This is a genomic window from Bradyrhizobium sp. JR3.5 (genome assembly GCF_054057015.1).
Window position 1 is genome coordinate 2,224,887 of record NZ_JBSRYV010000002.1, and the last position, 56,827, is coordinate 2,281,713.

Sequence of the window (56,827 nt, forward strand, 5' to 3'; positions counted from 1 at the left end):
CGCACCAGGCCGGGACGACATCGAATGTGCGTCGCCTATTTCGTCGTCAACGCGAAGGCGCCGTCCCAATCGTCCGGCGGCGGCTCCTTCTGGAAGGCGCGGATGCGCGCCTCGTAGAGGCGGTAGAGATATTGCAGCGTCTGCGCCTCGTCGGTCTTGCGGCCGCGCTCGATCGCGGCGAGCGCACCGTCCCAATCACGGCTGCGGTAGCAGGCGAGCATTTCGATGGTCAGGTTGCGCAGCCGCTGGAAGCGGCCGGAACCGGCCACGTCCTCGCGGCCGGCGATCGCATAGATCACCTCGGGCTCCTTCTTGCCCTTCACCATGATGAAGTCGAGTTCGAGGATCGCGAACTTCTCCTTCACCGCGAGCGCGGTCTTCGATCCCACGATGATCGGGAAGCCGTATTCCTTGGATTGCCCCTCCAGGCGCGCCGCCAGATTGACGCTGTCGCCGAGCACCGAATAATTGAACTTGAGATCAGACCCCATATTGCCGACCACGCAGGTGCCGGTGTTGAGGCCGACGCCGATGTTGAGCGGCACATAGACGTGGCCACCGTCCTGCGCTTCCTGCTCGCGCTTGCGGTTGAGGTCGCCGACGTGCCCCAGCATGTCAAGCGCGGCGTCGCAGGCGTTGAGCTGGTGCTGCTTGTCGTCGAGCGGCGCATTCCAGAATGCCATGATGGCGTCGCCCATATATTTGTCGATATAGCCTTTGCGGGCGAGGATCGCGTTGGTGAGCGGCGTGAGGAAACGGTTCATCAGCGCCGTGAGGCCTTGCGGATCGCGCTTGTAGGTTTCCGAGATCGAGGTGAAGCCGCGCATGTCCGAGAACATGATGGTCATCTCGCGCTCTTCGCCGCCGAGCACGAGCCGCTCCGGCGATTGCGCCAGCTGCTCGACCAACGCGGGCGACATGTACTGCACGAATTGCGACCTGATCTGCCGGCGCTGCTGCTGTTCGCGCACGAAGGCGGAGAAGATCAGCGTGAGATAGATCGCCGTGGTCGACATCAGCGGATAGGTAAAATCGATCAGGAGCCGATGCTGGGAATAGAAATACCAGGATGTGCCGGTCAGCACCGAAGCGAACATCCCGCCGACGACGACCAGCGTGATCGGACCGAACTTCGGCGCGAAGGCGATGACCAGGAGCCCCATGATCAGCGCGGCGAAGAACTCGATGCCGATGCCGTAGTTCGGTTGCGAAACCACGTCACCGGTCAGCGCGCTCTCCAGCACCTGAGCGTGAACCTCGACCCCGGGCATCGCCGGCGTCACCGGCGTGGTCTTGATGTCGTTGAGCCCGACCGCGGAGGTGCCGATCAGGATCAGCTTGCCGGCGATCCTGTCCGGCGGCACCCGCCCATCCAGCACATCGACGGCCGAGACGTAGATCGAGGGGTCACGCCGCGCATAGTGGATCCAAAGCTGGCCGTGGAGATCGGTCGGGATCGCAAAGCCCTTGATCCCGAGGCTCTTGATGCCGGCCTTGTCGGCCTTGATCAGGATGGTGCCCGAGCCGGCCGCCACCCGCAGCATTTCGAAGGTCAGCGACGGCATGGTGATGCCCTGGGCGACCATCATCATCGGCACCCGCCTGACGATGCCGTCGCGTTCCGGCCTGATCGTGAACAGGCCTCGCCCGGCCGCGGCCTCCTCGAGCACCGGCACGTTGCGCAACAATCCCGGAAACTGGAACATGAAGCTCTGCGGCTCCTCGCCGAGCATCGCAAGCCCGGTGACCGGCAGCTTTTCGTTGAGGTCGGCGCGCACGTTGGGGCCGCCGGACTCGCCGAGCACCACGCGCGAGTTCTTGATGGCGTCGGCCAGGATGCTGTCGTTGCTCGGCAGCTGCCGCAGCCTGGCGCGCATCTCCTCATCCAGGCTGCTGAACGTATCGGCCGCGATATCGGGGTTGAGACGATCGGGCTCGGAGAACACCGCGTCGAACGCGATCACTACGGCGCCGAGCCGGGTGAGGTTGATGACGATGTCGGCAAGCCGAGTCCGCGGCCACGGCCATTGCCCGAGCCGGGGGTCAGCGAGGCTCTTCTCGTCGATATCGACGATGGTGACTGGCCGCGCGGTCTTCTGGCGCGGTTCGAGCACCTGGAACGTGTCAAACGTCCTGACGCGGAGCTCCTGCACCGGAGCCGGATCCGCGATCCGCAGCGCGGCAATGCCGATCAACAGCGCCACGCAGGCCAGCCGCGCATAGCCGAAGCGCCGTCCGAACCACCTTCGTATCGCCTTCAGCCGTTTCATGCCGTCTGGATATCACGCGCGGAGAGTTGTTCCAATCAAGCAGTCGTTGCGCAATGCAGGATCCGGTCGGCCCTTTCAGGAGGCCGACGCCCATCACGTATAATGAATGATGAAGTCGCTCTGCGACAAACTCGCCTTCGAGACATTGTGCAACGTGATCGTGTCTGCACTGTCGACCGTGATCAGCGTATCCGCCGAATTCGTCGGCGACGTCGTCACATTCTGATCGAACCAGCTGCTGAAGGTGCTTGTCGAGACGACCGTGGACAGGTCGATCTGGTCCTGGGCCGGCGTAAAGTTCAGGATCGTGTCGTGATTGAAGTTCGGCGCAAACACGAATTTGTCCTGATAGCCCGATCCGAAAAACACGTCCTTGTCGCTGGTGCCCGTCAGCGTCACCGGCTGAGACGGATTTTGCTGGACGTTGAAGATCAGGTTGACCGTATCGCTCGCGCCGTGGCCGTCGGTCACGGAGAGCGTGATCTTGTCGGTCGCCGGCGGGGTCTGGCCCGGGTCGTAGACAAGGCCGGGCGACCCGAGTGCGGTGTTGAGATCCGGGAGATGGCCGACCAACGCTGGCGGCGCGACGCTGCTGCCCGAACCGGGGTTGGTCGCGGCCGCCAGGGTGAAGTTCTCGTTGGCGCCGGCATCGACATCCGTGACCGTCAGGCCGGAGATCGTTTCGGTCCCGTTGGGATTGTCGGTGATGCTGATGTTGTCGGTATGGATCACCGGCGCGTCGTTGGCGCCGACGACATCGACCGTCAGCGTCGCAGTCCCGGTCGCGCCATGCGCATCGATGGTCTCGACGGTGAACGTGTCGGCATAGGTGCCCTTGGCCAGCGCGTTGATCGCGGCGGCGTCGGGAACATAGCTGTAGGTGCCGTCCGCGTTGACCGTGAGCGAGCCGTAGAGGCCAGCGATCGAGGAGTTGACCGCGACATGGTCCGAATTGAGGGCGGCATAGGTCAGAGTCGCGGTCTCGCCGTCGTCGACGTCATGGCCGTGCAGCGCGCCGGTGAGCGGGCTGAACGTGTCGTCAGCAGCGGTATCGGTGAGCGTGCCGGCGTTGACCTCGGCCAGCGTCGGCGCGTCGTTGGCGCCGTTGATCGTGATCGTCACAGGCGTGGTGATGACGCCGCCATGATGGTCGTCGATCTGGATCGTGTAGGTCAGCGTCAGCGTCTCGCCGGCGGCCAGATAGTCGAAATTCTGATCTGCGGCCGAGAATATCCAGGCCTGCGATCCGTTCACATGGCCGGTCGAATCCGTCAGCGTCCCCAGAGAAAGCCAGTTCAGGATCGTGGACTGGTCCTCGGGCAGGCCCGCGGTCGCCCCGGATTCAGCCACGCCGGTGATAGTCATGGCGTGGGTATCGCTGAGATCCACATCGGTGAACGCCACGGTGCCCGATGCGACGTCCGGCTTGGATGAACCCGTCGTGTCAGGCTGCTCGGGGATGATGGCAGTCTGCGGCGCCGACGTGACGGTTGGCACGTCATTGCTGCCGACGATCGTGATCGTCACCGGTTGGCTGATTACGCCGCCATGATGGTCGTCGATCTTGACTGTGTAGGTCAGCGTCAGCGTCTCGCCGACGGCGAGATAGTCGAAATTCTGGTCCGCGGCCGAGAAGGTCCAGGCCTGCGAACCATTCACACGGCCGGTCGCATCCGTCAGCGTCCCCAGCGACAGCCAGTTCAGGACCGTGGACTCGTCCACAGGCAGGCCCGTGGTCGTGCCGGATTCTGCGACACCGGTGATCGACACGGTATGGGTGTCGCTGAGATCGACGTCGGCAAACGCCACCACGCCTTGGGCCACGTCCGGCTTGATCGAGCCGGTCTCGCCGATCGCCTCGGGGATCGAGGTGGTCGACGGTTCCGATGTGAAGGTCGGGGTGTCGTTGGTGCCCGTGATGGTGATCGTGACGGGCTGGGTGACGACGCCGCCATGGTGGTCGTCGACCTGGATCAGGTAGGTCAGCGTCAGCTTCTCGCCGGCCGCCAGATAGTCGAAATTCTTGTCGGCGGCCGAGAACGTCCAGGCATTGGATCCGGTGACGCCGCCGGTCGTATCCTTCAGCGTGCCGAGCGAGAGCCAGCTCAGGATCGTCGCCTGATCGGGAAGCCCGGTGGTCACGCCCGTTTCGGTGACACCGGCCACGGTGATGCTGTGGGTGTCGCTGAGATCGGCATCGGTAAAGGTCACGGTCCCGGACGCGCTATCCGGATTCGCCGAACCGGTTACGCCCTCGGCCTCGGTGATGGCCGCCGCCTGGGTCGGCGAGGTGATCACCGGCTTGTCGTCGGTGCCGACGATCGTGATCGTGACGGGGACCGTGACGACGCCGCCATGATGGTCGTCGATCTGGACCGTGTAGATCAGCGTCAGCGTCTCGCCGGCGGCGAGATAATCGAAACTCTTGTCGGCGGCCGAGAACGTCCAGGAGCGCGATCCCATCACGCCGTCGGTCGAATCGGTCAGTGTGCCCAGCGACAGCCAGCTCAGCATGGTGGCCTGGTTGGGAATTCCGCCAGTGAAGCCGGTCGCGGCGACGCCGGTGATGGCGACCGTGTGCGTGTCGGTCAAATCCGCATCGGTAAACGTCACCGTGCCATGCGCCGTATCGGGCGAGGCGGAATTCGTCGTCCATGGAAGCTCGGTGATCGATCCGACCTGTGCGGCGGAGGTCACGACCGGCGTGTCGTTGGTGCCGGTGATCGTGATGGTGAAGGTCTTGAATGCGGTCTCGTTGCTCAGCGCGTAGTTGTTATCGACGCGCACCATGTAGGTCAGCGTCAGCGTTTCGCCGGCGGCGAGGAAGTCGAAGGCGCCGTCGGCAAGGCTGTAGGTCCAGGTCGCCGAGCCGATGTTGCTGTTCAGCGGATTGGGGTCGAGGAGCACCGGGACCTCGACGGCCGCGATGGCCGCCTGTTCCGCCGCCGTCAGCGACGAGGTGACGTCGTTGCCGCCGGCGTCGCGGTAGCTGAACGTGCTGAAGTTGACGATTGCGGTCGGCTTGTCGCCGAGATTGACGTCCACCCAGGTGATCTGGCCGTTCACCGTGTCGGGCAGCGCGCTGTGGGTCAGCCCCGCCTGTTCGGTGATCGCCCCATTCTGGGTCACGACATGCGGCGCCCCGCCGATGTGGTCGGACGTGGGGGCAGCGGCCTGCGATCCGGGATTGTTGGTCAACCCCAGCAGAAAGCTGATCGGCACGATGGCGTCGCCGGTCGCGAGCTTCAGGCCGATCGTGACCGGGGGACGACGCTGTCCGTGAAGTTCGTCGTGAGCTTGGTGTTGGGATTCGAATTGTCGGTGAACTTCAGCGCGAAGACATCGGAAATCAGCTTCTGCGCATCGGTCGACAGTTGCGCCGACGAGACGAAGCTGACGCTGCCCTGGCCGTTGACGATGGTCTGGGTGCCGGCCTGATCGACGGTCGCGATCGGATTGAGCGTCGTCTTGTCGAACAGGATGTAGGAGCCGGTGGTGCCGTCGGGCTCGACCAGCACCTGGAATTTGGCCGGCGGCACGCCACCCGTGCCCTGGACGTCGAAATCGATCTCGACCAGCACCGCGGTGCCGCGGATGCCCATGGTCGCGACCGGCGTATCGACCTTCATGTCGCCATGCTTGGCGGTCGCGCCGGCAACGAACGAGATCGTGCCTGAGACGAGACTCATCAGCGACGAGTTGCTCGACCCATTCGGGTCGTAGATCATCTCGTTCAGCACCATCTTGGCGTTCGGCCCGAGACCGAACACGGTGCCGTCGATGAAGGTGATGCCGAGCGTCGAGTCGCTGCCGGACTGCACCACGTCACCCTTGTTGACGTTGTCGCCCTGGTTGAGGACGACCGAGACGCCGTTGCGGATTGCGGTGGCGTTGCCCGCCAGCTTGGTGACGTGGCCGATGACCTTCGCCGGTTCCACCGCGCCGCCGGCCTGGGCATATTGGGTGTGGCCGGTGAGCGCGTTGACGAGGTCGCCGGTGAGATGCGCGCCTTCAGGCGACGCCAGGGCCGCGCGTTTCTCGCCCTTGAAGTAGTCGTGCAGGACGAGTTCCCGGTCGTCCTTCGAGATGACAAGATCGAGCCCGGTCCGCTTGAAGTCGCCGGTGAACAGCAATTGCCCGTCGTCGACGGTGATCGCGCCGAGCGGAGCGTGCGTGGAAACGCTGTCGACATGCACCGATCCACGGGCATAAGCGTCCGCGTTCGGCAAATGGCCGTCGAATTTCTCGACAAAGTTCACTGCGGATCACCGCACGAGGGTTAATATTGGTAGAATATCCGAATGATTTCGCCTGCATATCATCGGATAAAGCTTCGCGAAACCATGCTGTGGCTTCGCAAGGTGCTCTGATTGCGCGGTTTGACTGGGTGTGACTTGGCTCACTCTCAGATGAGTCGTGTAGTCCGGACTTACCAGACGGTACCATGAGATGGGATTTAAGCCAAGATGGGTACTGAGCCACGTATTCGTGGTATTGACTGGCATTTCTCTACTTGCCTTTATTTCCCCGCAGCCCCGAAAGGGCATTTGACTCCATTTTTCCGGCTAAAGCTGTGACCTGGCTTACAAATCGCAGCTATCCCGTGCGCGGACCGGCCGGGTTAACCAGAAGGCAACGATGAGGCGCTTTGCGGTGGAAAAAGGTTCGCCGGTTCGTTTCACAAACCGGTAAAGTTTTCGGGAACCGGACCAGACGCCCTTTAGCCTCCTGCCCGGTTTCCCCACATGTTAAGTCGATTCGAAGGGATCGTTGGCCATGCTCCCGGCATGAAACGATCCGGTCGCGTGCGCGGTGCAGTATCCACCCGTCGATGAGCGGACAGGGGGTGTCACATGGGTAACTCGCTTCGCTCGTTTGCGCTGCGCGCCGTCATGCTGGGCTTCGGCCTGGCCATGGCCGCGCCGATTGCCGAGCTCAACGCTGCCTCGGTGCTGTCGCCCGGCCCGGCGACCCTCCTCAGAAAATCGGCCGAGCCGTTCGGCCTCGCGACCAGCCTGCTTGCCGGCGGCGGCCTGCACGACAAATGGCTCGGCGTGCAACGTCAGCTTGCCGACGAATTGGTACAGCTCGCAGCCTGCGAGAGCGACCGCGCGGGGTGTGCATCGCCGGAGGCGCTGCGGTTCCTGGCGATCGTCGATGCCGGTCGCGCGCGCACCGGCCGCGCCCGTTTCGGCGAGATCAACCGCGCGATCAATCTGGCGATCCGCCCCGGCAGCGATCTCGCGACTTATGGCGAGCCCGACGTGTGGGCCACGCCGCTCGCCACTCTTGCCCGCGGCAGCGGCGATTGCGAGGACTATGCGATCGCGAAATTCGTGGCGCTCGGCAAGGCCGGCGTCGCGCCGGAAGATTTGCGCATCGTCGTGATGCATGACCTGCTCGGCGGCGAGGACCATGCCGTGGTCGCGGCGCGGCTCGACGGCCACTGGCTGACGCTCGACAACCGCCGCATGGCGATGATCGAGGACGCCGACATCAGGCGTTTTCGGCCGACCTTCGTGATCGACCAGAACGGCGTCAGCCGTTATGTCGATGCGCCCCCCGTCGCCGAGGCCGCGTGGCGGCCGGCGGCGGCGGTGAATTGAGCCAGGTGATCGAAACTCGCTTCCGTCATTGCGAGGAGCGAAGCGACGAAGCAATCCACATTTCCTCTCGGGAGGTATGGATTGCTTCGCTGCGCTAGCAATGACGGCCAGTTGGAATTCTGGACCGCCTCTCAGAACATCAAATTGTCCTTCACCAACACCCAGCGGCCGCCCTTGACCTGCTGCACCTGGGTGATGGTGTTGGCGAGATGATCGGTCTTGGAGAACTTGGTCGGTGGCGAACTGAAGATGTCGAGGAACTTGTCGCCTGACTCCAGCGCGTCGAGCATCTTCTGGCCGGTGAGATCCTTGCCCGCCTTCTGCGCGTAGAACGCGAAGGTCATCACCGCGTTGTAGCCGATGATCGCCTGCGTGTTGGCCTCGCTGTTGAACATCTTCTTGTAGTTGATGAGCCAGTCCTTCACCTTGCCCTTGGCCGTGTCTTCGTAGGGGATCTCGAAGCCCGACGCGGCGTAGAGGCCCTCGACGGCTTCCTTGCCGAGCGCCGGCACTTCGAGCACGTTGGTCGGCGTCGCGCCGAGGAAGGTGACGTCCCAACCGAGCTTCTTCGCCTCGTTCATCGCGCCGATGGTCTCGCGGATCACGGTGCCGAGCACGACAAGATCGCAGCCGTCGGACTTCATCTTGGCGACCTGCGCCGAGAAGTCGGAGGCGCCGCGCTTGTAGCTGGTGACCGAGGCCGGCTGCACCTTCATCGCGGCGAGCTGCTGGGTGAAGCCGTCGAGCACGTTCTTACCGTACTCGTCGTCCTGGTGCATGATGCAGGGCTTCTTGAAGTTCTTCCACTCCATCATGTATTTGATCGCGGCGCGGGTGCTCTCGACATAGGGCAGCAGGTTGTTGAACTTCAGCCGCTCCTGCGGCTTGGCGGGATCGAACTTGAAGGTGAATTCGGCGGCGGTCAGCGGGAACAGCTGCAGCACGCCGGCATCGAACAGGATGTCCTGCGCGGCGAGCACGGTCGGCGAGCCCATCGGACCGATCATCGCGAAGACCTTGTCGCGCTCGACCATCTTCTGCGAGGCCAGCACGGCCTTCTTCGGGTCGTAACCATTGTCCTCCAGGATCATCTTGATCTTGCGACCGTTGATGCCGCCGCTGGCATTGATCTCCTCAACCGCCATCTTCATGCCGTTGGACACCGGGACGCCCCAAACCTTGATCGGGCCGGACAAATCCTGATGCGTTCCGATCACGATCTCGGTCGGCGAGATGCCTTCATTGGTGACCTTGGTCTGGGCTGCGGCCGGCAGACAGGTCAGCGCCAGCGCGCTCACCGCAAGGCCCAGCGCCTTCAGCGATTTCGACATTGCAGTCTCCTCCTTACATGGCCCATGTTGAGCGAAGGGTCGGGCCTGCTCGCTCCCTCGCCGCGTCCGTCGTCGTCCGGCTACGCAACCGCCCGCGCGCCATACATGGCGTCGATCTCGGCCGCGTAGCGCTTGTTCACGAAATTGCGCTTCAGCTTCATGGTCGGCGTCAGCTCCTCGTCCTCGGGCGTGAGCTGGCGCTCGATCAGGTAGAATCTCTTGATGGTCTCGACGCGCGCGAACTTGGCGTTGACCGCCTCGACCTCGCGCTGGATCAGGTCCTGGATCTCGCGGGCACGGCACAGGCTCGCGTAGTTGGTGAAGGGGATGTCCTGATCCTGGGCGTATTTCTCGACATTCTCCTGATCGATCATGATCAGGCAGGTGAGATACGGCCGCTTGTCGCCGATCACGACCGCGTCGGACACGTAAGGCGAGAATTTGAGCTGGTTCTCGATCTCCGACGGCGTGACGTTCTTGCCGCCGGAGGTGATGATGATGTCCTTCATCCGGTCGGTGATCTTCACATAGCCTTCATTGTCGATCGCACCGACGTCGCCGGTGTGCAGCCAGCCCTTCGCGTCGATCGTCTCGGCGGTCTTCTCCGGCTGGTTGAGGTAGCCCATGAACAGGAAGTCGCCCTTGATCAGGATCTCGCCCTTCGGGCAGATCATCACCTCGCCCCAGGGCGCGGCCTTGCCCACCGAGCCGAGCTTGATGCGGTCTGCCGGCATCATGGTCGCGACGCCGCAATTCTCGGTCTGGCCGTAGACCTCGCGCATGTCGATGCCGAGCGCGAGATACCAGCGGATCAGATCCGGCGAGATCGGCGCCGCCCCGGTCAGTGCGATCCGGCAGCGGTCGAGCCCGAGCATGCGGCGGATGTTGCGGAACACCAGCCAGTAGGCCGCGCGGTTGGCGAGCCGCAGCGATAGCGGCGGCGTCTCGCCCTCCAGCCGGCACTCGGTCATCCGGTTGCCGATCGCAAGCGCCCGGGCGTACATCCAGTTCTGGAACGGGGTCGCGTCCTTCAGCGCGATGGTGATGCCGGAATAGAACTTCTCCCAGATCCTGGGCACCGCAAGGAATGCAGTCGGCTGCACCTCGCGCAGATTGTCCGGCACCGTCTCCGGGCTCTCGGCAAAATTCATCACCGAGCCCAGCGCGAGCGAGATGTAGTAGCCGCCGACCCGCTCGGCGACATGGCAGAGCGGCAGGAACACCAGCCGCTCCTCGCTGTCGGTCGAGGGATAGAGATCGTTGGCGTGGCGCATCTGGTGCGTCACGCTGCGGTTGGAATGCATCGCGCCCTTCGGCGGGCCTGTGGTGCCCGACGTATAGACCAGGATCGCGAGATCGGAGGCGGTGCGGCTGCCGGTCATTTCATCCCACAGGGCGTCGTTGCCCTGCGCATGATTGCGGCCGAGCGCGGTGAATTCGGCGAGCGACAGCACCATCGGATCGGAGAACCCGGAGAGGCCCTCCATGTCGAACACCACGATCTTTTCCAGCGTCGGACAGCGCGACCGGCAGGTCAGCACCTTGTCGAGCTGCTCCTCGTCCTCGACGAACATCACCTGCGTGCGGGAATCATTGACGAGGTATTCGACCTGCGCCGCCGAATCGGTCGGATAGATGCCGGAGGACACGCCGCCGGCGCACAGGATGCCCATGTCGGCATAGACCCATTCCGGCACCGCGTTGGCGATGATCGAGGCGACGTCGCCGGGACGGAAGCCGGTCGCATGCAGGCCGAAAGCGATGTCCCTGGAGATCTGCAGCCATTCGCGCCAGCTGGTCGGCTGCCAGATGCCGAACTTCTTCTCGCGGATCGCGGGCCTGTCGCCACGCGTTTGCACCGCGAGCAGAAAGCTCCTCGCGATCGTGTCGGCAACCGTCAGCACCGCTGGTCCTGCCATGCGCGCTCCCTCCTCTGCCGCTTGCCTCACCCGCCGGCTCGAATGCCGGTCTTGTTCGCGAAGCAGGCCCGAAATCTAGCTCCAACTCGCTCTGAGCGCCAAACCTTCCTCGGCCAACTTTAGTCGACGCCAACCTTCGTCAGCGCCGATCTGAGCTCAGCGCCACGTCTTCTTCTTTTTCCAGCGCCGCTCACCCCGCGCGCCCGCTTCCTTGGCGCCGAGGTAGAACTCCTGGATATCGGGCGAATTCAACAGCCGCTCGCAGGTGTCGTTCATGACGACGCGGCCGATCTCCAGCACATAGCCGTAATGCGCCGTCTCCAGCGCGATCTTGGCATTCTGCTCGACCAGCAGGATCGACATGCCCTGCTCCTCATTGACGCGGCGGATGATGGTGAAGATCTCCTTTACCAGGATCGGCGACAGTCCGAGCGACGGCTCATCCAGCAGCAGCAGTGTCGGCCGGTTCATCAGCGCCCGCCCGATCGCAAGCATCTGCTGCTCGCCGCCCGAAAGCTGTCCTGCCGGCTGGCCGAGCCGCTCCTTCAGCCGTGGAAAATAGCCGTAGACGCGCTCGAGGTCCTGCGCCACACCGTCGCGGTCCTTGCGCAGATAGGCGCCCATCATCAGGTTCTCGCGCACCGACAGGAACGGAAACACCTCACGTCCTTCCGGCACGTGGCTGAGGCCGAGCCGCACGATCCGGTCGGCCTCCATGCGCTGGATCGGCCTGCCCAGGAATTCGATCGAGCCCTTCTGCGGATCGAGGATGCCGGAGATCGTCTTCAAGACCGTAGTCTTGCCGGCGCCGTTGGCGCCGAGCAGCGTCACGATCCGGCCGCGCGGCACCTCGAGGCTGATGCCGCGGATCGCCATGATCGGCCCGTAATAGCTCTCGATGTTGGAGAGTTTCAGGATGATGTCTGCTGCGCTCATGGCATCATCCTCATGCGCCGAGATACGCTGCGACGACGTCGGGATGGTGCTGCACCTCGGACGGCGAGCCCATCGCCAGCACGCGACCGTAGTTCAGCGCGATGACGCGGTCGGAGACGCGGTTGACCAGCGTCATGTCGTGCTCGACCATCAGCACCGTGATGCCGAGCTCGCTCTTCATGTCGCGGATCCAGAACGACATGTCGTCGGTCTCCTCGACGTTGAGGCCGGATGACGGCTCGTCGAGCAGGATCAGCTTCGGCTCCGAGCACAGCGCCCGCGCCAGCTCGATCACCTTGCGCACCCCGTAGGGCAGCCCCGAGATCAGCTTGTCGCGGTACGGCTCGAGATCGAGAAATTCGATCACCTGCTCGACCCGGCGGCGATGTGCCTTCTCGCCGGCACGGACGCTCGGCAGGAACAAGAGCTCCTGCCAGAGCTGGGTGGTGGAATGGCGATGGCGGCCGACCAGCAGATTGCTCAGCACGGTCGCATTCTCGAACAGCTCGATGTTCTGGAAGGTCCGCGCGATGCCGAGCCTGGCAATGTCGTAGGCCGGCTCCTGCGTGATGTCCTGATCCTCGAAGAAGATCTTGCCCGAGGTCGGCGGATAGATCCGCGAGATCAGGTTGAAGATCGAGCTCTTGCCGGCGCCATTGGGTCCGATGATCGAGAGGATCTCGCCCTTCTCGACCGCGAAGCTGACGGCATCGACGGCCTTGAGGCCGCCGAAATGCAGGGACAGGTTCTCGGCGCGGAAATAGCTCATCGGTTCCGCTCCGATTTCACGTAGATCTTCTGCCGCTTGAAGGTAGCGCGCTTGTACAGCGGGAACAGCTGGAAGAAGAGCTTGATCTTGAGCCAGCGGCCATAGAGCCCCAAGGGCTCGAACAGCACGAACACCACGATGATGATGCCGTAGATCGCGCCCTTCAGCCCGTTGGCGGAGGCAAACGCCGCGACCGCATCCTGGATGTGGCCCGCGCGTTCCGTGCCGGCGCCGAACGTGGCAGCGACGCCGCTGATCACGCCGGGCATGTCGTCCTTCAGGTAGGTCAGGAACGGATCGATCATGACCAGGAAGATCGCGCCGAGCACCGCGCCATGCAGGCTGAAGGTGCCGCCGATCAGGATCACGATGATGAACTCGATCGAGAGCTGCAAAGTGAACATCTCGGGCGATATGAAGGAGAGCTTGTGGGCGAACAGCACGCCGGCAAAGCCGGTGATCGCCGCCGAGATCGCGAACGACTTCACCTTGTAGAGCGCGACGTTGATGCCCATGCTGCGCGCCGCGGTCTCGCTGTCGCGGATCGCGACGAAGGCGCGCCCGGTCGGCGAGCGCAGCAGATTGAGCGTGCCGACGATGGTCAGTACCAGCACCGCAAGACACAGATAGTAGAAGGTCGGGCCGTCGCGCGACACCGTGGTGCCGAGCAGCTGAATGGTCTTGACCCGCATGCCCTCATTGCCGTGGGTTACGCTTTCCCAGCGCGCCAGGATTTCCTCGACGATGAAGGCAAACGAGATCGTCGCGATCACGAGATAGATGCCCTGCAGGCGCAACGCCGGAAATCCGACCAGCGCGCCGACTACGCCGGTCAACAGCCCCGCCGCGAGGAAATAGACCGGGAACGGCACGTTGAATTGCTGCAGATAGGCCGCGGTGTAGGCGCCGATGGCCAGAAACGCGGCATGGCCAAGCGAGGCCTGCCCGGTGAAGCCGGTCAGGATCATCAGCCCGACGCCGACGGTCGCATAGATGCAGACGAAGACGAGCTGGCTCATCAGATAGCTTGAGAGCAGGTAGGGCGCGATCAGCAGCACCGCCAGCAGCAGGCCGTAGGAATAGATATAGCCGGAATGCGGGAACAGCCTGATGTCATCTTCGTAATCGGTCTTGAAGAGAAACCGCATGCGCTCCTCCTCAGACTTTCTTACGGACATGAAGGCCGAACAGGCCCTCGGGCTTGAGCAGCAGCACCGCGAGCAGAACGATGTAGGGCGCGACGTCCTTCCAACCCTGCGGCAGGTAGAAACCGGCCATGCTCTCGATCACGCCGATCAGCACGCCGCCGACCACCGCGCCGGGGATCGAGCCGAAGCCGCCGAGCACCGCGGCCGGAAACGCCTTCAGCCCCAGCACCAGGCCGACATTGGAATGGATGAAGGTGATCGGCGCCAGCAGCACGCCGGCGCAGGTCGCCACCGCCGCCGAGATCGCCCAGACGATCGAGACCACGCGCTTGACCGGGATGCCCATGTAATAGGCAGCCAGCATGTTCTCGGAGCTGGCGCGCATCGCGGTGCCGAGCGTGGTGCGGTTGAAGAACAGATAGAGCAGCGCGCACAGGATGATGGTCGCCGCGATCACCGACAATTTGTCATAGGCGAGCACCAGGCTGCCGATCCTCAAGACGCCCTGGCTGAACGGCGTTTCGATCTTGAAGTCGTCGGTGCCCCAGATCATGCCCGCGACCGAGCGCAGGAAATAGCCGAGCCCGATCGTCGCCATGATGATGGAGAACTGTGGATAGCCGAGGATCGGCCGTACCACCAGCCGCTCGGCCAGCATGCCGAACAGCGCCATGCAGATCACCGCACCGGCGAAGCCGACCCAGTAATTCAGCCCGAGCATGCCGATGAAGGTGAAGGCGAAAAAGCCGCCCAGCATCATCAAATCGCCTTGCGCGAAATTGACGACCTCGGTTGCCTTGTAGACCAGCACGAAGCCGAGCGCGATCAGGCCGTAAACGCAGCCGAGCGCGATGCCGCTGACGAGCTGCTGAACAAAGTCCAGCATCGTTCCCTCCCCGATGCCCGGCGATTCTTCCCGATCGCTCGTTGCATCCCGCCTTCGCGCCCTTGTGTCGGAAGCGCTGAAAGCTGCCTATGTCCGCCCCGATTGAGCCAAAAGGCCCGATCCCTGTCAACAAACCGCTGATCCGGCTGTATCATCACATTTGCGGAGATATGCCGCAGCACGGACTAATACGGATATCGCGTTCGATTTGCCCCGTGCGATTCACTGCACCGAAACGGTTTTTGTCCAAGCTTATGCAACCGACGAGCGAACTCCCGGATCGCCAACGCACCATGACCTCGGAACTGTCCGCACTCGCCGTGCGAGGGTTAACCAAGCGTTTCGACCGCCCGGCGGTCGACGCGCTCGATCTCACCGTCCGTGTCGGTGAATTCTATGCGCTGCTCGGGCCGAACGGCGCCGGCAAGACCACGACGCTGCGCATGGTGGCGGGGCTATTGCGGCCCGATGCCGGCTCGGTGTCGATCCTCGGCATCGATGCGCTGGCCGACCCGGTCTCAGCCAAGCAGATCATGGCCTGGGTGTCCGACGAGCCGATGATCTACGACAAGCTGACGCCGCTCGAATATCTCGAATTCGTCGCCGGCCTGTGGGGCATCGATCCCCGCACGTCGGAGAAGTCGGCGCGCAGTCTCCTGGTGTCGCTCGGGCTCGAGCCGCATCTCAACGCGCGCTGCGAGGGCTTCTCCAAGGGCATGCGCCAGAAGGTGGCGCTCGCCGGTGCGCTGGTGCACGATCCCCGCCTGATCATTCTCGATGAGCCGCTGACCGGCCTCGACGCGCTGTCGGCGCGTCACGTCAAGGGACTGCTGCAGGAGCGCGTCCGGGCCGGCTGCACCGTGATCATGACCACTCACATTCTCGAGGTCGCCGAGCGCATGGCCGACCGGATCGGCGTGATCGCGGCCGGCAGGCTGATCGCCGAGGGCACGCTGGCCGAGCTGCGCGAGCAGAACGGCCGCAACGACACCACCCTCGAGGACATGTTCATCGCGCTGGTCGATACCGAGGCGGCCGCCGCGTGAGCTCGACAGCCCACCTCACCTGGTTCGCCCGCCACGAATTCCGCCTGGCGTGGCGCGAATGGCTGGCGATGATGACCGGCGGCCGGCGCCGGCGCAACCGCGCCGTCATCGGCCTGCTGATCTTCGCGGCGATCCTGCATCTGCCGGCCTATGCCGTGGTCGCCCGCTATGTCGACCTGCGGTTTCCGCTCGATCCGTCCTCGCTGATCGTGCTGACCGCGACGATCTTCCTGTCCTGGGCGCTGATGCTCTCGCAGGCGATCGAGTCGGTGACGCGGGTGTTCTACGCCCGCGCCGATCTCGACCTGATCATGTCGTCGCCGGCAAAGCTCACCAACATCTTCTCGATCCGGATCGCCGCGATCGCGCTGACGGTGAGCAGCATGGCGCTCTTGCTGTCGACGCCGTTCATCGACGTGCTGGTATATCTCGGCGGTGCACGTTGGCTTGCCGGCTTCGGCGTCGTCCTTGCGATCGGGCTGTCGGCGGCGGCGGCGGCGATCGCCGTCACCGCGTTGCTGTTTCGCCTGATCGGACCGGGCCGGACGCGGCTGGTGGCACAGATCGTCTCCGCCGTCATCGGCGCCGGCTTCGTCATCGCGTTGCAAGTCGTCGCCGTGCTGTCCTACGGCACGCTGTCGCGCTTTGCCTTTCTGACCTCGGATACCGCGGCACGAATTGCCCCGGCCCTCGACAGCCTCGTCTGGTGGCCGGCGCGCGCATCGCTCGGCGATTTCGAAATCATGATGCTGCTGCTCGCCACCGCGCTCGTGCTGCTCGGCGTCGTGATGGCGGTGTTCGCGCCGCGGTTTGCCGACACCGTCGCACGCGTCGCCGCCAATCCGGCGACGGTCACGCAGGGACGGGCCCGCGCATTCCGGACCGGCTCGCGGCAACAGGCGCTGCGGCGCAAGGAATTTCTGCTGCTGCGCCGCGATCCATGGCTGCTGTCGCAGAGCCTGATGCAGATGCTCTATTTGCTGCCGCCGGCGCTGATGCTGTGGCGATCCTTCTCCGGCACGTCGACCGCGATCGTGCTGATCACGCCTGTCATCGTGATGGCCGCAGGCCAGCTCGCCGGCGGACTGGCGTGGCTGACCATCTCGGGCGAGGACGCGCCCGATCTGGTGGCGACCGCGCCGCTGCCGCCGTCGCGCGTGACCCGTGCCAAGGTCGAGGTCGTCCTGATCGCGATCGCCGCCGTCTTCGCGCCGCTGGTGGCCGCGCTGGCATTCGCCTCGCCGGGGCAGGCCGCGGTCACGGCGATCGCGATCGTCATCGCGACCGCATCCGCCGCCGCGGTCCAGCTCTGGTTCCGCGCGCAGGCCAAGCGCAGCCAGTTCCGCCGGCGCCAGACCTCCTCCCGCATCGCCACCTTCGCGGAAGCCTTCTCCTCGATCGGCTGGGCCGCAACCGCAGCGCTGGCCCTGACGATCCCGACGGCCGCGTTCGTCAGCGGCATTCTGACGCTGTTGACGCTCGCGATCGCCTGGAAGATCAGCCCGCGCCGCGCGTAGGAACCACGCTAACCCTTCACCAGCTCCATCACCGCCGCGGCGAACGCCTCCGGCGCTTCCTGCGGCAGATTGTGGCCGGCGCCCGGGATCACGCGATGCGCCCGGCGGGCAGTGTACTTGGCCGCGCTGGCGCTGCCGTCGCGCGCAGGCGTCACGCCGTCGTCGGCGCCATCGAGCGAGATCGTGGGGACCGCAATCACCGGCAATGCGGCGAGCCGCCGCTGCACCTCCGCATATTGCGGGTCCCCATCGGCGAGGCCGAAGCGATGTCGGTAGCTGTGGATCACGACGTCGACATAGTCCGGATTGTCGAATGCGATCGCGGTGCGCTCGAAACAGACGTCGTCGAACGCCCAGCTTGGCGACCATTGCGCCCACAATATCCTGGCGATGCCGCGCCGGTTGGCGGCAAGCCCGGCCCGTCCGCGCTCGAGCTGGAAGTAATATTGATACCACAGCGCCACTTCGTGATCCGGCCGCGCCGGCACCATCGCATGTGCGATATCCTGGATCATGTAGCCGTTGGTGCAGACGAGCCCGATGCATCGTTCCGGCCACAGCGCCGCACCGATCGAGGCGGCGCGGCCGCCCCAATCGTACCCGGCGACCACCGCGCGCTTGATGCCGAGCGCATCCATCAGCGCGATCAGGTCAGCCCCGACCGCCGCCTGCTCGCCCGAGCGCGGTGTCGCCTTGTCACGGAATACCGTCGGGCCGTAGCCACGCAGATAGGGCACGATGACCCGGCAACCCTGTGCCGCCAACATCGGGGCAACATCCACATAGGAATGGATGTCGTAGGGAAAGCCGTGCATCAGCATCACGGCCGGACCGTCGGCGGGACCCGCCTCGAAATAGGCGATGTCGAGCACGCCGGCGTCGACATGGCGCAATGGCTCGAGCCGTTTGGTGGATGATGCGCGCGGCGCGGAGCTATTGTCAGTCACGCAGAACTCCCTGATCGCTCTGATCTGCGCAGCATGGTAACGCGTCCTGACGCAATAATCGCCCGGATCGTATTGCAGCCAACGACATGGAGCGATGCGCCCGCCTCATCATGACGGCACGCCAATTGCGCGATAGTCTGACGCCGGCGGATATCGCCGAAGGCGGAACAGGTCATGCTGAGATTGCTCGCCGCGCTCGTCTTGCTGGGAACGTTCACCAGCTACGCCCTGGCGCAGGATGCCCAGCGCAGCGAGTGCCTGGCGATGGCCAATGCGCCACCCCGCGCCACCCCGGTGAACGACCGGCGCGTCGCGGCCAAAGCCGACGAGGTCGCGATCACCTATGCCGGCCATTCCACTTATTACATCGACACGCCCGGCGGCATCAGGATCGCGACCGACTACAACGGCGCCTATCAGACCGGGCGGCTGCCCGACATCGCGACCATGAACCGGGCCCACGCGACGCATTACACGCTGTTTCCCGATCCCAGGATTCCGCACGTGCTGCATGGCTGGGGCGAGAACGGCCAGGCCGCGCATTACGGGATGCGGATCGGCGACGTCTATATCCGCAACGTCACCACCGACATCCGCCGCTATTGGGGCGAAGATTCCGGCGGCGAGATGATCAAGGACGGCAACTCGATCTTCATCTTCGAGGTCGCCGGCCTGTGCATCGGCCATCTCGGCCACCTTCATGTCAAGCTCGACGACAGCCATTTCGCGGCGATCGGCCGGCTCGACATCGTGATGGTGCCGATCGACGGCACCTATACGATGTCGCTCGACGGCATCTCCGAGATCACCAGGCGGTTGCGCGCCGCCGTCGTGCTGCCGATGCACCGGTTCGCGACCCCGCTCGACGAGTTCATGCGCCTGATCGGCCAGCAATTCGAGATCGACCGCCGCGGCGGCGAGCGCACCTTGCGGATCTCGCGCGACACGCTGCCGGGGACGCCAACGGTGATCATCCTCGACGGCGTATAAGGCGCCCGACTGCCCCCTGACACGATTTCGTGCGCCTGCACTTTTCGCGCTTGACCTAGAGTATACTCTAGCTTGTTCACTCGGGATCGTCCGGCAACACCCGGCCACGAGGACCAACCGCATGACACCTTCAAGCAAACTCCCGCACCGCAGGCTCGGCAATGACGGCCCGCAGGTTTCCGCCGTTGGGCTCGGCTGCATGTCACTGTCCGGCGTCTACGGCGCCAATGACGATACGGCGACGCCCGACTTCATCCGCTACGCCATCGACCGGGGCATCGACTTCCTCGACAGCGCCGATCTCTATGGCTGGGGCCACAACGAGGAATTGCTGGGCCGCGCGCTGAAGGGCCTGCGCGACAGGGTCGTGATCGCGACCAAATTCGGTCAATTGAAGACCGCGACCGGACAGGGCGTGGACGGACGGCCCGCCTATGTCCAGCAAGCCTGCGAGGCGAGCCTGAAGCGGCTCAACATCGAAACGATCGATCTCTACTACCAGCACCGCATCGATCCGAACGTCCCGATCGAGGATACGGTCGGCGCGATGGCGCGTCTGGTCGAGCAAGGAAAGGTTCGCCATCTCGGCCTGTGCGAGGCGCGCCCCGAAACCATTCGCCGCGCGCACAAGGTGCACAGGCTGGCCGCGGTGCAGACCGAATATTCCCTGCTGTACCGCAGCGAGGCCGAGGAGACCCTGCAGACGACGCGAGCGCTCGGTATCGCCTTCGTCGCCTATTCGCCGCTCGGCCGCGGCTTCCTGACCGGGCAGATCCAGTCGCCGGCCGACATCGCGGGCGATCGCCGCGGCGATCATCCGCGCTTCGCCGGCGATAATTTTGCCCGCAACCGCGATCTCGTCAGCGGCATCGTGACGATCGCACGCGAGAAGAATTGCACACCGGCTCAGCTCGTGCTCGCCTGGCTGCTGGCTCAGGGACAGGACATCGTGCCGATTCCCGGCACCAAGCAGCGCAGCCGGCTGGACGAGAACATCGACGCCCTCGACGTGGTGCTTTCGCCGCACGAGCTGGCACGGATTTCAGCAGCCATCCCGGCCGGCGCCGCGGCAGGTGAGCGCTATCCGGCCGGCGCGATGAAAGCGGTCTATCTGTGATGGACGCCCGGACACCCGATTTGCAGGCGACGCCGAACGCACTCTACATCGGCGACATCGCGCGGCGCTCCGGCCGAAGCGTGCATACCATCCGCTGGTATGAAGCGCAGGGCCTGATGCCAGGCGTCGTCAGGGACCGCGGCCGCCGCCGCGTCTACAACGACTATCACATCGGCTGGCTCGATCTGATGGAGCGGCTGCGCTTGACCGGGATGTCGATCAAGCAGCTTCGCGACTATACCACGCTCGTGAAGCAGGGCAGCGCGACCTTACGCAAGCGCCGCGCGCTGCTCGCCGAGCACCAGCTCCGCGTCCGGGCCATGATCGCCAAATGGACCGAAGCGCTCGCGCTGGTCGACGCCAAGATCGAGTTCTACGACGAGTGGGTCGCGGCAGGCACGCGGCCCAAGGTCTCGCCACAGCAGCGCGCCCGCGCCAAGCGGTCCGCCACCAGGGCCTGAACGCCCCGCCAACATCGAATAGCAGGATCCGCGATGGACGATATGCTTCGGCGTAAACCCTTTGCCATGCGCGCATCGCACCGGCTCACGCTGCTGACGCTGTGCCTCGCCGTCACGATCGCGCACATCGATACGTTCATCGTCAATCTCGGCGCGCGCGCGATCGGCGATCATTTCGGCGCCGGTGTCGATGAGTTGCAATGGATCGTCGACAGCTACAATCTGGTCTACGCGGTCTCGCTGCTGACCGGCGGGATGCTCGCGGACAGATACGGCCGGCGCCGCATCCTGATCTGCGGCGCCGCGATCTTCACCGGCGCATCTCTGGTGTGCGCGGCCGCGCCATCCGCGCTGGTGCTGATCGTCGGTCGCGCACTCACCGGCGCCGGCGGTGCGTTGATGATTCCGGCCTCGCTTGCGATCATCCGGGTGGTCTGGGACCGGCCGGACGAGCGCGCCCGTGCACTTGGTATCTGGGCCGCCTGCAACGGCGTCGCCATGGCACTGGGACCGAGCCTTGGCGGGCTGCTGATCCCGTGGTTGGGCTGGCGCAGCATCTTCCTGGTGATCGTGCCGTTCGGCCTGCTCGTCGTGCTGATGGCTGGGTCGACGATCCCGGAATCGGTCAACCCGCAGCGGCGCGCGGTCGACATTCCGGCCCAGCTCTGCGGTGCATTGGCGCTTGGAAGCCTGACCTATGCCACCATCGGCGCACAATCGGCGCCGGGCGCGATGACCGCTGCACTGATAGTCGCTTCGCTTTCGGTAGCCCTGCTGATCGCCGTCGAAAGAAGGAGAGGGGCCGGGGCGCTGCTGTCGCCGGAGATTTTCAGCGCACGCCGGTTCCGCGCCGCCATGATCGCCACCACGGGTATGACATTCGGCGGATACGGCATGGTCTTCGTGCTGCCGCTGGCGTGGCAGTCGAGCGGACGGCTCGATGCCGCGGCAAGCGCCGCCGCGCTGCTGCCGATGTCGCTGGTCTTCGTCCTGGTCTCACCGTTCTCCGGCATGCTGTCGGAAAAGCTCGGGCTGCGCGCGGCCACCTCGGGCGGCGTGACGCTGATGGGCGGCGGCCTCCTGATGATTGGCCTCGGTGGCCTCCGACCGGACATTGCCCTGGCCGAGTTCGGACTGGCCATCACCGGGCTCGGGCTCGGCCTCGCCGCGGGGCCGCTCTCGGCGATGGCCGTCGGCGACGTCGCCGCTGCGCGGGCCGGTACGGCTGCGGCGCTGATCAACGTGGCCCGGATCAGCGGCGCGACGATCGGGGTTGCGGTGCTCGGCGCGTGCTACGCCGCAACCGGCGGCGGCAGCCACGGCCTGCTGCTCGCGATGATCGCCGGAAGCCTGGTCCAGTTCGCTGGCGCTGGCGTGGCGTGGATGGTGACGGGGCACGAGGCGCCACGGCTGCGCATTTGACCTGCTCGCGCGCGGCTCGTTATCCTTCGCACAGCCGACACCGGATCGGCGGCCGACAAGAGCAAAAAACAGGGAGCATCATCCATGGCCAGCACTCTGCCCGCCTCTGCGAGCGGGCTCTATGCCAATCCGCGCGAAGACTGGCTCGCCCAATACACCGAGGAGATCATCGATCCCAACAGGCCGATCGTCGATCCGCATCATCATCTCTGGGACCGTGGGGGCTTGCGCTATCTGATCGAGGAGATGCGCGATGACATCGCCTCCGGCCACAACATCGTCGCGACCGTCTATGTTGATTGCCGGTCGATGTATCGCACCGACGGGCCGGAGGCGTTCCGCCCGGTCGGCGAGGTCGAGTTCGCCAACGGCGTCGCCGCGATGGCGGCGAGCGCCGGCTACGGCAAGGCGGCGATCTGCGCCGGCATCGTCAGCCACGTTAACCTTTTGATCGGCGACCAGGCCAAGGCGGTGCTCGAGGCGGAAATCGCCGCCGGCAACGGCCGGTTCCGCGGCATTCGCCACTCCTCGGCCTGGGACGAGGACCCCAACGTCGCCCACATGTATGCCAATCGCCCGAAGGGCATCTTGCTGGATGCCACCTTTCGTAGGGGGTTCGCCTGCCTGGCGCCGCTCGGCCTCAGCTTCGATGCCTGGCTGTTCCACCCGCAGATCGGCGAACTGACCGACCTCGCCCGTGCCTTTCCAGACACCCGGATCGTGCTCGACCATTGCGGCGGCCCGGTCGGCACCGGCCGCTTCGCCGGCAAGCGCGAGGAGACCTTTCCGGTCTGGAAGGCGTCGATCCAGGAGATCGCCAAATGCCCGAACGTCGTGGTCAAGCTCGGCGGGCTGGCGATGTGCCTGCTCGGCTACGACTTCCACCTCCGCCCCAGGCCGCCCTCGTCGGCGGAACTCGCCGCCGCCTGGCGGCCCTATGTGGAGACCTGCATCGAGGCGTTCGGCCCGAGCCGTTGCATGTTCGAAAGCAACTTCCCACCTGATAAGGGACAGTGCAGCTATCAGGTGATCTTCAACACCTTTAAACGGCTTGCATCACAATATAGCGAAGCCGAGAAGACGGCGTTGTTCTTGCAGACGGCAAAGGATGTCTATCGGCTCGATATCGGGTAAACTTCCGACTCATGGATGACAGCATCACCATCCGGCCGCTTCGTGAGGCTGATGCAGAAGCGGTGGTCGAACTCTACGCAAAGGCGGCTGCGGTGGAACCGCGGCTGGGCCCTGTCACGCTGCCGCAGTGGGACCAGTTCCTGAAACTGCCGCAGAACCGTGGCGGCCGCGACTTCCGTATTGCTGAACGGAACGGCCGACTCCTTGGCCTCGCTGAATCATCGTTGCGCGATCAGGGCGCGCATCATTCCCGGTTCCTCAAGATCGTCGTCGCGCCCGAGATGCGGCGCCGCCGGATTGGCCTCGCGCTGTTCGACGACGTGCTTGCGATCGACACTGATCCCGATCTCACCGTCCAGACGCTGGTGAGCAGCGATTGGCCGGCGGGAATGGCCTTCGTGGCCGCCTTCGGCTTTGTTCATGTCGAGTCCGAAATCGGGATGAAATGCGTCGAGCCGTTGCAGCCGGCACGCACCCTCGCGGCGGCCCGCGCCACCATCGAGCAGGTCAGCGACGTCACCGCCTGTGCCGCCGAGGTGGCGCGCATCCACAACGCCGCCTATGCCTCGGACTCCGCGTTCCGCCGGTATTCTCCGGAGGAGATGGCGCAGGTCCTGTCCGAGAGCGAAGTCTGGATCGCGTCGGAAGATGGCCAGATGTCGGGCTTCTGCCTGACCGAGCCGGAGCGGAACTCGATGTGGATCGAGTCGGTCGCCGTCGATCCGGCGCGGCAAGGACGCGGGCTCGGCCAACTGCTGGTCTATCGCGTACTGGCCGCACACGACGTGTCGGTCGAACATCCCTGCTGGCTCAACGTCTCGAGCCGCAACGCGCCCGCGCTGAAGATCTATCGCCGGCTCGGCTTCCGGCCCCAGCACGAGACCTGCCGCTTCAGCGCGCCGCGCGGCGAACTGCTCGCGGCACGTGAGCGGCGGTTTCGTTAGCCGGCCTGCAGTGTAAGTCCGGCAACAGCAGATTTATCCCCGTCACCCTGAGGAGCGCGTAGCGCGTCTCGAAGGGTCGAGGGCCACCGGCGGGGCCGTGCATCCTTCGAGGCTCGCTCCGCTCGCACCTCAGGATGACGGGACTGAGTGGGCAGTCGCCGCTTACGCCCACTCGCCCTTGCGGAACACCGGCACGCTGCGGCCGTCGGCGTGGATGCCGTCGATGTCGGTGTGGGCGGAGCCGATCATCCAGTCGATATGGATCAGGCTCTTGTTGCCGCCCTGCTCGGCGATCTGCTGCGGCGTCAGCTTGTCGCCGTTGACGAAGCATTTCGAGTAGCACTGGCCGAGCGCGATGTGCGAGGCGGCGTTCTCGTCGAACAACGTATTGAAGAACAACAGCCCGCTCTTCGAGATCGGCGATGAGTGCGGCACCAGCGCGACCTCGCCGAGGCGGCGCGCGCCCTCGTCGGTGTCGAGCACCTTGTTCAGCACTTCCTCGCCGCGGGAGGCCTTGGCCTCGACGATGCGGCCCTCCTCGAACTTGACCGAGATATTGTCGATCAGGGTACCCTGATAGGACAGCGGCTTGGAGCTGACGACGTGGCCGCTGACGCGGCGGCAGTGCGGCGTGGTGAAGACCTCCTCGGTCGGGATGTTGGCATTGCAGATAATGCCGTTCTTGGCGGTCGACGCGCCGCCTTCCCATTCATGACCGTCGGCAAGGCCAATGGTGAGGTCCATTCCGGGACCGGAATATTTCAGGGCGTGGAAGCGCTGGCCGTTCAGCCATTCGGTGCGCTCGCGCAGCTTGGCATTGTGCTGTTCCCAGTTGGCGACGGCGCCGTCCTGATCGACCCGGGACGCGGAGAAGATCGCATCAGCGAGTTTCGCCACCGCGACGTCCTCGGCATCATCGGGGAATACCTGCTTCGCCCAGGACGTGCTGGGATAGGCGATGATGTTCCAGTTGGTGTCGAAATTGACGATCTTCTCCAGCGCCGGCTGGTAGGCGATCGAATTGGCCTTGCTGGCGCGCGCCACCTTGGTCGGGTCTTCGCCCGACAGCAGCATTGGATTGTCGCCGACGATCGCGAGCCGCGCGGTGTTCGCGCCGAACGCCTTCGCCATCCCCTCGTAGAGCCAGCCCGCGGCACGATCGAAGCTCGCATCGTTGGCGTAGCGGTAGCGCGCCAGCGTGAGCTCTTCATCGGAGAAGAACGGGGTCACGAGACCCGCGCCGGCCTTGTAAGCATGTTCCACGACCCGCCGCACCAGCGGCATTGCCGCCGCAGGCGCCGTCAGCAGCAGATCCTGCCCCGGCTGCAGTTGCAGGCCGACCTTGATCGCGACTTCGGCGAGCCGATCGAGCTTTACAGGATCGATCGAGGCGGAAAGGTTGCGTTGATGTGCGGTCATGAAGTGTCCGGCCGTGTCGTTTGAGGGCTTTGAGGATTCGTAGTCCAATTCGATCCGCATCCGCAAGGTTCCCGCCCGCCGCGCCCGATCACGCGACGGCGAGCAATTGCGTCGAATTTTACCGCTTCACTGAAGCCAGCACCCGGTCGACCATCGCGGGCGCGAGGCCGAGATAGTTTTTCGGCGCGGTGAGGCGGTCGATCGTCGCCCGGTCGATCCGGCTCGTGACGCGATCATCCGCCGCCAGCGCCTCGGCCAGCGTCAGACCCCTGTCGTTGGCGACACGGCAGGCGTCGTAGACCACATCATGCGCCTCCTGCCGGCCGATCGCGGGCGCAAGGCCCATCATCACGGCTTCGGCGACGATCAGCCCGCGGCTGATGTCGAGATTGTCGGCCATCCGCTTCTCGTCGACGATCAGGCCGCCAAGCGCGAACCTGGCCTGGTGCAGGGCGCCTGCGGTCAGCACGAAGCTTTCCGGGATCGCCATCCATTCGGCGTGCCACGGGCCGGTGGCGCGCTCGAAATCCTGCACCATCGCGTCCAGCATCAAACCTGCATTCTGGCGCACCGCCTTGGAAGCGGCGAGCATCAGCTCCGACGAGATCGGGTTGCGCTTCTGCGGCATGGTCGAGGAGGCGCCGCGTCCCTTCACGAAGGGTTCGTAGACCTCGCCGAATTCGGTCGACGCCATGATCATGATGTCGAGCGCGATCTTGCCGAGCGTTCCCGTCACCAGCGCGAGGAAGTTCACCGCTTCCGCCAGACCGTCGCGCGCGACATGCCAGGTGGAGACGGGAATGCCGAGGCCGAGCTCCTCGCACAGCGCCTGCTGGACCTCGAAGCCCTTGTCACCCAGCGAGGCCAGCGTGCCGGCGGCGCCGGCGAACTGACCGACCAGCACGCGCGGCTTCAGCTCCGCCAGCCGCGCGGCGTGGCGATCGAAGGCGGCGAGCCAGATCGCGGTCTTGTAGCCGAAGGTCACCGGCAGCGCCTGCTGCAGATGGGTGCGACCGGCCATCGGCGTGTCGCGGTATCGTTTCGAGAGGTCGGCGAGGATGCCGCGCAGCGCGCTGATATCCTCCTCAACGATTTTCAGGCCGTCGCGCAGTTGCAGCACCACGGCGGTGTCCATGATGTCCTGCGTGGTCGCGCCCCAATGGACATAGCGGCCCGCTTCGCCGCACTGCTTTGCCATCTGATGCACCAGCGGCAGGATCGGGTAGCCGACGATGTCGGTCTCCTGCCGCAGCAGGTCGAAATCGAACGCGGCGACGTCGGTGCGCTTTGCGATCTCCTCGGCCGCTTCCGCAGGGATCACGCCGCAACGCGCTTCGGCCTTTGCCAGCGCGACTTCGACCTCGGCATAGCGTTGCAGCAGCCGCAGGTCGGAAAACGCCTCGCGCATCGCGCTTGTGCCGAAGGCATCGCGAAACAGCACGGAATCGAGCACGGTGGTCGAGGTCGGAAAGGCGGACATGGCAGATCCTTGGGCACATCCTGTTGCCGGTCGCAGTCGGCAACGTCCCTATCACGGCGCGGGTCCGTGCCCTATCCCTCCGCAGGCGCCTCGCCGAACACCTCGGCTGCAATCTTGCTGGTCTCGATCGCGGCCGGAATGCCGCAATACATCGCGACCAGCAGCAGCACGTCCTGCACCTGCGCGGCGGTGCAGCCATTGGCCAGCGCACCCTTGGCATGAACGCGGAACTCGGTCGGCTTGCTGCTCGCCGCAGTGATGCCGAGCATCACGAGGCTGCGGATCTGGTCGGACAGCCCGCTGCGCTCCCAGACGTCGCCATAGACGTAGGCATTGATGATGTTTTGCAGCGGCGTGCCAAAATCGCCCGCGGCCGCCATCCGCTTGGCGACATCGACCTCGCCGAACATCTTCTGGCGCCGGCGCAGCCCGCGGGCGTGGAGATCGCTGGTGTCCACCATCGTCGTCAGGCTCCCCGTACGGGCTATTTATACGGATAAATATATCGCATCTCAATATTCCAATCGGCTTCATACTTGCATTTCTAATATATTTGTCCGTATAAATTTGCCAAAAGCAGAGGTGGAGGGGACCGGATGAAGTTACGGCTGGGGCTGCTTGTCGTCCTGCTCGCTGCGCTCCCGGCCCTGCCGGCTTTCGCGACGGACGATTTCCCGCAACGGCCGCTCAGGATCATCGTGCCGTTTCCGGCCGGCGCCGGGCCCGACAATGTCGCGCGGCTGGTCGGCCAGCATTTGCAGGACGCGTTCGGCCAGACCGTGCTGATCGAGAACCGCGCCGGCGCGCTCGGCAGCATCGGCGCCCAGGAGGTCGCCCGCAGCGCACCCGACGGCTACACGCTGTTGATGGGCACCAACACCACCCATGCCAGCAATGTCGCGACGCTCAAGAGCCTGCCCTACGACCCGGTGAAGGATTTCGCGCCCGTGATCCGCACCACCACCACGGCGATGGTGCTGCTGGTCAACCCGAAGCTTGCGGCCAAGGACCTGCCGCAGTTCCTCGCCTACGCCAAGGCCACCCCCAATCTCACCGCCGGCTACGGCTCCGGCGCATCGCAGATCTCGATCGCGCAGCTGCAGTCGCGCGGCGGCCTGTCGCTGATCGCAGCTTCATACCGTGGTGTGCCGCAGGCGATGACCGATGTGATGGCAGGGGTGATCGACCTGACGTTCGGCGACTTCTCGGTCGCGATCCCGCAGATGCAGGGCGGCACGTTGCGCGGGATCGCCGTGACATCGGCGACCCGCAACGAGCTGACGCCCGGCCTGCCTGCGCTCTCGGAAGCGATGCCCGGCTTCGAGGCCACTATCTGGTACGGGCTGTTCGCACCCGCCGGCACGCCGGAACCGGTGGTCAACAAGATCTACGCCGAGTGCGCCAAGTACCTCGCAATGCCGGAGACCAGGAAGAAGCTCGCCGATGTCGGCGTGATGGTGGCACCGCTGACGCCGGCCGAGTTCGGCGCCTTCGTCAGGAGCGAGGTCGTGCGCTGGTCGGCGGAGGTGAAGGCAGCCGGCATCCAGCCGCAATAGACCAGAGCTCCGTCGCATCATGGCTCGCGAGACACCGGTCGGCATGATTGGCCTGGGCCTGATGGGATCGGCACTTTCCGCGCGGCTGATCGACGCCGGCGTCGGGATGATCGGCTTCGACGTCGATGCGGCGAAGACGGACGGGTTGCGGGCAAGCGGCGCCGAGTTCGCGGCCTTCGTCGCCGACGTGGCGGCGCGCTGCCGGACCATCGTCATTGCGGTGTACGACGCGGCCCAAGTCACGGGCTTGCTGCCGGACCTCGCGAACGCCGAGCCGCCGCCGCTCCTCATCTGCACCACCACCTGCGCGCCCGGCGAGATCACGGCGATCGCCGAGTTCGCCGCGCGCTCGCGCCTCTCCTTCATCGAAGCGCCGCTCTCGGGCACCAGCGCCGAGGTCCGCGCGGGCACGGCCACCGCGCTGGTCGCCGGTGATCGCGACGTCATCGCAGCCGCCGCGGCGACGCTCGACATCCTCTGCCCGCAGCGGATCCATGTCGGCGCGATCGGCAATGCGAGCCGCACCAAGCTCGCCATCAACCTGATCCTGCAGAACAACCGCGCCGCGCTCGCCGAAGGCATCGCGTTCGCCGAGAGCCTCGGCCTCGACGGCGTGAGCTTCCTTGCGACCGCGCGGCAATCGGCGGCATACTCCGCCGTGATGGACAGCAAGGGACCGAAGATGCTGGCGCGGGATTTCTCGCCGCAATCGCATATCGCGCAGACCCTGAAGGACGCCGAGCTGATCCTGCAGGAGGCCAGCCGGCACGGCCTGCCTCTGCCGCTGACCTCGGTGCAGGCCGAGCTGCTGCGCAAGGCGATCGCGCTCAACGGCCCGGACAGCGACAGCGCCGCTGTCATCGAGGCGATTCGTGCCGGACGCGATCAGGACGGGGAACACACATGATCAACTGTGCGATCGCGGGCCTCGGCCGCTGGGGCCGCGCGCTGGTCGAGGCTGCGCAGAACGAGCCGCGGCTGAGGATTGTCCGCGCGGTGGAACCCGACATGAGCGGCGCCGCGAGCTTTTGCGCGGCACATGGCCTGTCCCCCGCGACCAGCCTCGAGGCCGTGCTGGCCGAGCCCGCGATCGATGCCGTGCTGCTGGCAACACCGCATTCGCTGCACAGAAGCCAGGTGATCGCGGCCGCCGCGGCCGGTAAGCTGGTGTTTTGCGAGAAGCCGCTGGCGCTCAAGCGCCGCGATGCGGCCGAGATGTTCGCGGCCTGCCGCAACGCCGGCGTGCTGCTCGCGGTCGGGCATAACCGCCGGTTCTGGCCATCGATGCAGGCACTGCGCGCGATAGTCGCCGGCGGCGAGCTCGGCACGATCCTGCATGTCGAGGGCCACAACAGCAACGAGAACTCGCAAGGCATCACACAGGGCTGGCGGCTGTCGCCCGAGGAGTCGCCGGGCGGCGGGCTGACCGGCGCAGGGCTGCATGTGCTCGACGGCTTCGTCAGCCTCCTTGGTCCTGCCCGACAGGTCTATGCCCGGTTGAGTGAACGCGAGGCCGGACCGCCGCCGCTCGACACTGCAACTTTAGCGATTGAATTTGTGAATGGCGTGAGTGCAACCCTTGCTACCGTCCGCGCAACACCGTTCTATTGGCGCGTGCATGTGTTCGGGACGAAGGGATCCGCAGAGGTGCTCGACGAAGGGACGATGGTGCTACGGAAATCCGGCGAGGCGCCTGCGACGACGCGCTATCCGGTGGTCAACACGCTCACCGCGGAACTTTCGGCCTTTGCCGATGCGGTCGAACGCAGACAGCCGTTCCCGGTGCCCGAAGCAGATGTGCTGGCGACGCTCGCCGCGTTCGAGGCCGCGTTGCAGTCGATGCAGTCTGGATATCCGGTTGCCTGCCATACGGCATACCAGTGATCCGCCATGCCTGAACAACCGGAGAGGGCGAGATCGTCCCGCTACCGCGACATCGCCACCGGACTGCAGAAGGACATCCGTCTCGGCACCTACGCGGTCGGTAATCTGCTGCCGACCGAAACCGAGTTGATGGCGAGCTATCAGGCGAGTCGCCAGACCGTGCGCGAGGCGCTGCGCATCCTGATCGACCAGGGCCTGATCGTACGCCGCGCCGGCCTCGGTTCGGTGGTGATCGCCTCCGAACCGCCGGTGCTGTTCACCCACAGCGTCAAGTCGCTCGGCGAGTGGCTGCGCTATTCCAACGAGACCTACCGCGACGTGGTCGGCAGTAGCGACATCGTCGCCGACCGCAAGCTGGCTGCGCTTCTGAAATGCGAGCCCGGCAAGAGCTGGTTCCTGATCGAGGCCGTGCGCCGCTCCGACCAGTTCGCCGCGCCGCTCGGCTGGACCGAGATCTACGTGCTGCGCCGGTTCGCCGATGTCGTGACGCGGCCCGACCATCGCCGCACCCCGGTGCACGAGCAGATCGCCAAGATGTATGGCCAGGTCACCGAGCGCGCGCAGATGGAAATCTTCGTGCGCGGCATGCCGGCGCCGATCGCCAAGGCGCTCGGGGTCAAGACCGGCTCGCCGGCGCTCACCGTGGTACGCCGCTACTACGGCCTGCGCGAGGAACTGTTCGAGGTCACCATCACCACGCACCCGGAAGGGCGCTATACCTACACGATGGATATGCAGCGTTCGCTGCGCCCGAAGCTCTAGGTATTTGCCGAGACGCGTTGTCTTCACGCGAGCCGGAAGCCGCTTCGCTTGAAATCGCGCTAGCGCGCCCGAGCCAGATGCGTGCTGCTGGCAGAGGTATGTGCCATCTGCGGGGTTCCGCTCACGCCCCAGATGACGACCGCGATCAGCGCGGCCGCCCAGACATATGGCACAGCATTCGGCTTCTTCATTTCCGAGATCATCCCCAACGTCTCAGGAGCACCGATGAATCTTGCAACCTCAATCGTCAGCGTCTCACCAGGCACCCGTCCTTCACAACGCTACTAAGGTTAGACCTTGTCGGTTTCGGGACGTCTTCGTGCGAATCCGGAAATGATTTCGTGGGAACCGGGCCGTCTCATCCGAATTGATGAGACCGCGGGTCTACGGCTTCGGCGTTCGCGACAAGGCCGGGAGAATTTCCTGCTTAAATTTGAGTCAGATGCACAACAAACATTCCAAAGGGGTCCCGCTGAATTCTTTTTGATTGTCCGCCGGACTCCGGCCGTGGCATCACGGCCTATGACACTGCGATGACAGGGATTCTCCCGTGACTGCCCAATCGGCCAAACCGCAAGGCGGCTCCCGCCGCCACTCCAAGGAAACGCAGGACGAGGTCGCGCGGTCGCTGGAACGGGAGCTGCAGCTCCTGACGGAAGAGCGCCAGGAACGCGCCCTTCGGTTCGGCCTCGACTTTGCAGCCAAGACGCCGAAAACCGACCACTAGAGCATGTTGTTTTTTGCCGGAATCGGGATTCCCAGAAGGGACAATTTCTGATTCAAACTCCATGCTGGAACGGGGGCCAGCATGGATGACGCGACCCTATTCGGAAGATCTTCGTGAACTCGCTCTGGCGCGGGCTGACGCGGGCGAGACCGTGCGTTCGATTGCAGAAGCGCTTCAGATCAGTCCTTCCTGTGTGACAAAGTGGAAGAATCTGCGGCGGGAGACCGGAGGCGTTTCTCCCGGCAAGATCGGCGGTCACAAGAAGCCGGTTCTGTCCGGCACCAATGCCGACTGGCTGCGCAAACGCATTCGCTCCGGCCCATTCACTTTGCGGAAGCTGACGCAGGAACTGGCTGCGCGCGGGATCAAGACCGACGTGCGGGCAGTGTGGACGTTCGTCCATGCCGAAGGGCTGAGCTTCAAAAAAAACGATCCTGCCGGCCGAACAAGATCGTCCCGATATCGCCCGTAAACGGACGCGCTGGAAGACCCATCAGGGCAGGATCGACGCCTCGCGCCTGGTCTTTATCGACGAGACCTGGATCAAAACCAACATGGCGCCGCTGCGAGGCTGGGGACCGAGTGGGCAACGTCTCCAGGCGTCTGCGCCTTTCGGCCATTGGAAGACCATGACCTTCATCGCGGCGCTGCGCCACGACCGGATCAGCGCGCCATGGGTCATCGACGGCCCCATCAATGGCGAGCTCTTCACCCTCTATGTCGAGCAGGTGCTGGCGCCGACCCTCGCAAAGGGTGAACTCGTCATTCTCGACAATCTCGGCAGTCACAAGGGCAAGGCGGCGCGCAACGCCATCCGCGCCACAGGAGCCCATCTGCTCTTCCTGCCGCCCTATAGCCCCGACCTCAATCCGATCGAGCAGGTCTTCGCCAAGCTCAAACACCTGATGCGAGCCGCGCAGCCGCGTGATGTCGAAGCGACTTGGCGCAAGGTCGGCGAACTCCTCGACGTCTTCTCCAAGGAGGAGTGCGCCAACTATCTCAAAAATTCAGGGTACGTTTCCGTATAAACACATCATGCTCTAGGCGCGCTGCCGCGCCGCGACTCAAGGGCGCACAATCTCCGTAGCATTGCTGACCCGCGCGGCCATCTGACAATGGCCGGTGCGCGCGTCGGCGTGCGTCAGTCGTGCTGGAGGCCTGCTCAGTCCGCAACGGCAAAGCCGTTGCACGCGCGACGGGGAGAAGTCCGATTGACCTGTCAAACAGCTCGTTCGGTGCGATCACCCGCGAAAGCCGAAAGCGGGTGATCGAGTGCACGGCTCCTTCCCAGGCGTCGTCCCTGCTTTCGCCGGGACGACACTGAATTTATGGCGCTGCTTGTGGATCACGCTTCCGCGTTCTCGCGACATCCTTGTCCGAGTTTTTGCATTTTGTTTCGCCCTCTCTCTTGAACAGAGGGCGCAGGGAAAGCCGGGTGCGTGCCCACATCACCGTCATTGCACCGTACGCGTTGCCTCAAAATAGCGAAATCGTTATTGCGCGCCCTGCGCTTCCGCATCGACTTGCACATCGTGGCCGAAGCGATCCTTGCCGCTGAGCCTGGCCTTGCCACCGTCGAACGTGAGCAGCCATCTGCGGTCGGTATCGCCGCCGACCAGACGCAGGTCGATCGCAAGCGTCTTACCGGTCTGCCACGTCCCCTTCAGCCCCATCACGCCGAGCGGCGTTGGCTGGCCGAGACGATAGCTGCCGTCGAGCCCGATCGGTCCCGCCAATTTGACTACCGGCCTCGCCGCATCCGGCGTCGTCGTTTCCAGCTCGTAGTGCGCGGACGAATCGGCCAGATACAGCGTCAGCGCCCGCAGATTGAGGCCATTGGGCGGGAAGCGCCAGGTCTTGCCCGAGATGGCCGCCGCGATCTCGGGCACCGCACCGACCGCCGACGGCTTTTCCGTCGCGCTCTCGCGCAGCGCCGCGGCGAGCTGATTGCCGCCGGCGGAGTTCACCGGCAGCGCCGTGTCGGACTTGACGGACCCGGAAATGTCGTCGGCCATCCTGCCGAATGAGCAGTAGTCGCGCGCGGTCACGACCGTGACCATGTCGAGCGTGGGAAAGATCATGATCAGCTGGCAGCGGTCGCCGACCGCCATGAAGGCCTGCTGCTTCGGCATCACCCAGAAGAAATTGGCATAGCGCAGGGACGGATCGAACGAGGCGTGCATCTCTGTCGTCGCGTGCCTGATGCGATCGACCCAGCCGGACGGCAGCAGCCGCTGCCCCTCCCATTCGCCGTCATGCAGATAGAGCAGCCCAATCTTGGCGGCGTCGCGCGGCGCGAGCAGAAGCCCGCCGCCGCCTTGCGTCAGCCCCGGCCCGATGCTGTGCCAGTACGGCGCGGCAATCCCCAGCGGACGAAACAGTTTCGTCACCGCATAGTCCCGCGCGCTCACGCCGGTGAGCTTGCTGATGATCGCGGCCAATAGCTGCGGATTGCCGGTGTTGTAATAGAACGCCTCGCCCGGCGCCTTCGCCATCGGACGGTCCAGGATGAACTGGATCGCATCGGGGCTGCGCCCCCATTCGATCAGCGAGTCCGGCCTGCCGCCCTCGACGCCCTCCGTCCAGGCCATCCCCGAGGTCATGTCGAGCATGGTCTGGATCGTGATCGCCCGCTTGCGGTCATCCAGATTGGCGATGGTGCGGTCGCCAAAGAAATCCATCATGCGATGGTCGAGGCTGTCGAGCAAATTGTCCTTGAGCAGCATCGCGACCAGCGTGCCGGTCACCGCCTTGGTGGCGGAATTGATCAGATGCGGGATCTCCGGCGTGTACAACGACGTTTGAGAACGCCCACAGGACCGTTCTTCGCGAGGTTCTTTATCGGCATCATCCCTGGTTTGGTCGCCGAGTTTGCGTTCATGGGGCGGTCGACAAGGCTGACGATGTCGTTTTTCGCTGCACCCTGGACGGATCGCAAGCAGACCGTTGGCTGGAAGTTCCAGCATGGATGTTCGACCGGACGGCCTGCCCTGACGCCGAGCTTCTGACAGTTCGGCCGTTTGTTAGCATCGATGCACTTGCGGCGCTCGCTGCGCTTCTCGATCTGGCGTTGAAGGATCGAACGCCATCAGCTGCCCCGCTTTCTGGCGCATCCAGAGGCTCTCACGACCAGAATCGGGGAGCGACTCATGTCACGCGAGACGGCAATGCCAGGGAGCGGATACCGACACAATCGACAACCGCGGTTGCAGCAGCAGATGGATCTGTTCGGGAGCGGCCTGTCGAACGGCGCCCTCGGCGCGCCGGCATGGTCGGAGCTGCCGGCGGAAGCGCGGGCGGCCCTCACAAGCCTGATGACGCAGTTGATCCTCGACCATGCTGCGATGACAGCGACGCCGCCCGCGAAGGGGGTCGATCATGATCTCTGACAAGGTCAGGCCTCATCATCTGGAGCGTAAGGCGATTCTTTACGTGCGCCAATCCTCAGCACATCAGGTGTTGCACAATCGCGAGAGCAGCGCATTGCAATACGCCATGCGGGACCGGCTGACGGCACTCGGGTGGTCAGAGATCGAAGTGATCGATGATGATCTCGGTCGTTCAGCCGCCGGCGGCGTGCAACGCGCCGGTTTCGAGCGAATGGTAGCGGAGGTTTGCCTCGGTAAGGTTGGTGCGGTTTGCGCCCGCGAGGTCTCGCGCTTCGCCCGCAACAGCCGGGATTGGCAGCAACTCATCGAGATGTGCCGCGTGGTCGATACCGTTCTGGTCGATCAGGAGACTATCTATGCGCCAAGGCACGGCAACGACCGCCTGCTGCTCGGGCTCAAGGGCAGCCTCAACGAGTACGAACTGGATTTGTTGCGCCAACGCTCGCTCTCGGCCCGCTACGAGAAGGCGCGCCGGGGCGAGTTGGTTGTGGCGGCGCCCGTCGGCTTCGTGAAGGCCGGCGACCATTATGAGAAAGATCCGGATCGGCGTGTCCAGGAAGCGATCAAGCTGGTGTTCGACAAGGTCGAGGAACTGGGCAGCGCGCGACAGGCGCTCTGCTGGCTCCACGAGTACAATCTCGATCTACCAGTGAAGCAGTCCAACGGCGACACAGCCTGGCGGCGACCGAGTTACTCCGCCATCCACCGGATCATTGAGAACCCGGTCTACGGCGGCGCCTATGCCTATGGTAAGACGGCTGTGGCGGCGGGATACAGCGCCGGGGGCGTGAGCTTGAAGATCCGCCGCAAGACACGGAACGAATGGCTGGCGCTGAAGCCCAACACCCACGACGGGTATGTGAGCTGGGAGAGGTTCGAGGCGATCCGCACCATGGTCAGCAGCAACGTTCCCACCGGTCGGCATCACGGCGCACCCAAGCATGGTGACGCGCTGCTGGCCGGTCTGATCCGGTGCAAGCGCTGCGGCCGCAAGCTCACACTCCGGTACTCCGGCATGAAGCACCATATCCCACGCTACAGCTGCAGCCGCGCCTGGATGGACAATGGCGGTCCTCACTGCATCGCCTTCGGCGGATTGCGTGTCGATGATGCAATCGAGGAAGCACTGCTTGGCGTCGTCGGTCCGGGCGCTATCGCCGCTGCAACCGCTGCCGCCGAAGGAGCCAGGGAACGGCGGGATCAGGTGCGCGATGCGCTCAGTCGCGATCTGGAAGCGGCGCGCTATGCCGCCGACCGGGCTTTCCGGCAATACGATGCCGCTGACCCCGCGAACCGGTTGGTGGCGAGTGAGCTGGAAGCGCGCTGGAACAGGGCACTCGCTCACGCGGCGGAGGTCGAGGGCAAGATCGCCATGCATGATGCGGCCACGCCCGCACCCATTGCTGATCCAGCTTCGCTCGGCGTACTGGCCTCGAACCTCAAAACGGTCTGGGATGCGCCGACGACGGATGCTCGTCTCAAGAAGCGCATTGTACGCACCCTCGTCCATGAGGTCGTGGCCGATATAGACGACGCGGCGTCCGAGATCGTTCTCATCGTCCACTGGGTGGGTGGCGCTCACAGCGAGTTGCGCTTGCCCAAGCGCCGGCGCGGACAGCGCAACAGCACTTCCGCCGATATTATCCAAGCCGTGCGTCAACTGGTGCTGATCGCCAGCGACGATCTGATTGCCGGCCTCCTCAACCGAAACGGCCTCAAGACGGGCAACGGCAATCGCTGGACCCGCGAGCGCGTCACATCAATGCGCTCGAGCTACCACCTCCCGGTGTTCAAGCCCGCCGATGACGGGATCGAACCCTGGCTCAACCTTAGCAACGCCGCAAAGCTCCTGAAGGTCGCGCCCAAGACGCTCCGGCTCGCCGCTGAAGCCGGCGAGATCGCAGCCATCCATCCGCTATCGGACGGCCCGTGGATCTTTGCTCGCGCCTCGCTGATAACAGCTGCCGCTCAATCTATCGCCGAAGGAGCGCGACAGAACCCAAGATACCCCACAGGATCGCATCCCGATCAGCAAACTCTCTTCTCTTCAACAACATAGACAGATGGGTGTTCTGATGCGCGGTTGTACGGCGCATAGTAAGCGTCGAGCATGATCCGGCCATGACGCGCAATCAGGAGGCTATCGAAACTGTGAGCCGCGCCAAAGTTGACGAGCCGCGCCAGCGCGGCGGAGTCCATCCCCTGCTCTTCCGGCGTCGTCGTCTGCCATTGCCGGGTCGGCCACACCGGATCGGCGGCCCCTTCTGCGCGGGCTGCACCTGACCAGATCAGCGCGGCAAGCGACAACCCCCGTAGCGCCGACACGGCCAAATGTCTGAGATGCATCGGCGCCCCATCAGGATGCGGCTGTCCCCGCACCATCCGCGATCCCTGGCATACCTGTCAATCTCGGTGCCGCCGTGGCGGCAGCGATTTGCGACGACGGCGCGGCTCGATCCCTCCTGCGTCAATCGCATTATCGCGAGCTCTCCACGAACGTAACCGGCGTCCCCTTCGCGACACCGGCCGCGACCCGCTGCGCATCCCAATTCGTGAGCCGAACACAACCATGGGACACGGCCTTGGAAACCTTGCCGGGTTCGGGTGTGCCGTGGATGCCATAGCCTTCTGCCGAGAGGTTGATCCAGATCGAGCCGACCGGATTGTTCGGGCCGGGCTTGATCGTGAATGGCTTCTTCGATTTGACACCCTTGAATCTGTATTTTGGATTGTAGCGATAGGTCGGGTCCTTGTTGATCGCCGTCACCTTCAACGTGCCGCTCGGCGTCGGCTTCTCAGTGCTGCCGACCGTTGCGGGATAGAAGGCGGTGAGCTTCCCTGCGGCGTCGAATGTGCTGAGCGTCTGCCGCGTCTTGTCGACTTCGACGCGTGCAACCGGCGCTGAACCTCCGGCGTCGATAACGTTCGCGACCGCAATGCTGTCACCGGCCTTGTCGAACTTCTGTCCTGGATTGAGCGCCTGAAGCAGCGCCTCACTCATGTGGAATTTCTCGGCGAGCGCTTCGCGCGGGCCGGTGTAATTCAGCGCGGGCAAGTCTTTCATGCTCTCCATCTTCGCAGGGACCTGCTTCAGGAAGGGCCCTTTCACATCGGCATCGACGATGGTGTAGTTAACGATCGCGGGCCTTTCGCTGGCTCCAGCGAGTTTGCTCCAGAGATCCGGCGTCACGGCCTTGTCGAACGACAGTCCATTCGCCCCGGCAAACGCCGTGAGCGCCTTCTGCGCGTTCTCGCCGAGCTTGCCGTCGATTTCGCCGGGGGAGAAATGCGCGCGATCGAGCAGAATTTCGAGCTTGGCAATGGAGGCGCTGACCTGGTGACGATCCGGCAATTTTCCCGTTGGCGCCGCCGCGTCGTTGATCGCGGCGGCATCGAGGCCCGCCGCCATCGCCGGGGCGGAGACAAGCAAAAGTACAAAAGCAAAAGTCGCAACGAAACAATGTCGAAACATCGCGTATCCCAACGTGGCTCCATTCCGTAAAGTTACGGAAAGCGTCGAAGTTCCAATGCAAACGGCGGCCAAGTCCTGCGGTGGAACAGCTGATATCGCGGCATCGCCGCAATCGACCCGTTAAAAAGTCGTTATCCGAAACGCATTTGCGCGCAGTTCACATCACAGTTCAGGTCTCTCGAAGCAAATGCGATTCATTATCGCGGCGCTTGCCGCGTTTCTTGTCTTGATGCTCGACGTCGATCGTTCGCCAAGTTCAATCAACACCCCCACGGTCCAAGCCCCCACGTTCTCGCACGACACCGCAACGGACGCCGTTCCGTTCGCCGCCCGCTTCATCGAAAGCGCCGATGCCAGCGAAGCACCCGGAGCGACGGTCGAGGATGAGGCGCCGGCGATCGAGCCTCGCGATGCCGCGGCCGAGCCGCAAGCGTCCGCGATCGACACGTTCTGCCACTCATTGAAGGACGCTGCCCAGGCGAGCGAAATCCCCGTCGCGTTCTTTGCGCGCCTGATCTGGCAGGAAAGCCGCTTTCGTTCGAACGAAGTCAGCCACGCCGGCGCGCAGGGCGTTGCACAGTTCATGCCCGAGACGGCCGCGGAAGTCGGGCTCGACGATCCCTTCGATCCGCTCAAGGCATTGCCTGCTTCAGCCAAGCTGCTGCGCAAGTTGCGCGACGATTTCGGCAATCTCGGCCTTGCAGCTGCCGCCTACAACGCCGGCAGCGGCCGCGTCCAGAAGCGGCTCGCCAGGCGAGGCGAGTTGCCGCGTGAGACCCGCGACTATGTCCGGATCATCACCGGAACCAAGGCTGAGGATTGGATCGCGAACGTCGACACGCTCGCCATTCGCATCGATCTACCGAGCGAAGCGCCTTGCGAAGGAAAACCGGTGGCCTGTCGAAGTCGAAGGATGTCGCTTTCGTCTCTGCATCACCAGCATCTGCCGTGACCACGCTCATCCGTAAGGCGGAGGCGGTCCAGCAGGCGGCAAGGTCCGTCGCCAGCCGCACACGCAAACGACTCGCACTCCTGCTCAGAAAGGGATCGCCCGGTGCAGCCCGGCTCGGCAGGTCACGCCCGGCCATCGTCGCAACCAAGGTAAGGTCGGCGAAGGGCCGCGCCATTCGCGTAGCCTCGCGCTCGCGTTCGTCGGGCTGAAGCTAAACGCAATCCAGGACTGTCGCTGTAGTTCCTGCGGCTGACGGCGATCCGGATGACGGAAAACGCAGCCCGCGCAATCGGGTTGTCGCGGGCTCTCACTGATGACGGCCGCTCCGGCATAGACCGCGGCGGGACCTACCTGCGAGCGCGCCGGTGCTACGGCGCGGACGACGCCGCAAGGCTCGGCAGCGGCGCGAACTGCATCTCCGCAACGGCCGAGCCGGCGTAAGCACTGGCGATCAGGATCATGACTCGAATGGCGACGAACATGCTGCCTCCTCAGTCTTCTTGTTGGTCTCTTGATGCCAGAGACTTCTTTCCCGCCGGTGAGGAAAGCTGGTTGCCGCAACCTTGAAGGCATTGGTAAGCGAGCCGTTTACGCAAGCTTCCGTTCATGAATTGGGAACCGTATCGGCCGATCGGCCAGCGCGCTAAACGCGCGGTTCACCGTGACCGGGCATTGTTCGCCTCAATCAAGAAGGCGCAATCACAATGCCGATTTTCAGGACGATCCTTGTTGTCGCATCGATTTTTCTTGCCGTTTTGTACGTCTACGATGCCTGCCGCAGCGACGGCTTGCTCAGGGCGACTCCCGTGAGCGACGTGATTGCACGGCGCTGGCCGGAATCGGATGCGTTTCGTCCGGAGGCGGCACCCGCTCCCGCAACCACGGCCACCGCGACCCCGGCGGCGCGCGTTAGGGAAACGTTTGCGATGTTCATCCCCAAGGACGCGCGACGCCACCTGATGCAGCGCAGCCTTTAAAGCGCTTTCGAGCGAAGTGGACGCCGGTTCGCGTGAAGAAAACGCGTCAAAACAAGAATCGAGAGCTTCGTTTCAGCCCAGAGATACGCCGGCCTTGGCCCGGCTGATCCCGAGCGCCACAATGCGATTCAGCAGAACCGGATAGTCCAGTCCATCATGCCCGGCGGCTGTCGCGAACTCCTGGCTCTTCGCGATTTCGGGATTGGGGTTGGCCTCAATGAAATACGGAACGCCGTTGGTGGACAGGCGGAAATCGATGCGCGCGTAGCCATCGAGCCCCAAGGTCCGGTAGATGCGTTTCGCCAGCCGTTGAATATGGGCGGATAGTTCCGGCGTCAGATCTTCGGCCGGCCCGTCCGCAATTCCGATGCGCTCCTGATAGCTGGTATCGTGCTTGACCTTCTCGGTGGCGATCTGGCGTGCGGCGGGGCCGCCCATGCTGCCGAACTTCAATTCCCAAACCGGCAGGACCCGCAGCCTGTTGTTGCCGATCACGCCGACATAGAGCTCACGTCCCTCGATGAACTGCTCGGCGATCGCGGCCGTTCCGATCCGCTCATGGATGAAGGCGACTCGCTCCGCGAGCTTCTCGTCGGTATCGACGATCGACGCCTGCGAGATGCCGAGCGATCCATCGCTGCTCAGGCTCTTGACGATCAGCGGCAGCGCGAGCCGCGGCGGCCGCTTGACCTTGCGGCGCATCGGGAACACGGCGAAGGCCGGCACCGGGATGCGGCGGTGATGCACCAGCGTCTTGGACAGATCCTTGCCGCGCGCCAGGATCAGGCCGCGCGGATTGCATCCGGTATAGGGGATCTTCATCAGCTCGAGATAGCTCGCGATGTGCTGGTCATACACGACGTCGTAGTGAAACTCCTCCAGCAGCGTGAACACCACGTGCGGCTTGAAGCCCTCGATCTCGTCGCGCACCGGCTTGATCTCCTCCTGCACGCCGAGTGGGACGAACCTCATGACCGGCCGCGCGCAGGGTACTCACCACGTCGTATTCGGTTTTCCACTCGTTGATTTCCCGCGCGGAGTATCCGTCGCTGGAGTCCGGCGGTACACAGTCCGGGTGCATCAGCACCAGAATGCGAAAGTGTTTCATAGCGCGATCCATTTGCGGCGCGACGGGCCGAACAGCGCGTGCATGGTCTTGGCCGTCAGCAGGATGGTGAAATTGGTCACGAGCTTCTGCTCGGGACCGACGGCACGCAGATTGAGCTCGCGGCACCGCAGGATCATGTCATCGAGCACGGCATCGAGCGTCAACTGGTTCTCGCCGGTCCACCGCGCGACCAGCTGCCTGATCTGGGCGCGGTGCCGCCTGATGAAGACCGCGGCCGCCGGATGCCGTTGATGCCGCGGATCGGCGGAGAACAGCTTGGACAGATCGCGGTCGTAGGTCTTCGGCGGTGTGAAGGCGTAGAACGCCTGCTTTTTCTTGTAGTGTTCGCCCCAGCGTCTGCTTCAGCGTATGCAGCGGATCGACCCGCTCCCGCGTCGTGAGCAACGGCCGCTCACCTGCGATCTCGCCCATCAGCTCGTCGACATATTCGAGCTTCTTCAGCGCCGGCCAGCCGGCATACCGCGTCCGCCAGTTCGAGCGCGGCCGCAGCCACACCGCGAAGGTCTCGGCGAAATCCTCGTCCGGATGGCTCTGCGCGTACCACAGCCTCAGATGCTGGACGTAATTGCGGCTGGCCGGATTGGGCCGGTAGTAGCGCGGGTAGTGTTGCGACGATGGGCCGAACAACTGCTGCCAGCGCCGGCGGCGTTGCAGCTGGTAGCCGTGCTGTATGGCATGCCCCGCCTCGTGGCGGAGAATGGCCATGCACTCGGACCACGAGGCGCCCTCGACGTCGAGCATCATCTTCTTCTCGAGCTTCATCAGACGGGGATGGGCGAGATAGAAGGGAATGGCGATGCCGGGCACATCGGCCGGGCTGAACCATTCGCTCGAGATCCAAGTGTGCGGCCGCAGCCGGATGCCGCGCTCTTCGAGCTCTTCGTAGAGCGTGCTGACACAATCCGCGAGCCAAGTGCCTTCGACCGCAACCCTCAGACTGCTGAGGCGTTGCTCGAGCAACTGCGCATCCGTGAGCTTCTCCCAGGCATATTTGCGACGCGGCATAGGCTTCCAAAGTCAAAAAAACAAACCGGAATCGGGATGGTGTCATAGGTTGCCGCCGGCAACAACCGCCGGACTTTTGCGCCAGGCCTCCGGCCGGCGCCGCTTGGCACCAACCCCGCCCCGGTGCGTCCGCCGCAGGCTCGGCGGGACACGGAGAGCCCAGGCCACGGTCCAGACCGCCGGTGGGGCGCCTTCGTACTTTCTGCTATGATCGGCCGATCTTCAGGCAAGCTATTTGAGAGGCGAGAGTGGATTATCGGCGGCGTCTGCTTTTTCACGGCATGGCCCTGTTCCTGATCGGGCTGTTGACCGGCCTTCTCGAGCAGCACTTCAGCAATGTGCGGATGGCGCTCGCAGCGCATCTCGAAGGCGTGATGAACGGTACGTTCCTGCTCGCGGTCGGCGCGATCTGGAGCGAGGTCAGGCTGTCACCCCGCGCGAGCGTCGCAGCCTACTGGGCGCTGCTGTGCGGGACATACGGCAACTGGGCCGTGACGACGCTCGCCGCCGTGCTCGGAACCGGCGCACTTTCGCCGGTCACTGCGGCCGACCGTGGTGCCGGGCCGTGGCAGGAAACGCTGGTGATCGCCGGGTTCATCTCAATCGGTCTTGCGATCATCGCAGCATCGATCTTGCTGCTGTGGGGGCTGCGCGGCAAGGCCGCGCGCGTTGCGCCTCGAGCATGATCCGGAAAAGTGCGAAGCGGTTTTCCGAAGAGATCATGCTCAAACAAAGAAGCTAAAGCGCGATGACGATTCTGCCCAATGTTGTCGCGCTTTAAGTCTTGACCCAGCGCTGCACGGCAGCAGTGGTGTCGGCCGGGTTTGGTGTTGAAGCAGATGGCGGCGCCAGGCGCGAGCCGGTGCACCAGATTGAGGATCGTCTCGAACAGCAGCAGCCGCTCCGGCGGCTCGCGCAACCCGGCACCGATCACGACGCAATCGTAGCGGCGCGCGCTGAGGGCAGCCGCCGTCACCGCTTCGGCCGTATCGCCGAGGTCGATAAGACAGCTTTCGACATCGTAGCCAAGCATCCGCAGGCCCTCGATCTGCGCGTCGATGTAGCTGCGCGCGAGCTCGAGCGTGAATTGCGGCATGACGGACAGATCGACGAAGGTGGGGTCGAGCCCGATCGCCAGCACGGATGGTTTCGTCATGGTCGCGGTTCCCTGACGCACTGCGATTCGGCGAACATGCCGGCGCTTTGCGTCGAAATCGCGAAGCCATTCAGCGGCCCTCGTGATCCTGCGCGGCGCGTGCCGCGACCGCGGCGCGCCGCTTGAGGAACTCGCGCTCGCGTGCGTTGCCGGCCAATGCGGCAGCGGCCTCGAACGCGGCGTGCGCCTCCGCGAAGCGGCTCAGCCGGTGCAACAGATCGCCGCGCACGCTCGGCAGCAGATGATAGGCTTTCAGCGCCGGCTCGTCGGCGAGACCGTCGACGATCGCAAGCGCCGCAACCGGCCCTTCGGCCATGCCGATCGCGACCGCGCGGTTGAGCTCGATCACCGGCGAATCCAGCAGCGTGGCGAGATCGCCGTACAGCGCGGCGATGCGGCGCCAGTCGGTCGCGTCAGGCGTGTCGGCTTCGGCGTGGCATGCGGCGATCGCGGCCTGCAGCGCGTAGAAGCCGCCGGCGCCGCCGAGCTCGCGGGCACGCGCCAGCGCCAATTGCCCGCGGCGGATCTGCAGGCGATCCCACAGCGCGCGGTTCTGGTCCATCAACAGGATCGGCTCGCCGGCCGCGTCGTTGCGCGCCGCCATCCGCGAGGCGTTGAATTCCATCAGCGCCAGCAGGCCGTGCGCCTCCGGCTCGTGCGGCGCGATCGCGAGCTCAGCACGCGGCCGATGCGCAGCGCCTCGTTGCAGAGCTGCGGCCGCAGCCATTCGTCGCCACTTGCCGCGGTGTAGCCCTCGTTGAAGATCAGGTAGGCGACCTCGAGCACGGAGGCGAGCCGCTCCGACAGCGCGGCGCCGCGCGGCGTCTCGTAGGCAAGACCTGACTCCGACAGCGTGCGCTTGGCGCGCACGATGCGCTGGGCGATGGTCGCCTCCGCCTGCAGGAAGGCGCGCGCGATCTCCTCGGTGGTGAGACCGCAGATCATCCGAAGCGCCAGCGCGGCGCGGGCCTCGCGCGACAGCAGCGGATGGCAGGCGGTGAAGATCAGCCGCAACAATTCGTCGCCGATATCGTCGTCGAGCGCGGAATCGAAATCGGGCATGGTCTCCTGCTCCCGCACCAGATCATGCGCAAGCATGCCGTGCTTTTCGGTCAGCATGCGATTGCGCCTGATATGATCGAGCGCACGACGCTTGGCGGTCGCCATCAGCCAGGCCCCCGGCTTCTCCGGCACGCCACTGAGCGGCCAGTGCTCGAGCGCCGCGATCAGCGCTTCCTGGGTCAGATCCTCGGCGAGCGGCACGTCGCGCAGCATTCGCGACAGGCTGGTGATCAGCCGCGGCTGCTCGATGCGCCACACCGCGAGGATCGTGGCCTCGATGTCGGCGGCCGTCATCGCCGCCGACATGATGTCGTCACTTCGCGCATCAGGCGCAGGCGGAGACGTCGACCTGGCAACCGCCGTCGGCACCAGGCGTGGCGAAGGGACGAACCTCGCAGGTCCCCTCCCAGCCCGGCATATGTTCCCTGTGTAGTTGCATGAACTCCACCGCGGCTGCGACCGCCTCCTCCTTGTTGCGGAGCTCGAAGATCGCGTAGCCGCCGATCATCTCCTTGGTCTCGACGAACGGACCGTCGATGACGTTGAGCTTGCCGTCGGTGATGCGCACCTGGGCGCCCATCGCGACCGGCAAGAGCCCGCCGGTGTCGATCATGCGGCCCGCCTTGATCTCTCGCTCGGCGAGCTTGCCGATTGCCTCCATCAGGGCCGGGGTCGGCGGCCCGGGGGGCTGCGGGGAGGTGACGATATACATGAAACGCATCGGAAAGCTCCTGTGAGGCGAGACGCGGCGACGATCGCCGCAAGACCGGCTCGCTACAGGGGACGACGATTCGGGGCCAGCCGGATCGACATGGGCTCGGGAATTATTTTTAGGGGTGGACGACGGAGCAGGGCAAACCGCCGACGCTTCGGTGGTGCGCCCCTACCCCGCTTGCGACCGCCGCACTCGGAAGCGCCGACGCGCTCTTCAGGATGACGGGAAAACCAGGTTCGCAAGCGGGAGAGGCGAAATAGGTGCCCCTACTGCTCCCGCAGCATGATCAGCGGGTCGGCGCTGTCGGGGATGCGGCGCCATTGGGCGTTGTCGTCGGCCTCGAACTGCCAGGTCTCGCCCTTGGCCGACATCAGGATCATCTGGCCATGGTCGAGCCGCCACAGCGTTGGATTGAAGGCTACGACCGCGGGATCGCATTTGCCTTTCAGGAACAGCTGGAAATTGTCGTTGCCGGCGTCGGTGTTGGTCAGCACCAGCGCGCAGATCGCCTGGCCGTTGCCGCGGACCATCGACCAGTCGCCGATCATCTGGTCCATCGACTTGGCGAGCGCGCGGGCAGCGGCGAGGTTTTGAAGGATGTAGACGCCCTCGTTGGTGCGCATGCCCTCGAAGATGCCGGTCTCGACCTCGGTGAAATCGATCACGGCGTCGCCGGCCGCATTCTGCAGCCGCACGATGTCGCCGAGGCCCTTGATGCTCCAGCCGGTGATGTCCTTGGTGAAGGGCAACGCGGCGGCGCAGGCCGGCTCGAGCTCGAGCTTGAAACCTTGCGGCGTCGCATCGCTCTTCAGCGTCACGACGCAGGTCTTGCTGCGCTCGGTGGTGGCGAGCTCCCACTGCCCGATCATGTCCTTCTGCAACGTCTTGACGTCCTGCGCGGCTGCCGGACCGCAGGCGGCCAGCAGCATGAGCAGCACGACGTTGAAGCGGGACAGGGACATCAGCGCCCCTTCACCGGCGTTTCGGCAACCGGCGTCAGCGGCGGCTTGCCGGCAAACCAGTTCTTGATGTTGTCGACCACGAGCTGGTCCATCGCATTGCGCGTCACCACCGAGGCCGAACCGATATGCGGCAGCAGCACGACGTTCTGCATCGCCTTCAATTCGTCCGGCACGTTCGGCTCGGCTGCGAACACGTCGAGACCGGCGGCGAGGATGGTGCCGGACTTCAGCGCCGCGACCAGCGCCGGCTCGTCGACCACGGAGCCGCGCGCGACGTTGATCAGCACGCCGCGCGGGCCGAGCGCCTTCAGGACGTCGGCGTTGATCATCTTCGCCGTCGAGGCGCCGCCCGGCACGATGACGATCAGCGTATCGACCGCCTTCGCCATCTCGATCAGATCGGGATAGTGCTTGTAGGCGACGTCCTTGGACGGATTGCGCGAATGATAGGACACCGGCACGCGCGAGGCCTCGAGCCTGCGCCCGATCGCCTGGCCGATGCGGCCCATGCCGACGATGCCGATCTTGCGATCGCGCAACGAGCCGACGCTGAGCGGATAATTCTGGGACTGCCACAGGCCGGAGCGCACGTAGCGGTCGGCCTTGACGAATTCACGCAGCGTCGCGATCAACAGCCCCATCGCGACGTCGGCGACCTCCTCGGTGAGCACGTCGGGCGTGTTGGTAACCACGATATTGTGATCCCGCGCATAGCCGGAATCGACGTGGTCGTAACCGACGCCGAAGCTGCCGACGATCTCGAGCTTGGGAAACATCGCCATCGCGGTCTTGTCGGTCGCCATCGTGTGATAGGTGACGGCGATGCCGCGGATCTTGGCCATCGTGTCGGGCGTCAGGCGCTCAAGGTCGCCGCGGCTCTCGGCCCGGTGCAGCACGTATTGATCGGAAAAGCCGTTTTCGAGGATTGGCCGGATCGGTCCATAAACCAACAGATCGATCTTTTCGGAAGAAATCGGGGCCATCAATTGTCCTTTCCTAACGCGCTTTCATGCCAACGCCGCAACAAGAGGTGCGAAACTAACGCCAGCACCCCATAGATGACAATCCCGGCCAGCGATAGCAGCAGAAGTGCTGCGAACATGCGGGGAATATTCAGCCGGTAGCCCGATTCAGCGATCCGGAAGGCGAGGCCCGAGCCGGCGCCGGCGCTGCCCGCCGCGATCTCCGCGACCACGGCGCCGATCAGCGACAGGCCGCCGGCGATGCGCAGGCCGCCGAGGATATAGGGCAGCGCCGCGGGCAGCTTCAGGAGCAGCAGCGTCTGCAGCCGCGAGGCGCCATAAAGTTGAAACAATCCGGCGAGGTTGCGATCGACCGAGTTGAGGCCGAGCGTCGTATTCGACAGCACCGGAAAGAACGCCACGATCCAGGCGCAGACGATCACCGCGGTCTGCTGCTGCAGATAGATCAGGAGCAGCGGCGCGATCGCGATCACGGGAGTGACCTGCAGCACCACCGCGTAAGGGAACAACGAATATTCCAGCCATTTGGACTGGTTGAACAGCAGCGCCAGCACGACGCCGCCGACCGCGGCGGCGGCGAAGCCTTCGAGCGTGGTCAGGAGCGTGACGCCGAGCGATTGCGACAGCACCGGCCAGTCCGCAACCAGCGTCTTCAGCACCAGGAGCGGGCTCGGCAGCACATAGGGCTGGATACCATAGGCGCGGACGACGGCTTCCCAGAGCACGAGGCCCGCGGCAAACACTGCAAGCGGAAGCAGAAAGCGGATGAGGTCCTGCGGAGACTTCATGCGCCCGCCTGCCCCGCGTAAGACGGCGCCAGCGCGGCCGAGACCTCACGGCAGAAGGCGGCATATTCGGCCGAGGTGCGGAACTCCTCGCCGCGCGGCTCCGGCGAGATGATGCGAAACTCGGCGCCGATCCGGCCCGGGCGCGCCGTCATCACGATCACGCGCTGCGAGAGGTAGACCGACTCGAACACCGAGTGCGTCACGAAAATGACGGTCTTGTGCAGGTTCCGCCACAGCGACAGCAGGTCGTTGTTGAGGCGAAAGCGCGTGATCTCGTCGAGTGCCGCGAACGGCTCATCCATCAGGAGGATATCGGGATCGGTGACCAGCGCGCGCGCCAGCGACACCCGCATCTTCATGCCGCCGGACAATTCGCGCGGATAGGCGGCTGCGAACTCCGCCAGCCCGACCTGATCGAGCGCGGCCTCGATGCGCGCGTCGGCGTCGGTCGTAGGCAGCCGGGCGAGCTTCAGCGGCAGGTGGACATTGTCGCGCACATTGGCCCACGGCATCAGCGTCGGCTCCTGAAACACGAAGCCGATCCTGTGGCTGCCGCGCTGCTCCACGCCGTGATGGACGAGCTCGACCGTGCCGGCGCTTGGCGTGGCAAGCCCCGCAATGAGGCGGAGCGCGGTGGATTTGCCGCAGCCGGAGGGGCCGAGCAGCGAGACGAACTCGCCGTGTCTCACGTCGAGATCCAGCAGCCCGAGCGCCATCACCCCGCTGTCATAGGTCTTGGTGACGCCGCGCAGGCGCACGGCGAAGCCGCTGCCATCGGTTTCCGGCAAGGTGCTCTCTACCATCGCGAACTGGATATTGCCGGGCGCGATCGTGCCGCAAACTCCACCTCTCCCCACCGGGGAGAGGTCGGCGCGAAGCGCCGGGTGAGGGGGCGCCGGTCCCACGAGAGAGCGGAACCCCTCACCCGCATCGCATCTGGCGATGCGACGCGACCTCTCCCACAAGGGGAGAGGTAGACCGCCAGCGCCGCAACATCTGCGCTAAATCTCATTACGCCCGTCCGCACCCGTCAGTTCTTCGGCCTGAGCTCGACGCCGACCGCCTTGTTGACGAAGCGCAGCGTGTAGCCCTGGCGATAGTCGATGGTGCTCTTGACCACACCGGCGCGCACCATCTTGTCGAAGAAGCTCGCCATCCGCTCGTCGGTCATGGCGCCGATGCCGTTCTTGATGGAATCGCCGGAATCGACGATGCCATGCTCGCGCATCTTGGCGACGCAATAGGCCAGCAGCTCGTCGTTCATCTCGGGATTGAGCTTCTTGATCATCGCATTGCCGGCCGAATTGTCGCCATAGACGTAAGTGTACCAGCCGACAACGGAAGCATCGACGAAGCGCTGCACCAGGTCAGGCTTCTTGTCGACCAGGTCGCGGCGGGTCTCGATCAAGGTCGAATAAGAGTTGAAGCCGTAGTCGGCGAGCAAGAGCACGTTCGGCTTGAAGCCGGCGGCCTTCTCCACCGCAAAGGGCTCCGAGGTGACATAGCCCTGCATCGCGGTCTGCTTGTTCACGATGAAGGGCTGCGGGTTGAAGGTGTAGGGCTTCACCTTGTTCTCGTCGAAGCCGTATTCGGATTTCAGCCACTGGAAGTAGCTGGTGATGCCTTCCTTCGAGATCAAAAGCGTCAGCGGCTTCAGATCCTCGATCTTGCCAACCTTGACTTCAGGATGGGTCAGGAAGACCTGCGGGTCCTTCTGGAACATCGCCGCGACGGCGACCAGCGGTACGTTGTTGGTGACGGCGTCGAAGGTCTGCAACGAGTTCGCGCTCATGAAGAAGTCGAGCTTGCCCGCGATCAAGAGCATGCGGTTGTTCTCGTTGGGACCGCCGGGCACGATTGACACGTCGAGTCCGTACTTCTTGTAGGTGCCGTCGGCGAGCGCCTGGAAGAACCCGCCATGCTCGCCCTCGGCGACCCAGTTGGTGCCGAACGAGACCTTGTCCAGAGTCTGCGCCCGCGCCGGGAGGAGGCCTGCGGAAACGCTGAGGGTGGCGGCCAGAAGGGTCGTGGTTAACGCTCGCGGCAAAAAGGCCGGGATCATGGTTGGACTCCGTCGATCATTATGGCCCATGATGGAAGGCGGGAAGACGTGGACCGCGCCCGGAGACGCGAACGCCTCGCTGATGTTAAACAAACTAGCCTGCAAATCCATCCCATGAAACGCTTGTATTGAAACGACTGGATTGATGACCTCGACGCTTCCGCCCCGTGACTGGACCGCTATCCACTGGCCCGACCTCGCCGAGGGTGCGGCCGCGCGCTGGATCGCGGTGCTGCCGCTGGCCGCGACCGAGCAGCACGGGCCGCATCTGCCGCTCGGAACCGACGTCATGATCGGCGAGGCGTATCTGGCGCGGGTTCAGGAGCTGCTGCCGGCGGCCATCCCGGCGACGTTCCTGCCCCTGCAACCCGTCGGCATCTCCACCGAGCACATCGATTTTCCGGGCACGCTGACCCTGCCGACCAAGGTCGCGCTGAACAGCTGGATGGCGCTCGGCGAGAGCGTGGCGCGCGCCGGCGTCGGGAAGCTCGTGATGGTGACGAGCCATGGCGGCAATTCCGCCACGATGCAGCTCGTGGCGCAGGACCTGCGCGCGCAACACAAGATGCTGGTGGTGACCACGAGCTGGTCGCGCTTCGGCACGCCCGACGGGCTGTTCGATGCCGACGAATTGCGCCACGGCATCCATGGCGGTGCGGTCGAGACCTCGATCATGCTGGCGAAGTATCCGCAACATGTGCGCAAGGATGCGATCGCGGATTTCAAGCCCGCGAGCGTGCAGATCGAGAAGGATCACCGCTTTCTGTCGACCCAGCGGCCGGCGCCGTTCGCCTGGCAGGCGCAGGACCTCAATCCGAGCGGCGCGATCGGCGATGCGACCAAGGCCTCGGCCGAGAAGGGCGAGAAGCTGCTCGAGCACGGCGCGCGCGCGTTCTGCGAGCTGCTGGCCGACGTCGACAGGTTCGATCCGGGCGTATTTCGGGGCAACTGACCCGGGTCCTGGCGGAGGCGACGAAACAATCCACGAAACCATATTTCCGGCACGGTCTTCGAACCGGAACCGAAAAGCCTCCGTCCAACGGGCATGCGGACCATACCGGCGCCGCCCTCAAGCAGGATGGAGTATCCCATGTCGATCAAGACCAAGTTTGCCGCCCTCGCCCTCACCGCGCTCGCCGTGACCGGCACCATCGCGTCCACGACGTCGCAGGCCGAAGCCAAGCCGTATGGCTGGGGCTGGGGCGTTGGTGCGGGCCTCGTCGGCGCCGCCATCGTCGGCAGCGCGATCGCGGCCAGTGACGGCTATTACGACGGCGGCTATCGGCGCTGCGCCTGGGTGCGCCAGTTCGACGCCTACGGCAACTACATCGGCCGCGTGCGCTCCTGCTACTGATCGACGGAATTTTCGTAGTGTTTTCGAGCGAAGTGGGCACCGGTTCGCGTGAAGGAAACACGTCAAACAAGAATCTAGAGCCGAATAGGCTCTAGGGCTGCGGATCCTGCGTTCGGCACGGGTCCTCATCCACCCCGTGTCGCACACGACCCGTCCGGCGATCCCCCCGGGCGGGTCAATTCTTGAACGCAGCGATCACAGATATTTGGCGATCAGCCGGAAGTCGCGCAGCATGTTGCGGCCACTTCGGGCCCGATGCCTTCAGCGTCTCCTCCAGGCTGTGGCCGATGTGATCGTGGATCAGCGCCTTTTTGGCACTCTCGATCGCGCTCTCCACCGCCTGCAATTGCTGGGCGATCTGCGCACAGGGCCGGCCCTGCTCGATCATCTCGACAATGGTCTCGAGATGGCCGTTGGCGCGCTTCAGGCGCCGGGCGATTGCAGCGTGCGGATGGTCGTCTGACATGCGGTTCTCCTATCCTCCCCGGAGGATAATCATGATCCTCCCCGGAGGATAGTAGAATCGGCTTGACAGGCCATTGTGGCAGGCGTAGTGCCCGACTGTCGTAACGTTCGTTCCGCACCGGGGTCCGACCCCGGACGTCAACCCGACCACGAGCCAACACAGAAGGCACATGGGCAGTAGCAACTCAGGCGACAGTAGACCGCTGACGGGACTATTGACGCCGCAACACAGCAAGACTGATCGCGCAGATTTCGCCTGCGTGGATGGGTGGTCACGCCTCACGTAACCGCCTGCTCCTCACCGGCCTGCCGCGCGACAGCGGAAGTGGAGGTGAGCGATGTTCGAAAAGCTCGCAAAATTCCGGCAAGCAAGCCCGCGGCGCGTTGTCGAGCTGCGGCAGATCCTGCCGCGGGCGGCCACCTATTCCAATGACAACCTGCCGGGCTTTCGCCGCCCGGCGGATCGCCGGCGTCCAACCCCGGCCTGTCATTGGATCCTGATCGACGGCCGCCTGGAGTGCCGGTGGATCGTCGACGACACCGGCGGTGATTTCGATCATCGGCGGCGCGCGGGCCGGCATCTTGGCCCGCGCGCGACAACTGCGCGGCACGCCGCGGCAAAACCGCGGCTGGTGCGCTTGAATCTTTTTCGCATGATCTCGTTCGGAAAGCCGCTGCGCACCTTTCCGGATCATGTGCCAGGAGGCCAATATGGACGAAGGACCTAGTCGTCCCGTTGCGCGCCATTGCGGCGCGGCAGCGGGATTCTCGACCTGCATCACATCTGGAAATGCCGCTGCTCACGGCAGCGGAGACGTGCGCGCCTGACGGTCCGCGTCCCTCTTGCCGTGCCCAAAGGGCGGCGAGGAGACGCGATATGACCGAAACCAAGTCCACCCAAACCGCCATTCTCGACACCGCGCATGCCGGCGACATCCACGGCGCGCTCGGCAGCATCGCGCGGGACGACACCGCGCCACGCGCGACCTTGCTGGCCCGGTTTAAGACCCTGCTGGCGATCGTCGGCCCCGGCCTGATCGTGATGGTCGGCGACAACGATGCCGGCGCCTTCGGCACCTACACCCAGGCCGGGCAGAACTACGGCACCACGCTGCTGTGGACGCTGCTGCTTTTGATTCCCGTGCTCTACGTCAACCAGGAGATGGTGGTGCGGCTCGGCGCCGTCACCGGCGTCGGCCATGCGCGGCTGATCTTCGAGCGCTTCGGCAAATTCTGGGGCGCCTTCAGCGTCATCGATCTCCTGGTGCTGAACGCGCTGACCATCGTCACCGAATTCATCGGCATCACCTTCGCGCTTCGTTTTCTCGGCGTCTCGCAGTTCTGGGGCGTGCTGGCCTCGGCTGTTATCGTGATGCTGGCGGTCTCGACCGGCGACTTCCGCCGTTTCGAACGCTTCGGCATCGTGCTGGTCGCAGGCAGCCTGCTGCTGGTGCCCGTGATCCTGATGGTGCATCCGCCGGTCGGGCAGATCGCGGCTGATTTCTTCGTGCCGAAGATGCCCAAGGACGCCAAGCTCAGCGAGGTGATGCTTTTGATCGTCGCGATCGTCGGCACCACGGTGGCGCCGTGGCAATTGTTCTTCCAGCAGAGCTATATCGTCGACAAGCGGATCACGCCGCGCTTCATCCGCTATGAGCGGATGGATCTGTGCATCGGCATCGTGCTGGTCGTGGTCGGCGCCGTCGCGATGATCTCGTTCTGCGCCGAGGTATTTGCCGGGCGGCCGGAATTCGGCAATTACACCGACGCGCTGGGGACCGCGGTCGGGTTGGAGAAATATGCCGGCCGGCTGCCGGCGGTGCTGTTTGCCCTCGCACTGCTGGATGCCTGCATCATCGGCGCGGCCGCGGTCTCCCTCTCGACGGCCTATGCGATCGGCGACGTGTTCGCGGTCAAGCACTCGCTGCACCGCAAGCCGTGGGACGCGAAGGGCTTCTACAGCGTCTATTGCGGCCTGATCGTGCTCGCCGCGGTGCTGGTGCTGACGCCGGGCACGCCGCTCGGACTGCTCACCAACGCGGTGCAGACGCTGGCCGGCGTGCTGCTGCCGAGTGCGACCGTGTTCCTGCTGCTGCTGTGCAACGACCGCCACATCCTCGGGCCGTGGGTCAACTCCGTCAGGCTGAACCTGTTCACGGGCGCGGTGGTCGGGGGCCTCGTGATGCTGTCGGTGATCCTGACTGCCGCGGTGCTGTTCCCGGATCTCAGCGAGGCATGGATCATCGGCATCCTGGTCGGCGGCAGCCTGCTCGCGCTCGCGGTCACCGCGGCGGTCAAGCTGTACGAGATGCTGTCGCACGGTCGCGCATCCTCCCGCTTCAAGCACAAGCCGCCGCTGTTCGACCGCGACACCTGGCGGATGCCGCCGCTCGACCGGCTGCCGCCGGCGCGGCTCAGCCCGTTGAGCCGGATCTGGATGCTGGTGCTACGCGGCTACCTCGTCGTCGCTGCCGGCCTCGTGCTGCTGCGCATCGTCCAGCTCGCCACGGTGGGGGCGTGACCGCGCCTGGCCGCGGCCGGAGATGGGGCGCGATCGTGTTGTTCAGGCTGGCAAGCGCCATCCTGCGCGGCGCAACCGCGCTTTATCAGCGACGTGTGATTTCAGGCGCCGAGCTGCGGACGGCGCTGTCCATGGCGCGATGTGTCGAACGAGCCGGCGCCAGGGTCGCGCTCGGCAGGATGTCGCGACCCGCCTTGATCAAGGTAAAGGACGAAGACAATGCTGACATCGATTGAACCGTCGGTTCTCGACCGATTTGCCACAGATGCGCGGGCGTTCGCAGCGGATGAGGCCCACGGCCTCCGGGTGTTACGCGACTGTCATAGTGGCGTGCAAATCGGAGGGGTATCCCGCGCGCCTCAGTTGCTATTGCGAATTACTTGCAACAAGCCACAGGGGATGCTAGGTGCTGATCTGGCTTTGGATGGGACGACACGAATCGGACCGGGGACGGCGGGCGATGAATTCAAATCTCGGGTGGCAAGTGGCCGCCAAATCTGCAATGCCGGGCGAAACCGCCAACCGTTCGCAGAAAGCCGCGTCATGACCTGCGTCCGTCTCTTCCGGGTTCGGATCGCCGCCGGCGCAGCGCTCGGCGCGGCGGCATTCGGCACGCCGGCGGCCGCGGCCGATATGGCCGTCAAGTCACCGGCCATGAACGCGGCGGTTTATAGCTGGACCGGCTTTTACGTCGGCGGCCATGTCGGCTATGGCGACGGCAGCCTCGGTCCCGATACCAATCCGCTTCCCTTGCAGGGCGTGTTCTTTCCTCACAGTGTCACGGGAGGGATCGGCGGCTTCCAGGTCGGATACAATCACCAGTTCGCAAACCGCTTCGTGCTCGGCGTCGAGGCCGATGCGACATTCGTGGGCCCGATCGATCTGCCGCGGCGCAGGCTCGGCCCCTTCAACTCGTCGATCGACTATGTCGGCACCGTGCGCGGCCGCGCCGGTTACAGCTTTGGCACCTGGATGCCGTACATCACCGGCGGCTTCGCCTGGGGCCGCAGCCAGGTCAGGGTCAACGATGCCGCCGGCAACGTCATCTCGGAGCCCGGCCAGTATCAGACCGGCTGGACTGTCGGCGCTGGCGCCGAATTTGCGCTCAGCGGCAATTGGACGGCCAAGCTCGAATACGACTACATCGACCTGTCGCGCCGCACGCTCGGTCTCAACGATTTCGGCATGCCCGGCGTCAGTATCGACCCGCGGCTGCATCTGCTGAAATTCGGCCTGAACTACCAGCTCGGCGATTCGCCCTGGTCGGCGACGCCGACGCGGTCCGTGCTGCCGGACTCCAGCGACTGGAGCGTGCATGGGCAGACCACGCTGATCGGTCAGGGCTATCCGTCGTTCCGCGCACCCTATGGCGGCACCAACAGCCTTCCGGGCGCGGGGCAAGCTCAACAAACCTGGACCACGACGGCGTTTCTCGGCGTGCGGCTCTGGGAAGGCGGCGAGCTCTATTTCAATCCGGAGACTGCGCAGGGCTTCGGCCTCAACGGCACGCTCGGCCTCGCCGGTTTCCCGAACGGCGAGGCTCAGAAGGCCGGCGCCGAATATC

52 protein-coding genes and 3 pseudogenes (1 of these 55 running past the window's edge) are annotated in these 56,827 nt (G+C 64.7%); 27 read left to right on the plus strand and 28 right to left on the minus strand.

Annotated elements, in window-relative coordinates:
• Positions 1–35 precede the first annotated feature (35 nt).
• The 3 genes from ACVWW1_RS27560 to ACVWW1_RS27570 all read right to left on the minus strand — a co-directional run bounded on the left by ACVWW1_RS27560 (position 36) and on the right by ACVWW1_RS27570 (position 6,529).
• Positions 36–2,270, minus strand: a complete 2,235-nt coding sequence (locus ACVWW1_RS27560) for a CHASE2 domain-containing protein (RefSeq protein WP_456658079.1) — start codon at positions 2,268–2,270, stop codon at positions 36–38.
• Positions 2,271–2,363: 93 nt separating this feature from the next.
• Complete coding sequence (locus tag ACVWW1_RS27565) at positions 2,364–5,492, minus strand: VCBS domain-containing protein (protein ID WP_456658080.1); 3,129 nt, start codon at positions 5,490–5,492, stop codon at positions 2,364–2,366.
• 23 nt (positions 5,493–5,515) lie between these two features.
• Positions 5,516–6,529 (minus strand): FecR family protein, encoded by a 1,014-nt coding sequence (locus ACVWW1_RS27570; RefSeq protein WP_456658081.1) that lies wholly within the window; start codon positions 6,527–6,529, stop codon positions 5,516–5,518.
• 594 nt (positions 6,530–7,123) lie between these two features.
• Here ACVWW1_RS27570 and ACVWW1_RS27575 point away from each other — a divergent pair.
• A complete protein-coding gene (locus ACVWW1_RS27575; protein ID WP_456658082.1) occupies positions 7,124–7,876 on the plus strand; it encodes a transglutaminase-like cysteine peptidase in 753 nt (250 codons plus the stop codon).
• Between the two features lie 131 nt (positions 7,877–8,007).
• On the opposite strand, the gene ACVWW1_RS27580 is transcribed toward ACVWW1_RS27575, so the two are convergent.
• From ACVWW1_RS27580 to ACVWW1_RS27605, 6 genes are all read right to left on the minus strand, one after another.
• The gene (locus tag ACVWW1_RS27580) at positions 8,008–9,207 is read right to left on the minus strand and encodes an ABC transporter substrate-binding protein (protein ID WP_456658083.1); all 1,200 of its coding nucleotides are present in this window, start codon (positions 9,205–9,207) and stop codon (positions 8,008–8,010) included.
• 80 nt (positions 9,208–9,287) lie between these two features.
• A complete protein-coding gene (locus ACVWW1_RS27585; RefSeq protein WP_456658084.1) occupies positions 9,288–11,126 on the minus strand; it encodes an AMP-dependent synthetase/ligase in 1,839 nt (612 codons plus the stop codon).
• Positions 11,127–11,282: 156 nt separating this feature from the next.
• A complete protein-coding gene (locus tag ACVWW1_RS27590; RefSeq protein ID WP_207834699.1) occupies positions 11,283–12,062 on the minus strand; it encodes an ABC transporter ATP-binding protein in 780 nt (259 codons plus the stop codon).
• A 10-nt stretch (positions 12,063–12,072) separates the two neighbouring features.
• A complete protein-coding gene (locus ACVWW1_RS27595; protein ID WP_207834698.1) occupies positions 12,073–12,831 on the minus strand; it encodes an ABC transporter ATP-binding protein in 759 nt (252 codons plus the stop codon).
• Positions 12,828–13,979, minus strand: a complete 1,152-nt coding sequence (locus tag ACVWW1_RS27600; protein WP_456658085.1) for a branched-chain amino acid ABC transporter permease — start codon at positions 13,977–13,979, stop codon at positions 12,828–12,830. Before ACVWW1_RS27600 ends, ACVWW1_RS27595 begins: the two co-directional genes overlap by 4 nt.
• Before the next feature lie 10 nt (positions 13,980–13,989).
• Positions 13,990–14,865, minus strand: coding sequence for a branched-chain amino acid ABC transporter permease (locus tag ACVWW1_RS27605; protein ID WP_021080282.1), 876 nt, complete (start codon positions 14,863–14,865; stop codon positions 13,990–13,992).
• Between the two features lie 293 nt (positions 14,866–15,158).
• Here ACVWW1_RS27605 and ACVWW1_RS27610 point away from each other — a divergent pair, with 293 nt between their 5' ends.
• Both ACVWW1_RS27610 and ACVWW1_RS27615 read left to right on the plus strand, forming a co-directional pair.
• On the plus strand, positions 15,159–15,911 hold the full coding sequence (locus ACVWW1_RS27610; RefSeq protein ID WP_456658086.1) for an ABC transporter ATP-binding protein: 753 nt from the start codon (positions 15,159–15,161) through the stop codon (positions 15,909–15,911).
• The gene (locus ACVWW1_RS27615; protein WP_456658087.1) at positions 15,908–17,428 is read left to right on the plus strand and encodes a permease; all 1,521 of its coding nucleotides are present in this window, start codon (positions 15,908–15,910) and stop codon (positions 17,426–17,428) included. The genes ACVWW1_RS27610 and ACVWW1_RS27615 overlap by 4 nt, the downstream gene beginning before the upstream one ends.
• Positions 17,429–17,436: 8 nt before the next feature.
• On the opposite strand, the gene ACVWW1_RS27620 is transcribed toward ACVWW1_RS27615, so the two are convergent.
• Entirely contained in the window at positions 17,437–18,375 is a 939-nt protein-coding gene (locus tag ACVWW1_RS27620; protein ID WP_456658088.1) for an alpha/beta fold hydrolase, read from the minus strand.
• A 174-nt stretch (positions 18,376–18,549) separates the two neighbouring features.
• On the opposite strand from ACVWW1_RS27620, the gene ACVWW1_RS27625 reads away from it, so the two are divergent.
• The 6 genes from ACVWW1_RS27625 to ACVWW1_RS27650 all read left to right on the plus strand — a co-directional run bounded on the left by ACVWW1_RS27625 (position 18,550) and on the right by ACVWW1_RS27650 (position 24,443).
• Positions 18,550–19,365 carry an MBL fold metallo-hydrolase gene (locus ACVWW1_RS27625; RefSeq protein ID WP_456658089.1) on the plus strand — a complete coding sequence of 272 codons (816 nt, stop codon included), beginning with the start codon at positions 18,550–18,552 and terminating at the stop codon, positions 19,363–19,365.
• A gap of 121 nt (positions 19,366–19,486) precedes the next feature.
• Positions 19,487–20,482: an aldo/keto reductase gene (locus tag ACVWW1_RS27630; RefSeq protein WP_456658090.1), complete on the plus strand. Its 996-nt coding sequence runs from the start codon at positions 19,487–19,489 to the stop codon at positions 20,480–20,482.
• Complete coding sequence (locus tag ACVWW1_RS27635) at positions 20,482–20,943, plus strand: MerR family transcriptional regulator (protein WP_092119706.1); 462 nt, start codon at positions 20,482–20,484, stop codon at positions 20,941–20,943. The genes ACVWW1_RS27630 and ACVWW1_RS27635 overlap by 1 nt, the downstream gene beginning before the upstream one ends.
• A 66-nt stretch (positions 20,944–21,009) precedes the next feature.
• A complete protein-coding gene (locus ACVWW1_RS27640; protein WP_456658091.1) occupies positions 21,010–22,365 on the plus strand; it encodes an MFS transporter in 1,356 nt (451 codons plus the stop codon).
• Between the two features lie 84 nt (positions 22,366–22,449).
• A complete protein-coding gene (locus tag ACVWW1_RS27645) occupies positions 22,450–23,499 on the plus strand; it encodes an amidohydrolase family protein (RefSeq protein ID WP_456658092.1) in 1,050 nt (349 codons plus the stop codon).
• An 11-nt stretch (positions 23,500–23,510) separates the two neighbouring features.
• Positions 23,511–24,443: a GNAT family N-acetyltransferase gene (locus tag ACVWW1_RS27650; RefSeq protein ID WP_456658093.1), complete on the plus strand. Its 933-nt coding sequence runs from the start codon at positions 23,511–23,513 to the stop codon at positions 24,441–24,443.
• A gap of 162 nt (positions 24,444–24,605) precedes the next feature.
• On the opposite strand, the gene ACVWW1_RS27655 is transcribed toward ACVWW1_RS27650, so the two are convergent.
• From ACVWW1_RS27655 to ACVWW1_RS27665, 3 genes are all read right to left on the minus strand, one after another.
• Positions 24,606–25,862 (minus strand): aminopeptidase, encoded by a 1,257-nt coding sequence (locus tag ACVWW1_RS27655; RefSeq protein WP_456658094.1) that lies wholly within the window; start codon positions 25,860–25,862, stop codon positions 24,606–24,608.
• A gap of 118 nt (positions 25,863–25,980) precedes the next feature.
• Positions 25,981–27,342 (minus strand): 3-carboxy-cis,cis-muconate cycloisomerase, encoded by a 1,362-nt coding sequence (pcaB, locus tag ACVWW1_RS27660; protein WP_456658095.1) that lies wholly within the window; start codon positions 27,340–27,342, stop codon positions 25,981–25,983.
• A 71-nt stretch (positions 27,343–27,413) separates the two neighbouring features.
• Complete coding sequence (locus ACVWW1_RS27665) at positions 27,414–27,803, minus strand: carboxymuconolactone decarboxylase family protein (RefSeq protein ID WP_097670965.1); 390 nt, start codon at positions 27,801–27,803, stop codon at positions 27,414–27,416.
• Between the two features lie 135 nt (positions 27,804–27,938).
• Between ACVWW1_RS27665 and ACVWW1_RS27670 the strand changes: the two genes are divergently transcribed.
• From ACVWW1_RS27670 to ACVWW1_RS27700, 7 genes are all read left to right on the plus strand, one after another.
• Positions 27,939–28,898: a Bug family tripartite tricarboxylate transporter substrate binding protein gene (locus ACVWW1_RS27670; RefSeq protein WP_456658096.1), complete on the plus strand. Its 960-nt coding sequence runs from the start codon at positions 27,939–27,941 to the stop codon at positions 28,896–28,898.
• A 19-nt stretch (positions 28,899–28,917) separates the two neighbouring features.
• A complete protein-coding gene (locus tag ACVWW1_RS27675; RefSeq protein WP_456658097.1) occupies positions 28,918–29,805 on the plus strand; it encodes an NAD(P)-dependent oxidoreductase in 888 nt (295 codons plus the stop codon).
• Positions 29,802–30,782: a Gfo/Idh/MocA family protein gene (locus tag ACVWW1_RS27680; protein WP_456658098.1), complete on the plus strand. Its 981-nt coding sequence runs from the start codon at positions 29,802–29,804 to the stop codon at positions 30,780–30,782. The genes ACVWW1_RS27675 and ACVWW1_RS27680 overlap by 4 nt, the downstream gene beginning before the upstream one ends.
• 6 nt (positions 30,783–30,788) lie before the next feature.
• Complete coding sequence (locus tag ACVWW1_RS27685; protein ID WP_456658099.1) at positions 30,789–31,544, plus strand: GntR family transcriptional regulator; 756 nt, start codon at positions 30,789–30,791, stop codon at positions 31,542–31,544.
• 132 nt (positions 31,545–31,676) lie between these two features.
• Entirely contained in the window at positions 31,677–31,832 is a 156-nt protein-coding gene (locus tag ACVWW1_RS27690) for a hypothetical protein (RefSeq protein WP_456658100.1), read from the plus strand.
• Between the two features lie 262 nt (positions 31,833–32,094).
• Positions 32,095–32,271 (plus strand): hypothetical protein, encoded by a 177-nt coding sequence (locus tag ACVWW1_RS27695; protein WP_176528650.1) that lies wholly within the window; start codon positions 32,095–32,097, stop codon positions 32,269–32,271.
• An 85-nt stretch (positions 32,272–32,356) separates the two neighbouring features.
• A protein-coding gene (locus ACVWW1_RS27700; protein WP_456655323.1) for an IS630 family transposase occupies positions 32,357–33,299 on the plus strand; the annotation gives its coding sequence in 2 pieces (ribosomal slippage) (positions 32,357–32,692 and positions 32,694–33,299; 942 coding nt in all).
• Positions 33,300–33,764: 465 nt separating this feature from the next.
• Here ACVWW1_RS27700 and ACVWW1_RS27705 read toward each other — a convergent pair.
• Positions 33,765–35,237, minus strand: a complete 1,473-nt coding sequence (locus tag ACVWW1_RS27705; RefSeq protein WP_456658101.1) for a serine hydrolase domain-containing protein — start codon at positions 35,235–35,237, stop codon at positions 33,765–33,767.
• Positions 35,238–35,489: 252 nt separating this feature from the next.
• Between ACVWW1_RS27705 and ACVWW1_RS27710 the strand changes: the two genes are divergently transcribed.
• Both ACVWW1_RS27710 and ACVWW1_RS27715 read left to right on the plus strand, forming a co-directional pair.
• Positions 35,490–35,660: a hypothetical protein gene (locus ACVWW1_RS27710; protein ID WP_176529003.1), complete on the plus strand. Its 171-nt coding sequence runs from the start codon at positions 35,490–35,492 to the stop codon at positions 35,658–35,660.
• The gene (locus ACVWW1_RS27715) at positions 35,650–37,719 is read left to right on the plus strand and encodes a recombinase family protein (protein WP_176529004.1); all 2,070 of its coding nucleotides are present in this window, start codon (positions 35,650–35,652) and stop codon (positions 37,717–37,719) included. Before ACVWW1_RS27710 ends, ACVWW1_RS27715 begins: the two co-directional genes overlap by 11 nt.
• Here ACVWW1_RS27715 and ACVWW1_RS27720 read toward each other — a convergent pair.
• Complete coding sequence (locus tag ACVWW1_RS27720; protein ID WP_456658102.1) at positions 37,689–38,042, minus strand: hypothetical protein; 354 nt, start codon at positions 38,040–38,042, stop codon at positions 37,689–37,691. The two genes, ACVWW1_RS27715 and ACVWW1_RS27720, sit on opposite strands and share 31 nt — an antisense overlap.
• 94 nt (positions 38,043–38,136) lie before the next feature.
• A complete protein-coding gene (locus ACVWW1_RS27725) occupies positions 38,137–39,132 on the minus strand; it encodes a L,D-transpeptidase family protein (protein WP_456658103.1) in 996 nt (331 codons plus the stop codon).
• Between the two features lie 187 nt (positions 39,133–39,319).
• Here ACVWW1_RS27725 and ACVWW1_RS27730 point away from each other — a divergent pair, with 187 nt between their 5' ends.
• Complete coding sequence (locus ACVWW1_RS27730; RefSeq protein WP_456658104.1) at positions 39,320–40,084, plus strand: lytic transglycosylase domain-containing protein; 765 nt, start codon at positions 39,320–39,322, stop codon at positions 40,082–40,084.
• 806 nt (positions 40,085–40,890) lie between these two features.
• Positions 40,891–41,061, plus strand: a complete 171-nt coding sequence (locus tag ACVWW1_RS27735) for a hypothetical protein (RefSeq protein ID WP_456658105.1) — start codon at positions 40,891–40,893, stop codon at positions 41,059–41,061.
• Positions 41,062–41,133: 72 nt separating this feature from the next.
• Here the strand turns inward: ACVWW1_RS27735 and ACVWW1_RS27740 are convergent, their stop codons facing one another.
• The 3 genes from ACVWW1_RS27740 to ACVWW1_RS27750 all read right to left on the minus strand — a co-directional run bounded on the left by ACVWW1_RS27740 (position 41,134) and on the right by ACVWW1_RS27750 (position 43,195).
• Complete coding sequence (locus tag ACVWW1_RS27740; protein ID WP_456658106.1) at positions 41,134–42,033, minus strand: D-alanine--D-alanine ligase family protein; 900 nt, start codon at positions 42,031–42,033, stop codon at positions 41,134–41,136.
• A gap of 132 nt (positions 42,034–42,165) precedes the next feature.
• Positions 42,166–42,333, minus strand: coding sequence for a hypothetical protein (locus ACVWW1_RS27745; RefSeq protein ID WP_456658107.1), 168 nt, complete (start codon positions 42,331–42,333; stop codon positions 42,166–42,168).
• On the minus strand, positions 42,308–43,195 hold the full coding sequence (locus ACVWW1_RS27750) for a putative zinc-binding metallopeptidase (protein WP_456658108.1): 888 nt from the start codon (positions 43,193–43,195) through the stop codon (positions 42,308–42,310). The genes ACVWW1_RS27745 and ACVWW1_RS27750 overlap by 26 nt, the downstream gene beginning before the upstream one ends.
• Before the next feature lie 248 nt (positions 43,196–43,443).
• On the opposite strand from ACVWW1_RS27750, the gene ACVWW1_RS27755 reads away from it, so the two are divergent.
• The gene (locus tag ACVWW1_RS27755) at positions 43,444–43,881 is read left to right on the plus strand and encodes a hydrogenase (RefSeq protein WP_456658109.1); all 438 of its coding nucleotides are present in this window, start codon (positions 43,444–43,446) and stop codon (positions 43,879–43,881) included.
• Between the two features lie 91 nt (positions 43,882–43,972).
• Here the strand turns inward: ACVWW1_RS27755 and ACVWW1_RS27760 are convergent.
• The 8 genes and pseudogenes from ACVWW1_RS27760 to ACVWW1_RS27795 form a co-directional block, all read right to left on the minus strand.
• A pseudogene (locus ACVWW1_RS27760) lies at positions 43,973–44,351 on the minus strand (hypothetical protein).
• 70 nt (positions 44,352–44,421) lie between these two features.
• Positions 44,422–45,707: pseudogene (locus ACVWW1_RS27765) on the minus strand (RNA polymerase sigma factor).
• A 31-nt stretch (positions 45,708–45,738) separates the two neighbouring features.
• Positions 45,739–46,134 (minus strand): YciI family protein, encoded by a 396-nt coding sequence (locus ACVWW1_RS27770; RefSeq protein ID WP_207834673.1) that lies wholly within the window; start codon positions 46,132–46,134, stop codon positions 45,739–45,741.
• Positions 46,135–46,394: 260 nt separating this feature from the next.
• A complete protein-coding gene (locus ACVWW1_RS27775; protein WP_456658110.1) occupies positions 46,395–47,090 on the minus strand; it encodes an AprI/Inh family metalloprotease inhibitor in 696 nt (231 codons plus the stop codon).
• Positions 47,090–48,073 carry a 2-hydroxyacid dehydrogenase gene (locus ACVWW1_RS27780; protein WP_456658111.1) on the minus strand — a complete coding sequence of 328 codons (984 nt, stop codon included), beginning with the start codon at positions 48,071–48,073 and terminating at the stop codon, positions 47,090–47,092. Before ACVWW1_RS27780 ends, ACVWW1_RS27775 begins: the two co-directional genes overlap by 1 nt.
• A complete protein-coding gene (locus ACVWW1_RS27785; RefSeq protein ID WP_456658112.1) occupies positions 48,073–48,861 on the minus strand; it encodes an ABC transporter permease in 789 nt (262 codons plus the stop codon). Before ACVWW1_RS27785 ends, ACVWW1_RS27780 begins: the two co-directional genes overlap by 1 nt.
• Positions 48,858–49,664, minus strand: a complete 807-nt coding sequence (locus ACVWW1_RS27790) for an ABC transporter ATP-binding protein (RefSeq protein ID WP_456660689.1) — start codon at positions 49,662–49,664, stop codon at positions 48,858–48,860. The genes ACVWW1_RS27785 and ACVWW1_RS27790 overlap by 4 nt, the downstream gene beginning before the upstream one ends.
• A 227-nt stretch (positions 49,665–49,891) precedes the next feature.
• Positions 49,892–50,923 (minus strand): ABC transporter substrate-binding protein, encoded by a 1,032-nt coding sequence (locus ACVWW1_RS27795; RefSeq protein ID WP_456658113.1) that lies wholly within the window; start codon positions 50,921–50,923, stop codon positions 49,892–49,894.
• A gap of 145 nt (positions 50,924–51,068) precedes the next feature.
• Between ACVWW1_RS27795 and ACVWW1_RS27800 the strand changes: the two genes are divergently transcribed.
• Together ACVWW1_RS27800 and ACVWW1_RS27805 are read left to right on the plus strand one after the other, a co-directional pair.
• Complete coding sequence (locus tag ACVWW1_RS27800; protein ID WP_456658114.1) at positions 51,069–51,875, plus strand: creatininase family protein; 807 nt, start codon at positions 51,069–51,071, stop codon at positions 51,873–51,875.
• Between the two features lie 138 nt (positions 51,876–52,013).
• Positions 52,014–52,277 carry a hypothetical protein gene (locus tag ACVWW1_RS27805; RefSeq protein ID WP_176528638.1) on the plus strand — a complete coding sequence of 88 codons (264 nt, stop codon included), beginning with the start codon at positions 52,014–52,016 and terminating at the stop codon, positions 52,275–52,277.
• 175 nt (positions 52,278–52,452) lie between these two features.
• Here ACVWW1_RS27805 and ACVWW1_RS27810 read toward each other — a convergent pair whose 3' ends face one another.
• Positions 52,453–52,743 (minus strand): metal-sensing transcriptional repressor, encoded by a 291-nt coding sequence (locus tag ACVWW1_RS27810; RefSeq protein WP_456658115.1) that lies wholly within the window; start codon positions 52,741–52,743, stop codon positions 52,453–52,455.
• Between the two features lie 337 nt (positions 52,744–53,080).
• Between ACVWW1_RS27810 and ACVWW1_RS27815 the strand changes: the two genes are divergently transcribed.
• The 4 genes and pseudogenes from ACVWW1_RS27815 to ACVWW1_RS27830 all read left to right on the plus strand — a co-directional run.
• The gene (locus ACVWW1_RS27815; protein ID WP_456658116.1) at positions 53,081–53,470 is read left to right on the plus strand and encodes a hypothetical protein; all 390 of its coding nucleotides are present in this window, start codon (positions 53,081–53,083) and stop codon (positions 53,468–53,470) included.
• Positions 53,471–53,619: 149 nt separating this feature from the next.
• Positions 53,620–55,263, plus strand: coding sequence for an NRAMP family divalent metal transporter (locus ACVWW1_RS27820; protein ID WP_456658117.1), 1,644 nt, complete (start codon positions 53,620–53,622; stop codon positions 55,261–55,263).
• 35 nt (positions 55,264–55,298) lie between these two features.
• Positions 55,299–55,499, plus strand: coding sequence for a hypothetical protein (locus ACVWW1_RS27825; RefSeq protein ID WP_456658118.1), 201 nt, complete (start codon positions 55,299–55,301; stop codon positions 55,497–55,499).
• Positions 55,500–55,806: 307 nt separating this feature from the next.
• Positions 55,807–56,827: pseudogene (locus ACVWW1_RS27830) on the plus strand (carbohydrate porin); it runs 978 nt beyond the window's last position.

Bases quoted from the DNA above. Each gene is read 5' to 3' on its own strand.
- ACVWW1_RS27600 (WP_456658085.1), bottom strand. From the start codon at position 13,979: ATGCGGTTTCTCTTCAAGACCGATTACGAAGATGACATCAGGCTGTTC.
- ACVWW1_RS27705 (WP_456658101.1), bottom strand. From the start codon at position 35,237: ATGCTGGAACTTCCAGCCAACGGTCTGCTTGCGATCCGTCCAGGGTGC.
- ACVWW1_RS27805 (WP_176528638.1), top strand. From the start codon at position 52,014: ATGTCGATCAAGACCAAGTTTGCCGCCCTCGCCCTCACCGCGCTCGCC.
- ACVWW1_RS27560 (WP_456658079.1), bottom strand. From the start codon at position 2,270: ATGAAACGGCTGAAGGCGATACGAAGGTGGTTCGGACGGCGCTTCGGC.
- ACVWW1_RS27750 (WP_456658108.1), bottom strand. From the start codon at position 43,195: ATGCCGCGTCGCAAATATGCCTGGGAGAAGCTCACGGATGCGCAGTTG.
- ACVWW1_RS27640 (WP_456658091.1), top strand. From the start codon at position 21,010: ATGCGCGCATCGCACCGGCTCACGCTGCTGACGCTGTGCCTCGCCGTC.
- ACVWW1_RS27650 (WP_456658093.1), top strand. From the start codon at position 23,511: ATGGATGACAGCATCACCATCCGGCCGCTTCGTGAGGCTGATGCAGAA.
- ACVWW1_RS27740 (WP_456658106.1), bottom strand. From the start codon at position 42,033: ATGAGGTTCGTCCCACTCGGCGTGCAGGAGGAGATCAAGCCGGTGCGC.
- ACVWW1_RS27820 (WP_456658117.1), top strand. From the start codon at position 53,620: ATGACCGAAACCAAGTCCACCCAAACCGCCATTCTCGACACCGCGCAT.
- ACVWW1_RS27685 (WP_456658099.1), top strand. From the start codon at position 30,789: ATGCCTGAACAACCGGAGAGGGCGAGATCGTCCCGCTACCGCGACATC.
- ACVWW1_RS27785 (WP_456658112.1), bottom strand. From the start codon at position 48,861: ATGAAGTCTCCGCAGGACCTCATCCGCTTTCTGCTTCCGCTTGCAGTG.
- ACVWW1_RS27775 (WP_456658110.1), bottom strand. From the start codon at position 47,090: ATGTCCCTGTCCCGCTTCAACGTCGTGCTGCTCATGCTGCTGGCCGCC.
- ACVWW1_RS27770 (WP_207834673.1), bottom strand. From the start codon at position 46,134: ATGCGTTTCATGTATATCGTCACCTCCCCGCAGCCCCCCGGGCCGCCG.
- ACVWW1_RS27810 (WP_456658115.1), bottom strand. From the start codon at position 52,743: ATGTCAGACGACCATCCGCACGCTGCAATCGCCCGGCGCCTGAAGCGC.
- ACVWW1_RS27630 (WP_456658090.1), top strand. From the start codon at position 19,487: ATGACACCTTCAAGCAAACTCCCGCACCGCAGGCTCGGCAATGACGGC.
- ACVWW1_RS27800 (WP_456658114.1), top strand. From the start codon at position 51,069: ATGACCTCGACGCTTCCGCCCCGTGACTGGACCGCTATCCACTGGCCC.
- ACVWW1_RS27605 (WP_021080282.1), bottom strand. From the start codon at position 14,865: ATGCTGGACTTTGTTCAGCAGCTCGTCAGCGGCATCGCGCTCGGCTGC.
- ACVWW1_RS27635 (WP_092119706.1), top strand. From the start codon at position 20,482: ATGGACGCCCGGACACCCGATTTGCAGGCGACGCCGAACGCACTCTAC.
- ACVWW1_RS27730 (WP_456658104.1), top strand. From the start codon at position 39,320: ATGCGATTCATTATCGCGGCGCTTGCCGCGTTTCTTGTCTTGATGCTC.
- ACVWW1_RS27645 (WP_456658092.1), top strand. From the start codon at position 22,450: ATGGCCAGCACTCTGCCCGCCTCTGCGAGCGGGCTCTATGCCAATCCG.
- ACVWW1_RS27690 (WP_456658100.1), top strand. From the start codon at position 31,677: ATGACGACCGCGATCAGCGCGGCCGCCCAGACATATGGCACAGCATTC.
- ACVWW1_RS27725 (WP_456658103.1), bottom strand. From the start codon at position 39,132: ATGTTTCGACATTGTTTCGTTGCGACTTTTGCTTTTGTACTTTTGCTT.
- ACVWW1_RS27715 (WP_176529004.1), top strand. From the start codon at position 35,650: ATGATCTCTGACAAGGTCAGGCCTCATCATCTGGAGCGTAAGGCGATT.
- ACVWW1_RS27710 (WP_176529003.1), top strand. From the start codon at position 35,490: ATGGATCTGTTCGGGAGCGGCCTGTCGAACGGCGCCCTCGGCGCGCCG.
- ACVWW1_RS27720 (WP_456658102.1), bottom strand. From the start codon at position 38,042: ATGGTGCGGGGACAGCCGCATCCTGATGGGGCGCCGATGCATCTCAGA.
- ACVWW1_RS27790 (WP_456660689.1), bottom strand. From the start codon at position 49,664: ATGGTAGAGAGCACCTTGCCGGAAACCGATGGCAGCGGCTTCGCCGTG.
- ACVWW1_RS27625 (WP_456658089.1), top strand. From the start codon at position 18,550: ATGCTGAGATTGCTCGCCGCGCTCGTCTTGCTGGGAACGTTCACCAGC.
- pcaB (WP_456658095.1), bottom strand. From the start codon at position 27,342: ATGTCCGCCTTTCCGACCTCGACCACCGTGCTCGATTCCGTGCTGTTT.
- ACVWW1_RS27590 (WP_207834699.1), bottom strand. From the start codon at position 12,062: ATGAGCGCAGCAGACATCATCCTGAAACTCTCCAACATCGAGAGCTAT.
- ACVWW1_RS27780 (WP_456658111.1), bottom strand. From the start codon at position 48,073: ATGGCCCCGATTTCTTCCGAAAAGATCGATCTGTTGGTTTATGGACCG.
- ACVWW1_RS27575 (WP_456658082.1), top strand. From the start codon at position 7,124: ATGGGTAACTCGCTTCGCTCGTTTGCGCTGCGCGCCGTCATGCTGGGC.
- ACVWW1_RS27580 (WP_456658083.1), bottom strand. From the start codon at position 9,207: ATGTCGAAATCGCTGAAGGCGCTGGGCCTTGCGGTGAGCGCGCTGGCG.
- ACVWW1_RS27815 (WP_456658116.1), top strand. From the start codon at position 53,081: ATGTTCGAAAAGCTCGCAAAATTCCGGCAAGCAAGCCCGCGGCGCGTT.
- ACVWW1_RS27665 (WP_097670965.1), bottom strand. From the start codon at position 27,803: ATGGTGGACACCAGCGATCTCCACGCCCGCGGGCTGCGCCGGCGCCAG.
- ACVWW1_RS27655 (WP_456658094.1), bottom strand. From the start codon at position 25,862: ATGACCGCACATCAACGCAACCTTTCCGCCTCGATCGATCCTGTAAAG.
- ACVWW1_RS27680 (WP_456658098.1), top strand. From the start codon at position 29,802: ATGATCAACTGTGCGATCGCGGGCCTCGGCCGCTGGGGCCGCGCGCTG.
- ACVWW1_RS27610 (WP_456658086.1), top strand. From the start codon at position 15,159: ATGACCTCGGAACTGTCCGCACTCGCCGTGCGAGGGTTAACCAAGCGT.
- ACVWW1_RS27675 (WP_456658097.1), top strand. From the start codon at position 28,918: ATGGCTCGCGAGACACCGGTCGGCATGATTGGCCTGGGCCTGATGGGA.
- ACVWW1_RS27670 (WP_456658096.1), top strand. From the start codon at position 27,939: ATGAAGTTACGGCTGGGGCTGCTTGTCGTCCTGCTCGCTGCGCTCCCG.
- ACVWW1_RS27585 (WP_456658084.1), bottom strand. From the start codon at position 11,126: ATGGCAGGACCAGCGGTGCTGACGGTTGCCGACACGATCGCGAGGAGC.
- ACVWW1_RS27795 (WP_456658113.1), bottom strand. From the start codon at position 50,923: ATGATCCCGGCCTTTTTGCCGCGAGCGTTAACCACGACCCTTCTGGCC.
- ACVWW1_RS27595 (WP_207834698.1), bottom strand. From the start codon at position 12,831: ATGAGCTATTTCCGCGCCGAGAACCTGTCCCTGCATTTCGGCGGCCTC.